The sequence below is a fragment of the Pseudonocardia sp. Ae150A_Ps1 genome, assembly GCF_001932315.1.
GTDB lineage: Bacteria > Actinomycetota > Actinomycetes > Mycobacteriales > Pseudonocardiaceae > Pseudonocardia.
Genome location: NZ_MCIJ01000001.1, coordinates 5,393,539 through 5,448,778, shown reverse-complemented (window position 1 = coordinate 5,448,778; position 55,240 = coordinate 5,393,539). Strand labels below are relative to the sequence as shown.

The window sequence follows — 55,240 nt, the reverse complement described above, 5'->3', positions numbered from 1 at the left end:
AGGTAGCCGGTGGTGGGGATGACGACGGCCATCGTCAGCAGGAAGCCGCTGGTCAGCCACTGCACGGTCGTCGTCGGCACGGCGAGGTCGACGCTCAGGCCGCGGAGCGCGACGCTGAGGATGGTCTCGTTGAGGATCATCACGAACGCGGCGCCGACCAGGACACTGATCAGCAGGCCGGTCCGGTGCGCCGGTACCGAGTCGGTACGGGGCGGGGTGGTGGTCACTCGGGGTCTCCTGCCCGGTGGTGGGTGGACGAGGGTGGGGCGGGGTCCGCGTCGACCCCGTGGGCGGCGGCACGCAGCGCGGCGGCGAGCCGCTCGACCGGATCCGACGGCCGGGTGTCGCAGACGAGCTCGGCGGCGGGCTCTTCGCCGTTGATCCGGAGGGCGGCGGCCATCGCCGCGGCGTGCACCCGGACCGCGAGATCGTCGGCCGGGCGGCCCAGCCGTCCGGCGAGGACCTCGGCCAGCACCGGCTCGGACCGCTCGTGGACGGCCAGCCAGACGGCGCGCAGTCCCGGCTCGGTCGCCGACAGCGCGATCACCGTGAGCCCGGCCTCGGCGTCGGCGGCAGCCTCGGCGTCGGCCGGCGGGTGGTACTCGGCGATCAGGTGCTCGTCGAGCGTCCGGTCGGCGGGCCAGCTGCGCAGGGCCTCGACGATCGCGTCGATGCCCCGCGCCAGCACCGGCTCGACGCAGCTCTCCTTCGAGCGGAAGTAGCGCCACAGCGTGCGGGCGGAGAGGCCGACCTCCTCGGCGATCCGTTCCCCGCTGGTCCCGGCGACGCCGTGCTCACGGAACAGCGCGACGGCGGCCCGCGAGATCTCCAGCCGCAGCCGCGCCCGGCGCCGGTCGGTCATCGGCGCACGACCGCGGACGGGTGCGGGAGCGGACAGCGTCACGACGCCCAACCCCCTGTCACGCAGTGCCTTGTTGTCACTGACTGACACTAACGACGACCCGACCGGGCGTCGACGAGACGGAGGAGGGCCGGCTCGCCACCCGCTACGACGACGTCCGCACCGTCATGTCCGACCCGCGCTTCAGCCGGGCCGCCGTCGTCGGCGCCGACGTGCCGCGGGCCCTCCCGGAGCGGCCCGGCCAGCCCGAGTCGATCATCAACATCGACCCGCCGGAGCACGGCAGGCTGCGGCGCCTGGTCGCGGCCGCCTTCACCGCCCGCCGCGTCGAGCGGATGCGCCCGCACGTCGCCGGGATCGCCGACGACCTCGTCGACGGGCTCGTCGCGGGCGGCAGCCCCGCCGACCTGGTGTCGGCGGTGTCGATGCCGTTCCCGGTGATCGTGATCTGCGAGCTGCTCGGCGTGCCGCTCGACGGGCGCGACACCTTCCGGGCCGCCGCCGACGCGGCGCTGTCGACGTCGGCCGTCCCGGTCGAGGAGCGGCGGCAGGCCATGACCGACCTGCACACCTACATCGCCTCGCTCGTCGCCGAGCGCCGGGACCGGCCGGACGGGCCCGGCGACGACGTGCTCGGCGGCCTGGTCTCGGCCCGCGACGACGACGGCGACCGGCTCTCGGAGGGCGAGATGGTCTCGCTCGGCTCGGCGATCCTGCTCGCCGGCCACGAGACCACGATGAACATGACCGGCAACATGGTCCGGACGCTCCTGCACGAGCGCTCCCGCTGGGACGCGCTGGTCGCCGAGCCCGACGGGATCCCGGCCGCGGTCGAGGAGATGCTGCGGTTCATCCCGCTCGGCAGGCAGGCCGGGCTGCCGCGGATCGCCACCGCCGACGTCGAGCTCACCGGCGGCACCGTCCGCGCCGGGGAGGCCGTGCTCGTCTCCACCAACGCGGCGAACCGCGATCCCGAGGTCTTCGACGACCCGGACGCACTGCACCTGGACCGCTCCCCCGGCGCCCACGTCGCGTTCGGCTACGGCCCGCACCACTGCCTCGGCGCGTCGCTGGCCCGCATGGAACTGCAGACGATCCTGCGCGCGCTCACCACCCGGCTGCCCGGGCTCGACCTGGCCGACGACGTCGAGTGGCGCGCCACCTCGGCCGTGCGCGGCCCGGCCCGGCTGCCGGTGACCTGGTGACCACACCCGACCCCCGACCCCCCGGAGGAACCCCGCGGTGACGACCGATGCCACCCTCCGCCCCGACGCGGGCGACCCGACCGCCGCCGACATGGACCGGCTCCGCGAGCGCTACCGCACCGAACGCGACCGCCGGATCCGCACCGACGGCACCGCCCAGTACCGCACCGCCACCGGCGACTTCGGCTTCTACGCCGACGACCCGTGGTCCCCGCCCGGGGACCGGGAACCGGTGCACGACCACGTCGACGCGCTCGTCGTCGGTGGCGGGTTCGGCGGGCTGGTCGCCGCCGCCCGGCTGCGCGAGGCCGGTCTGGAGCGGATCCGGATCGTCGACGTCGCGGGCGACCTGGGCGGCACCTGGTACTGGAACCGCTATCCCGGCATCGCCTGCGACATCGAGTCGTCGATCTACCTGCCGCTGCTGGAGGAGATCGGCGGGATGCCCAGCCGGAAGTACCCGCCGGGCGAGGAGATCCGCGGCCACGCCCGGGCGATCGGCGAACGCTTCGACCTCTACACCGACGCCCTGTTCGGCACCGAGGTCACGTCGCTGACCTGGGACGACGCCGGACACTGGGACGTCAGGACGGACCGCGGAGACGCCGTCACCGCGCGCTTCGTGGTGATCTCGTCGGGCCCGTTCAACCGGCCGAAGCTGCCCGGGATCCCGGGCATCGAGGACTTCGCCGGGCACACGTTCCACACCAGCCGGTGGGACTTCGCCTACACCGGCGGCGACGCGACCAGCGGCCTGGACCGGATCGGCGGGAAGCGGATCGCCGTGATCGGCACCGGCGCCACCGCGATCCAGTGCGTGCCGCACCTCGCCGAGGGCGCCGCGCACCTCTACGTCGTGCAGCGGACGCCGTCCTGTGTGGACGTCCGAGACGACGCCCCCTACGACGCGCAGTGGTGGTCGTCGCTCGAACCCGGCTGGCAGCGGCGCCGCCGCGAGGACTTCCTGCACCTGATGAACATGCTGCCGCCACGGCACGGCGGCGCCGGGGACGACGGCGTCGCCGACCGGTGGACCGACACCGCGCCGATCCGCGGCGTCGCCCGCTACGCCCGCACCCACGGCACCGAGTCCCTCGCCGACGCCCTCGAGATCGCCGACGCCGAGAAGATGGACGAGATTCGGGCCCGGGTGGACACGGTCGTCGACGACCCGGCCACCGCGGACGCGCTGAAGCCCTGGTACCGGCAAATGTGCAAGCGGCCCACGTTCAGCGACCGCTACCTGCAGGCGTTCAACCGCGACGACGTGACGCTGCTCGACACCGGCGGCCAGGGCGTCGAGAAGATCACCCCGGCCGGGCTCGTCGTCGACGGCACCGAGTACCCGGTGGACGCGATCGTGTTCGCCACCGGGTTCGAGCTGGGCGCCGACCCGGCCACCCGCGCGGGTGCGGACGTCCGCGGCCGGGACGGTCTCGCGCTGGGCGAGAAGTGGGCCGACGGCCTGTCCACCCTGCACGGCTGGGTCAGCCGCGGGTTCCCGAACCTGTTCCACGTCGGTGCCCTGCAGAACTCGGCGTCGGTCAACTTCACGCACGTGCTGGAGGAGCAGGCGACGCACATCGCGGCCGTCGTCGCCGAGGCGGGCCGGCGTGGTGCGACCGCCGTCGAGCCCACCGCCGGGGCCGAGGACGCCTGGGTGGCGACGATCCGCGACCGCGCGGTCGACCAGCAGGGCTTCCTCGCCGAGTGCACGCCCGGCTACTACAACTTCGAGGGGCGCCCGCGGAAGCGGAACGAGCAGTTCGGCGGTGGACCGGTGGAGTTCCACGAGATCCTGCACGCCTGGCGCGACAGCGGGATGGACGACGTGTTCGAGGGGCCGCGGTGAGCGCCCGCCCCGTCGCGGGGCCACTCTCCGGTCCGCTGTGGACGGCACCCGGCCTGCGGGCCGAGCCACTGTGCCCGCCGAACCCGCTCTGGGCCTCCAACGGGATCGCGTTCGGCCCGGACGGCCGGTTGTGGATCGCCCAGTTCCTCGGCGGCACGGTCGGGGCGCTCGACCTCGGCACCGGGGAGATCGAGACGGTGCTCGGGCCGGACGGCCCGCTGACCGCCCCGGACGACCTGGTGTTCGGCGACGGCGGCGAGCTGTTCGTCGTCGACCTCCCGGCCGGGCTGGTGTGGCGGCGCGACCCGGACGGTGCGACGACCGTGGTGGCCGACGGGATCGTCGCGCCGGACGGGATCGCCTGGCACCGCGGCCGGCTGTTCGTCAACGAGCTGGTGCCGGAGGGCAGGCTCCTGGAGATCGACCTCGCCGGCGGCCCGCCCCGGGTGCTGGCGGACGACCTCGCGCTGGGCAACGCGATGCAGGTGGGCCCGGACGGGTTCCTCTACTACCCGCACCTGCTCTCCGGCGAGGTGTGGCGGGTCGACCCGGACGGCGGCACCCCGGAACGGGTCCTCGCCGGGCTGGACCGCCCGGTCGCCGTCCGGTTCGACCCGGCCGGGCGGCTGCGGATCCTGTCCAACGGCGAGCGCGGGACGCTGTGGACCCACGACGGCGACGGGCCTCTCCGCGAGCTGCACACCGGGGTCGGCGGGGCCGACAACGTCGCGTTCGCCCCGGACGGCACGGCCTACGTGTCCGGGGCGTTCCACGGCGGCGTCCACGCCGTCGACCCCGCCGGGACGGTGCGCGTGATCGTGCCGGAGGGGCTGAACGGCCCGTTCGGGATCGCCGCGACCCCGGACGGGATCCTGGCCGCGGACCACTTCGGACTCGCACTCGTCGCGGACGGCCGGGCCGGCGCGCTCGGCGACGTCGTGACCGAGGTCCGCGGCGGCGTCCGCGGGATCGCCCGGCGCGGCGGGGACACCGTGCTCACCACCGACGCCGGCGGCGTGTGGCGGGGCGCACCCGGCGCGTGGAAGCCCCTGGCCGACGGGCTCGGCTCCCCCACCGGCGTCGCCGAGGCCGGGGACGGGGTGCTCGTCGCCGAGACCGCCGCCGGGCGGGTGCTGCACGTCGCCGACGACGGCACCGTCACCGTCCGCGCCGACGGGCTCGACCGGCCGGTCGGCGTCGCCACCGGTGAGGACGGGCGCGGGTACGTGACCACGACCGGTGGCGGCCGGGTGCTCCGGCTCGACGACGACGGCGGGTCCACTGTGCTCGGCGCCGGCCTGCACCGTCCGGAGGGGCTCGCCGCGTCCGGCGGCGCGCTGTGGTGCGCCGAGGCCGGGACCGGGCGGCTGCTGCGGATCGACCCGGTCCGGCGGGCCACCGGCGTCGCGGCGTCGGGACTCGCGTTCGACGTCCGCCCGCCGCACGTGCCCGACGACTGCCGCAGCGGCGCCGCCCGCCGCCCGGCACCGTTCGCGGGGGTCACCGCCGACGGGGACGGGATCGTCGTGGCGTGCACCGGCGCGGGGAACCTGGTGCGGCTCGGGAGCTGACCCGATCCGCCGGCCGGTCAGGCCGGTGGGCTCGCCGCGACGCCGTGGGTGGCGGCCCGGACCGCCGTCGAGAGCCGGGCGGTCAGGTCGTCGACCGGGGGCTCGTGGCCGTCCGCCGTGACGGCCGCGATGTCCTCGGTCGCGATCCGCAGCGCCGCGTTCAGCGCGGCGGCCTGCACCCGGACCTCGATGTCACCGACGTCGCGGCCGAGCCGCTCGGCGAGGATCCCGGCCAGCACCGGCTCGGCCCGCTCCTGCACGACGAGCCAGATCGCACGCAGCGCGAGCTCGTCGCGGGACATCCGGACGACGGCCAGCACGAGCTCGCCGTCGTCCGGGCCGCCGTCGTCGTGCTCCGGGAAGTCGGTGAGGAGGTGCTCCTCCAGCGACCGGCCGGCGGGCCAGCGGGCCAGGCAGGCGGTGAAGGCGTCGGTCGAGAGGCTCAGCACCGGCTCGACGCAGCTCTCCTTGGTCCGGAACCAGCGCCAGAACGTGCGGGCCGACAGGCCGACGGCGTCGGCGATCTGCTCCCCGCTGGTCCCGGCGACGCCGTGCTCGCGGAACAGCCGGATCGCCGCCCGGGAGATCTCGAGCCGCTGCAGGGCACGACGGCGGTCGCTCATCGGCCGCCGGCCGCGCCGCGCCGCCGGTGCCGTCTCCGCCGCCACGCCTCCCCCGGCTCGTCGGGCGGTCAGCGTACTGGTCCGGATCCGGGGTCCCCCGCATCCCGTGCGTGCCGTTCACCGCCCCGACGGCCGGTCACCGCGGGGAATCCGGCGTTCGCCCGTCCGGGGCACCGCCGGTCACCGAGCGGCCGGAACCGGTCACCGCCGGTCGGACCGTGACACCCCCTCGCGCGTTAACGATGGAGCGCGGGGCCCGACATGCAGACGGCCGCCGACCCCGGGGAGGAACCACCGCATGCCCGTCGAGATGTTCTGGGACGGACTGGAGCAGCGCGTCGCAGGCGGCGCCTTGCACGACGGGGCCGGTGACCTGACCCCGCCGGCCGGCGTCAGCGCGGCGGCGGTGCGCCGCGTGCTGGACCTGGAGGCGCACCACCTGCGCGACCCCGATCTCGCCGGGCAGGCCGCCGGGCTGCCCCAGCAGCTGCTGGCCCGGGCGGCCGTCACGGGCGAGGACGCGCTGGCCGGGGCCGCGCGGGCCCGGATCGAGTCCCGCGGGCTGTCCGCGCTCGCCACCCGCTGGCGGACGCGGCCGCCGTCCGCGGCGCTGCTGCGCGTCCTCGACGGGCACGGCGACGCCCTCACCGGGCTGGCCGTCGACCCCGGCGGGGCGCTGCTCTCGGTCGACGCCTCCGGCGGCGCGGTGACCTGGGACCCGGCGACCGGGACGCCCGTCGCCCACCCGGTGACGGGGCCGTGCGGGCCGGAGCGGGCCGCCGGTCCGGCGCCCGTGCTCGCCGTCGCGACCACCGCCGACGGCGGGCTGGTCGCGGTCGCGGGGTCCGACGACGTCGTCCGGGTGCGGGCCGCGGGCGGCGCCGAGGTGGCGGCCCTCACCGGGCACACCACCCCGGTCACCGTGCTCGCCTTCGCCGACGCCCCCTCCGGTGCGACCCGGCTGCTGGGCGCCGCGCTGGACGGCACCGTCCTCGTCTGGGACGTCGTCCGCGGCACCGCGGTGGTGCTGTCCGGGCACGACGGCCCGGTGCGGGCGCTCGTCGCGACGGCGTCCGGGCGCGCCGTGACCGGCGGCGACGACGGCACCCTCCGCGCCTGGGACACCACCACCGGTGCGCAGCTCGCGACGCTCCAGGCCGACGCGGGCGTCACCGGGGTGGCGGTGACCGGGCCGGAGGAGCTGCTCGCCGTCACCGCCGACGGTGCGGTGCACGGTTTCGTGATGACCGCCGGCGTACCGCACGACGCGGTGGTCCTCGACCGGTCCGGCGCCCCGGCCACCGCCGCCGGCCCCGCGGGTCCGGGACGGGCGCTGGCGACCCGGGCGGACGGCACCGTCGAGCTGTGGTGGACCGGCGACGAGCCGGGCCGGGTCACGCTGACGGGGCACGGCACCGCGGTGCGGGCCGCGGCCGCGAACGCCGACGGCACGCTCGTCGCGACCGGCGACGACCACGGCCGGATCCTGCTGTGGGACCCGGCCGCCGCGGCACCGGCCGGGGACCGCCCCGGCCTCCCGGAGGCCGTCGGCGCGATCGTCGTCGCGGGCGGGCTGATCGTCTCCGCGGCCCGCGGCACCGGTGAGCTGGTCGCCCTCGACCTGCGGACCGGCGACGAGTGCTGGCGCTGCGACGGCGGGCCCGGCCCGGTGTGGTCCGACACCGCCGGGATGCGGATCTTCACCGCGTCCGGGGGCACCGTCACCGAGCGGTACGCCGCCACCGGGCTCGCGGCCGGGTCGGTCGAGGTCCCGGGCCGGGTGCTGGCCGGGCGCGGGACGCTCGTGGTGGTCGGCGACGGCGACCGGGTCGCCGTCGCCGACGCGCGGACCGGCCGGATCTACCGCAGCGCGACGACCGGGGCGCCGGTCCGGCGGGCCGCGCTCACGCCCGGCGGGAGCACCGTGCTGCTCGGCGCGGACACCGCGCTCGCCGCGTGGCGGCCTGCCGCGGGGGATCCGGTCGTCGTGCCGCTGCCCGGCTCGATGCTCGCGGCGGTCGCGATCGACGACGAGGGCTGCCACGCCGTCGCCGCGGACGCCGACGGCCGGGCGCACGTCTGGACGGTCGGCACGGACCGGGTGACCACGGTGCGCGCCGACCCCGTCCAGCTCTGCGCCGCGACCGCCGCCGGCGGGCACCGTGCCGTCACCGCGGGCACCGGCGGGACCGCGCTGCTGTGGGACCTGACCCGGGCCGCCGTGCTCGTCCGCACCCCGCTCGACGCCCCGCTCACCGCGCTGGCCGCGGCGCACGGGAGCGTCGTCGCGGGCGACGCCTGCGGCGACACGCACTGCCTGGACCTCCTCGACGGGGTCTCCACCACGGGGCCGACCATCCCGGTCCCGCGGGACGGCGCCGCGGATCCCGAGCCCGCGCCGCCGGTGGTCCCCGAGCAGGCGGGCGCGCCGGAGCAGGGCGCCCCGTCCGGGCAGCCCGCGCCGCGACTGCGGCGGCTCCTCGGACTGCGGTGAGCGGGGGGGCCGGGCCGCTCAGGGGCGTGCGACCAGCACCGGGCAGTCCGCGTGCCGCAGGAGCGCCTGCCCGACCGACCCGAGCAGCAGGCCGGCGAGGCCACCGCGGCCCCGTGACCCGACCACGACCAGCCCGGCCCCGGCCGACTCCGCGATCAGCGCGTGCGCCGGGCGGTCGCGGACCACGATCCGCTGCACGTCGACGTCGGGATACTTCTCCGACCAGCCCGCGAGACGCTCGGCGAGGACCTCCCGCTCCTCGGCCTCCAGCGCGGCCGCGTCGATCAGCACCGCGACGGCCGGATCGAGGACGACGTCGGACCAGGCGTGCACAGCGCGCAGCGGCACCGACCGCCGGGACGCCTGCTCGAACGCGGGCCCGACCGCGGCCTCCCCCGCCGGGGAACCGTCGACGCCGAGCACCACCGGCAACCCGGCGTCCGGGGCCCGCTCGCCGCGCACCACCAGCACCGGGGAACCGCCGTGCGCGGCCACCGCCACCGCGACCGAGCCCACGAGCAGGCCGCTGAACCCGCCGAGGCCGCGGCTCCCGACGACGGTCAGGGACGCGCCGCGCGACTCCTCGGTGAGCACGTCCGCCGGGTACCCGGCGCGGATCTCGGACTCCAGGTCGACGTCGATCCCGGACACGAGCGCGGCCGCGCCGGTCAGCGCCTCCTGCAGCGTGCCGACGACCTGCGCGCGGTAGGCGGGTCCGAGCCCCATGTCGTGGCGGTGCCCCGGCGGCAGCGGGGTGTACACGGCGACCAGCCGGAGCCGGACGCGCCGGGCCACCGCCTCCGCCGCCGCCCACCGGACCGCGTCCCGGGCGGACGCCGACCCGTCGATCCCGACGACCACCGGACGACCCTGCTGGTCGGACATCACCACACCCCCGTCCACCGGCGTCCCTCGCCGGCCACGGCTCCACACTGGTCCGCGGAGCCGCGCGGGCACCGGAGGCGTCCGTCCCCCGGGGCCCGGGGCGGAGGACCCGGGTGGGCCGGTCGCGCCGCGGTGCCGCACGGCCACGGGTGCGGCACGATGTGTGATCACCGGCGGCGATCATCGGAGGCGACATGGCGGACACGCACACGGGGCGGTACCTGATGGTGCTGAGCGACGACCTGCTGGACGACGACACCGCCGCCCAGGCCGCGGTGCAGGAGCTGACCGGCCTGGCCGACGTCACCAGCAGCCGCGACGCGCGGTCCGGCGTCCGCCCGACGCTGTTCTCCCGGCTGGGGGTCGCGGTCGCCGAGCTCGACCCGGACCGGCTCCGGTCGGCCCGTGCCGACCGGCGGGTCCTGGGCGTCGAGCCCGAGCGGGTGCAGCGGGCGCTGACCGGGCCGGGCCTGTCCGCGGACTACCTGCGGGGCTTCGCCGACGCGGCCGCCCACCGCGCCGACCGGGCCGCGGCCGCCGTCGCGGACGCGGCACCGGCACCCGCGCGGTTCGCCGACACCGACCGGCTGACCTGGGGGCTGCAGGCCACCGGGGTCGACGTGTCCCCCGAGACCGGCGCCGGGATCACCGTCGCCGTCCTCGACACCGGACTCGATCTCGGCCATCCCGACGTCGCCGGACGGCAGATCGAGTCCCGCTCGTTCGTCGACGGGCAGCAGGTGCAGGACGCCCAGGGCCACGGCACGCACTGCGTCGGCACCTCGTGCGGACCGGCGGGCCCCGCCGAGGGCCGGCGCTACGGCGTCGCCCACGGGGCCCGGATCCTGGTCGGCAAGGTGCTCGGCGACGACGGCTCGGGCACCGACGCCGGCATCCTCGAGGGCATCGAGTGGGCGATCACCTCCGGGGCGCACGTCGTGTCGATGTCGCTCGGCGCGGACCTCGACGAGGTCTCGGCCGCCTACGAGAACGCGGGCCGTCGCGCCCTCGACGCGGGCGTGCTGATCGTCGCCGCGGCCGGGAACAACGCCGAGCGCTCCGCCGGCAACGCCGGGTTCGTCGGCGTACCGGCGAACAGCCCGTCGATCATGGCCGTCGGCGCGGTCGACGCCGCGCTGGCGATCGCGGACTTCTCCGCGGCATCGTCGTCGGTGGAGGGCGGCCAGGTCGACATCGCGGGTCCGGGCGTCGACGTCTACTCGGCATGGCCGATGCCCCGGCGGACGAACACGATCTCCGGCACGTCGATGGCGACCCCGCACGTGTCCGGGATCGCCGCGCTCTGGTCGCAGCGCACCGGTGCCCGCGGCCGCGAGCTGTGGACGCAGCTGACCCAGGCCGCGCAGCGGCTGCCGCTGCCCTCCGGCGACGTCGGCGCCGGGCTCGTCCGGGCGCCGGGGGCCTGACCCGTGGCCGGCCGGGTGCTGGTGTCGGTCGCCGACGGGCACGCGATCGACGACGTCGCCGCCGCCTGCTCGGCGGCCGGGCTGCAGGTGGAGAAGGTGCTGCGCGGGGTCGGCGTCGTCGTCGGGACCTGCGACGACGAGCACCGGGACGGCCTGTCCGCGGTCACCGGCGTCGGTGCGGTGGAGCCGGACCGGGAGGTTCGTCTCGACCCACCGGACTCCGGGGTGCAGTGAGCCGGTGCCGGCTCAGGACCGTGCGGACAGGCCGCCGTCGACGGGCAGGCAGACCCCGTTGACGTAGGCGGCGGCGTCGGAGGCGAGGAAGAGCGCCGCGTTCGCGACGTCCCACGGCGACCCCATCCGGCCGGTCGGGCTGAGCGCGTCCCGCTCGGCGCGGGCGCGCTCCGGGTCGGCGGTGTGCAGCTGGCGCCCGACGAGCGGGGTGTCGATGTAGCCGGGCAGGACCGCGTTGGCCCGGATGCCGTCCCGGGCGTGGGTGAGCGCCAGCGCGACGGTCAGCTGGTTCAGCGCGGCCTTGCCCGCCATGTAGGCCGGGTAGTCGTAGCCGAGGTGGCGCACGGCGGCCAGGGACGACACGTTGACGATCGCGCCGCGCCCGGCGGCCAGCATCCCCGGCAGGGTGTGCTTGCAGGTCAGGAACGCGCCGGTGACGTTCAGCGCGAGCGCCCGGTCCCAGGTCTCCCGGCTCAGCGCGGTGACGCCGCCGGTGACCGCGACACCGACGTTGTTGTGCAGCACGTCCGGGGTGCCCAGCGCCGCGGCCGCCGCCGCGACGGCCCGCTCGACCGACGCCTCGTCGGTCACGTCCGCGGTGAGGGCGACCGCCCGGCCGCCCTCGTCGGAGATCGCACGGGCGGTGCGGTCGGCCGCGTCGCCGTCGAGGTCGACCGCGGCGACCGCGGCACCCGCCCGGGCGTAGGTCAGGGCGGCGGCGCCGCCGTTGTTCGTCCCGTCGCCGTCCGATCCGGCGCCGAACACCAGCACCACCCGGCCGTCCACACCGATCACGTCCCCCGCCTCCCCGCGCCGTCCGCCGCCGATCCGGTGCCATGGTGCGTCCGGTGACCCGGTCGGCGGCACCGCGTGATGTCGTGTGTCCGGGCCGGGGATTCCACGCACTGTCGGACGGGCCCGGGAGGAGGCCGCGGTGACGCCCGGTGCGGACCTGCAGACGCTCGTCGACGACCTCGCCGACGAGCTCGGCCGGTCGGTCGTGGTGAACGACCCGATGGTGCGGATGCTGTGCACCAGCAGGCACTTCGGTGACGAGGACGCAGTCCGGGTGCGCGCCGTCCTGCAGCGCGACGCCGGTCCCGAGGTCGGCGCGCACGTGCTCGGGCAGGGCGTCGCGCGCTGGGGCGGGCCCGGGTTCGTACGGGGCGGCGAGGAGCTCGGCATGCACGACCGCTGGTGCGTGCCGCTGCGCGAGGACGGCGTGCTGCTCGGCCTGCTCATGGTGATCGACGCCGGCCGCACCCTGGCCGCGGCGGAGCGGGCCCGGATCGACGAGGTCGCGCGGACGGCCGCGGCGCTGCTGCACCGTGACCGCACCGGTGCCGGCGACCGCGAGCGTGAACGGCTGCTGCTCCGCCTGGTCGGCCCCGATCCGCTCGACCGGGCGGCCGCGGTGCGCGAGAGCGGGACGACCGGGCCGGGCGCGGCCGCCGTCGTCGAGGTCGGTGCCGCGCTCCCGGCGCCGGAGGTCGAGGTGGCGTTGCGCGCGACGGCCGGGTCACCGGGCCGTCGTCCGGACCGGACCCTCGCCGCCGTGGACGACGGCCGCGCGGTCCTCGTCGCCTCCCGGCCCGACGTGGACGTCCTCGCCGCCGACGCCGAGCGGATCGTCCTGTCGGTCGAGCACCTGCTCGGCCGTACCGGGGTCGCGGTCGCGGGGATCGGGCCCGTCGTGCCCAGTCCGGAGCTGCTGTGGCGGTCGGCGGGCCGGGCCGCGGCCGCCGCCCGCGGTGCCCGGCTGGTGCCCGGGCTGGGTCCGGTCGCGCGGTGGGACGGTCTCGGGCCGTACGCGCCGCTGCTGCAGCTCCCGCCCGCCGAGCTGGACGCGGACCTGGTGCCCGCGCCGCTGGTGGCACTGCGCGCCGACCCCCGTGCCGCACGGCTGGTCGAGACCCTGCGCGCCTACCTCGACCACGGCGGCTCGATCCCGCGGACCGCGCAGGCACTGCACCTGCACCGGACCTCGCTGTACTACCGGCTGGACCAGATCCGGGCCGTCACCGGGCTGGACCTCGACGACGGCCGGGACCGGCTGCTGCTGCACCTCGGGCTGCTCGTCGCCGACCTCACGGGCTGAGCGGGCCGGGGGCGTCCTACAGAGCGTGGAGAGCCGCCGCCGACGTTCCACGTCCCGTTCCTGGTGGCGGGCCGTGGCCCGGAGCAGAGTGTCGGTCACCTGTCGACGACGCGGGAGCAGCCATGCCGACCTTCACCACCTCCGACGGTGTCGAGCTCACCTACCGCGACAGCGGTCCCGCGTCCGGTACGGCGGCACCGCCGCTGGTCATGCTGCACGGCTGGGGACAGACCCAGGCGATGTTCCGCCACCAGCTGATCGGGCTGGCGGGCGGCCGCCGGGTGCTGACGCTGGACCAGCGCGGGCACGGCGTCTCCGAGAAGCCGCACCACGGGTACCGCATCGCCCGGCTGGCCCGCGACGCCCAGGAGTTCCTCGACCACCTCGGGCTCGGGCAGGCGGACGTCCTCGGCTGGTCGATGGGTGCCTCAGTGTGGTGGAGCGTCGTCGACCAGTACGGGACGGGCCGGATCCGCAGGCTCGTCGTGGTCGACCAGCCGGCGGCCGTCGCGGCGGTGCCGTGGATGTCGGCAGGCGACCAGCGCGACAGCGGCGCGATCTTCGACGTCGCCGCGCTCGTCTCGCTCTGCGCGTCGCTGGACGGGCCGGAGGGCCGCAAGGCCGCGACCGACTTCGTGCGCGGCATGTTCAGTGGTGACACCGACCCGGAGGTCTGGGCGTTCGTCGAGCAGGAGATCGCGTCGACGCCGCCGCACGCCGGGGTGCCGCTGCTGTGGGACCACTGCGCGCAGGACTGGCGCGACGTGCTGCCCCGGATCGACGTGCCGACGCTGGTGATCGGTTGCGACGGCAGCCACGTCGACCCGGGTTCGCAGCGCTATATCGCCGACCGGGTCCCGGACGCGCGCCTGCACGTGTTCGGACGCGACGTCGCGAGCTCGCACTTCCCGTTCCTGGAGAACCCGCCGGCCTTCGACGCCGTCGTCGCGGAGTTCCTCGACGGGTCCTGACCCGCGGCACCGCACGGCCGGTCGTGGGCCCGGCCGGACCGCGGCCGTCGCGGGTGTAGAATATGCGTTCGACGCCACGCCCCGCCCTGTCCTACGGTGGCGACGGTCGCCGGCCGCGGCCCGGGAGATCCCGGGCACCGGACCCGGTGATCGTGCGGGTGTCCACCGAGTGAAACACGCGGCGGTCCGCGACCGAGGACCCCGCGTCCGGGAACTTCCGACCGGGCACCCGTGCCCGGCACGGCCGACCCGGCCACCGGCACGTCCGGTGCCCGCGGGGCCTCCCGGCACCCACCGACCCACCGCCCGGAGCCGCGGACCACCGCGCCCGGGCCCGCCCACGACGAAACGACACCGACCGTGCACGTGACCCTGGACCCACCCCCCGACACCTCCGTCCCCGGCGCCGTCGCCCGGCTCTCCGCCGAGTTCGCCGGCCGCGTCCCCGAACGGCTCGTCGACGCCGTCGTCCGCGGCTCCCGGCGCGACCTCGACTCCGCCCCGCACGCCGCGTTGCCCGAGCTGGTCGAGCGGCTCGCCCGCCAGCGTCTCCTCGACGGCGCCGGCGAGGCCTGATCCCGCGACCGTGCATGCTGGGGGCCGTGTCCACGACCGGTCCCGCACCGCAGGAGGGGGAAGACGCGCGATGGGCGACGACGTCCCGCACGACCAGCAGCTGACCGAGGCCCGGTGGACGCACCTCGCGTTGCCGACCGGGAACCTCGACGCGGCGATCGACTTCTACACCACGATGACCCCGCTGACCGTCGTCGAGCGCTTCTCCGACGACGCCGGCGAGAGCGTCTGGCTGTCCAACGCGAAGCAGGTGGAGACGCCGATGGTGCTCGTCCTGGTCTCGTTCGACCAGGACCGCGGCGAGGAGCTGGGGCTGCTCCGCCCGTTCGCGCACATCGGCATCGAGGTGCCGCACCGGGCCGACGTCGACGCGGCCGCCGACCGCGCCCGGGACGCCGGCTGCCTGCACTGGGAGCCGCGCCAGATGCCCGGCCCGGTCGGCTACATCTGCGCCCTCACCGATCCCGACGGCAACGTCGTCGAGTTCTCCCACGACCAGAAGGTCTTCTCGTCGGTGCGGGAGCGCTGGGGCTCCGGCACCTGACGGGCCGCGCCGCGGCCACCGATGAGTACGGCGCGGCGAGGGAGTCACCACCTCCAGACAGGAACACGACCGTCCGGAGGCACCATGTCCGCCACCGCCACCGCCCTCCCGCCCGTCGTCGACGCCGCGACCTGGCGGTCCGAGCTGGCCGCGCTGCGGGTCCGGGAGAAGGCCGCCACCCGCGAGCTCGACGCCGTCGCCGCGCAGCGGCGGCGGCGGCTGCCCATGGTCGAGATGCCCGACTACGTACTCGACGGCGAGGACGGCCCGGTCCACCTCGCCGACCTCTTCGGCGAGCACCCCCAGCTGATCGTCTACAGCCACATGTGGCACGCCGGTGCCGAATGGCAGTGCGGCGGCTGCACCGGGTTCACCTCGCAGTTCACCCGGCTCGCCGGGCTGGAGAAGTTCGACGCCCGGTTCGTGATCGTCACCCAGGGCCCGATCGACGAGGCACTGGCCTACAAGCACCGGGTCGGCAACACGATGACCTCGTACTCGACGGCGAACAGCACGTTCGGCAGTGACGTCGGTGCCCCGCCGGACGCCGGGTTCGCGGTCAACGTGTTCCTGCGTGACGGGGACACCGTGTACCGGACCTGGCACACCGACGGCCGCGGCACCGAGCAGCTGAGCTACCTGTTCGGGCTCGTCAACCTGCTGCCCTACGGCCGTCAGGAGGTGTGGCAGGACTCCCCGGAGGGCTGGCCGCAGGGTCCGACGTACAGCCGGTGCGCCGGCCCGGAGGAGATCGCCGCCGCCTACGGCGAGGACCGCTGACCGGCACCGGACCGGCTCAGGGGAGTGCGGGCCGGATGCGGCCGGTGACCTCCCCGAAGCCGATCCGGGTGCCGTCCGGTCCGGGGGCGGTGGCGGTGATCGTGACCTCGTCGTCGTCGAGCAGGAAGGTCCGCTGCTCGCCGTTCACCGTGACCGGTTCGGCGCCGCCCCAGGTCAGCTCGATGAAGGCGCCCCGCTGGTCCTTCGCGGGCCCGGACACCGTGCCGGAGGCGAGGAGGTCACCGGTGCGGCTCGACGCGCCGTTCGTCGTCAGGTGGGCGAGCATCTGCGCCGGGGACCAGTACATCTCGCGGTAGGGCGGCCGGGTGACCTCGACGCCGTTCCATCTGACGGCCATGTCGACGTCGAGTCCCCAGGTCTCCGTGCCGCGCAGGTACGGCAGCGGCTCCGGGTCCTGCCCGGGCAGCGGGATGCGGGCGTGCTCCAGCGCCGCGAGCGGCACCACCCAGGCCCCGACCGACGTCGCGAAGCTCTTGCCCAGGTGCGGGCCCAGCGGGACGTACTCCCAGGCCTGGATGTCGCGGGCCGACCAGTCGTTGATCAGGACGGCGCCGAACAGGTGGTCCGCGACGTCGTCGACGGCGATCCGGGAGCCCAGGCGGGACCCGGCACCGACGACGAAGCCGAGCTCGGCCTCGATGTCGAGCCGGCGGCTGGGCCCGTGGTCCGGGACGGTGTCGCCGGGCGCCTTCCGCTGCCCGCACGGCCGCACGATCTCGGTACCGGAGGCGACGACCGTCCCGGCCCGGCCGTGGTAGCCGACCGGAAGGTGCTTCCAGTTCGGCAGGAGCGGCTCGGCGTCCGGCCGGAACAGCCGCCCGAGGTTCGACGCGTGGTGCTCGGAGGCGTAGAAGTCGACGTAGTCCGCGACCTCGAACGGCAGGTGCATCCGCACGGTGCCGGCCGGGTGGCGGGCGGCGTCGGGCACGTCGCCCGCGACGAGCGCGGTGAGCCGTTCGCGGACCTGTGCCCAGCGCGCCGGGCCCTGCGCCATGAACGGGTTCAGGGCCGGTGCGGCGAACACCGCGTCGTCGCCCGCGGTGCCCAGCAGGACACCCAGGTCGAGGACGGTGTCGCCGAGCCGCACCCCGGGCCGGGGCCGGTCGTCGTCTCCGGTGGAGAAGACGCCGTAGGGCAGGTTCCCGGGCCCGAACGGCGAGCCGGCCGGGATGTCGACGGCGCTCACGGGAGCGCTCCTTCCGTCGGTGGGGCGGTGCAGACGCCCAGGTGGATCAGGTCGGTGAGTGGGTCGGTGATGCTGCAGGTGCCGAACGACCGGAACGCGGCGCGGGCGCGGTCCACCCGGGCGGCGTCGAGGTCGTGGACCCGGCCAGCGACGACGGCGCCGGCCCTCTCGGCCAGCAGCGCGGCGGCGTCGGCCGCGGTCCCTCCGCGGAGCAGCGCGTCGGTCGCCAGCAGCACGTTGAGGAACCCGTGCTGCTCGAATCCGGTGGCCGGGTCGGAGTGCCGCACCGCGTGGTGCAGGCCGGCGGTGGCCTTGAACGGCCGCCCGGCGGCGACGGCGCCGGCGAGCCCCGCCGCGAGCTCGTCCTCGCCGGGGTGGAGGTCGGCGCGGACACCGCCGGTGCGGAACTTGGCGAGGACCCCGGCGGGGAGACCGGTGAGGAACGCGTCGCGGCGGTCGTCGCGTGGGATCTCGACGTAGACGTCCGGGCCGCCGGTGGGCGGCGGCGCGACAGCGGCACCGTCCGGGGCCGTCCCGGCGGGCGCGGCGATCTCGACCGACACCAGCCGCACCGGCAGGGCGGCCGCCCGGTCGAGGACGCGTGGCAGCCCCTGCGGGCCGCCGGGGAGGGTCACCGACAGCGGCAGCGCGGCGCCGGGCGGGAGCAGTGCGGCGAGCGCGTCGAGCAGCCCGTCGTGGACGACCAGCGGCCCGGCGAGCGCGGCGTACCAGGTGCCGTGCGGTTTCCCCCATGATCGGGGAGGCATCAGCTATAAGGGGTAGCGATGCCAGAGGTACGGAAGCGATACGACCGGGAGTTCCGTGACGGGGCGGTCCGGATCGTCGAGGAGACGGGCAAGCCGATCGCCCAGGTCGCCAGAGACCTGGGGGTCAACGAGGGCACGCTGGGCAACTGGGTGGCCCGCGCCCGTGAGGCCCGTGAGGAGACCGAGGGCCTGTCCCGCGGGGACGTCGAGGAGCTCAAGCGGTTGCGTGCGGAGAACGCCGAGCTGCGGATGGAGCGTGATGTCCTCAAGCGATCCGTGGTCCTGTGGGTCAAGGAGGCGACGAGGTGAGCGTGGCCCGTTTCATCGCCGACCAGAGGACCTTCCACCGGGTGCCGCACACGCTGGCCTGTGCCCTGCTCGGGGTGTCGATCTCGTGGCTGTACAAGTGGCTGCAGCGCGCCGGCAGCCCCGACGGTGGCACGACCGCGACCGAGCAGCGGCGGACCCGGCTCGACGCCGCGGTGGGCGTGGCGTTCGACGCTGCCCAGCGGTTGCACGGCTCGCCGAGGTTGCACGCGGACCTGCGTGAGGCCGGCTGGCAGGTCTCGGAGAAGACTGTGGCGGACTCGATGCGTCGCCAGGGCCTGGTCGCGCGCCGGATCAAGAGACGCAACGGGCTGGCCCGTCAGGACCGCGCAACGCCGAAGTTCCCCGACCTGCTCAGACGCGACTTCACCGCGGCCGAGCCGAACCGCCGCTGGGTCGGGGACATGACCGAGATCCCCACCGCGGCCGGGAAGCTGTATCTGGCCACGGTGATCGACCTGTACTCGCGGCGGTTGCTCGGCGCGGCCACCGGACTGCACCCGAACGCCGAGCTGGCGTGTGAGGCCATCCGGATGGCCACCGCGGCCCGCGGTGGGGCGGGCTAGATCCGAGGAGTGATCTTTCACACCGACCGCGGGTCGACCTACACCGCCGGGGCGTTCACCGCGCTGTGTCGGCGGCTGGAGATCCGCCAGTCGATGGGTCGGGTCGGGTCGTGTTTCGACAACGCCGCGGCGGAGGCGTTCTTCTCCAGCCTGGAGTGGGAAGTATTGTCCCGCAACGACTTCGACACCACCAGCAGGGCGCGGGCGGTGGTCATCGACTGGTGCTACGGCTTCTACAACCACCGCCGGCGACACAGCGCCGCGGGCGGGCTCTCACCGATCAACTACGAGAACGCCGCTCTCACCCGAGACGCGGCATAGGGAACCCTCCACGATCTTGGGGGAACCACACACTGCTGCACCAGCCGGTCCGCCATGAACGGCGGCACGACCTCGTCCTGGTCGCCCTGCACGACGAGCAGCGGCACGTGCCGGGCGCGCGTCCCCATCACGGACCGCGCGAGGCGGGCGTTGTCGACCGGGGTGACCGCGTCGAGGTCGTCCTGGGCGCGGTGGAACCCGTACTCGCCACCCGCGACCGAGGTGACGGTCGCGACGAGGTCCGGGTAGGTGACCCCGAGGATCACGGCCGTCCCCGCCCCGGACGAGGCCCCCGCGACGTGCACCTGCCGGGCGTCCGCCCCGTACTCGCCGACGACCTGGCGGATCATCCCGGCGAGCAGCTCGGGCTCGCCGCGGCCCCGATCCTGGTGGTCCGGGGACAGCGAGTTCCAGCACATCTGGACGTTCCGCAGGAGCGACTGCGTCGGGTAGACGACGAGGAACCCCTCCCGGTCGGCGAGGTCGTCGAAGCGGGTGGTGGCCTTCATCGAGTTCAGCCCGTAGCCGCTCATCGCGCACCCGTGCACGGCGACGACCACCGGCATCGGCCGGTCCGGCCGCCACGACGGCGGGACGTGTACCTGGTAGGCCAGCCGCCCCTCGGAGCTGGAGTAGCTGCCCGTCCGGTCCCCGCCCGGGGCGGGCCCGGCGGCCGGGGCCGCTGCCGAGGGGGTCGCGGCGAGGACGACGAGCACGAGCGCGACCGTCACCCACCCCGTCCATCGGCCGATGCTGCGGCGGTGGGTCATGTCGACATCGCTCCGTTCCGGACGCCCGTGCCGGGTCCGTCGACAGTGAACACCCAGCCGTAGCGGCATGGTCAACCGCGGTCCCCGGGCCCGCCCGCCGGTCAGGCGGTCGGCAACGCCCCCGGTCCGGCGTCGGCCGCGGTCAGACGGTGCGGGACACCCCCGGGAGCGGGACGACGGCGGGGCGGCACGGGTGCGGACCGCACCACCGGCGAGGGCCGCACCGGGCGGGCGCCGGGCGGCACGACGACCACCGCCGCGCCCCGCACCTCGTCGGCGACGACGTCGGCCCACCTCCCGATGCGCACCTCCGCCTCGACGTCGACCTCGCCCGACCGGACCGCGACGTCGTCGGCGACCCGGTCGAGGCGCTGCCGCACGAGAACCGCCGCGCCGCGGGACACCGGCCGGTCGTCGGGCGACCGGGCGCCGACGGCCACGACCAGGCGCAGGTCACGTCCCGCCCGGCGCGCCAGCTGCTCCGCCCAGCAGGCGACGTGGTCGGCCAGCTCCCCGTCCCCGACCGCGACGACCGGCCCGGCCCTCCGGTGCCCGTCGCCGGCGTCCTCCCCGTCGCCGCGCGCGCCGGTCCCGGACGCGCCGGAACCGCCGGTCAGCCGCCGCAGCCAGGCCGGGAGGAAGGGCCCGGGGACGCTCGACGACGTCGTCATGCGGGTAAGCGTCCCGCCGGGGCACCCGGGACGGGCAGGGCCGACCGGCCCGCACCCCGGTCCGGCCCGGTCAGCTCCGGCCGGTCCCGGGCGCGGGCCCCAGCGCCTCCGGATCCGTCGACAGCCCGGACACGATCGCGGCCACGCCGAAGTGGAACGCCTCCGCGTCGTCGTCGCGGCTCCGCCCGGCACCGTCGGCGACGATCCCCGTCCGCACCAGCTCGGCGTGGTTCTGCTCCTCGGCGACGAACCCGAGCACGTAGTGCACGAGCGTCCGCGCCGCCCAACCCGCCCGGCGCTCGGAGAGCCGGTCGTCGAACGCGTCGCGCAGGTCCCGGAGGGGTCCCAGCGCCTCGGGCCGGAAGGCGAACGCGAACGACACGAGCTCGGCGCCGTCGCGGACCGCCAGGAGCGCGGCCCGCAGGGCGATCGCGGCCTCGCGCGGATCATCCGTCGGGACGGGATCCGGCGCGTCGTCGAGGATCCGGACCGCGACGTCCACGAGCAGGTCCTGCTTGCTCGGGACGTGGTAGTAGAGCGCTCCGGGCCGCACGCCGAGGTCGTCGGCGAGCCGCCGCATCGTCAGGCCGCCCAGGCCCTGCCCCCCGAGCAGGGCGACGGCCTGCCCGACGATCCGTTCCCGACTCAACCGCACGGTTCCCCCCACCTGTCCCGCTCCAGTCTGCGGTCCGGCCCGGACCGCGTCCCCACCGGGCGAGCTTGTCGCGCGGCGGCGCCCCGGCTACCGTTTGAACGGTGTTCAAAACCTTTGACGACCTCGCCTCCCGACAGCTCGACGGCGGCGTGCTCGACTGCGAGGACGCCCGCACCGTGCTCTCCGCTCCCGACGACGAGGTCCTCGGGCTGGTCGCGGCGGCCGGCCGGCTGCGCCGCGCCCACTTCGGCGACCGGGTGAAGGTCAACTACCTGGTGAACCTCAAGTCGGGGCTGTGCCCGGAGGACTGCGGGTACTGCTCGCAGCGGCTCGGCTCGTCGGCGGACGTCCTGAAGTACTCGTGGCTGAAGACCGACGAGGCCGTGCGGCAGGCGGGCGCAGGGATCTCGGGCGGGGCGTCGCGGGTCTGCCTCGTCGCGAGCGGGCGCGGGCCGGGCGCGCGGGACGTGGAGCGGGTCGCGGGCGTCGTCGGGGAGCTCAAGTCCGCGCACCCGGGTGTCGAGGTCTGTGCCTGCCTGGGGTTCCTGGGCGACGGCCAGGCCGAACGCCTGCGCGAGGCCGGTGTCGACGCCTACAACCACAACCTGAACACCGCCGAGTCGCGGTACTCGTCGATCTGCTCGACACACGACTACGCCGGCCGCGTCGACACCGTGGAACGCGCGCGGGACGCCGGCCTCTCCCCCTGCTCCGGCCTCATCGTCGGCATGGGCGAGACCGACGACGAGGTGATCGACGCGATCTTCGCCCTGCGGGACCTCGGGGCCGACTCGATCCCGATCAACTTCCTGATGCCGTTCGAGGGCACGCCGATGGCGGGCACGTGGACCCTGGACCCCCAGCGCTGCCTGCGGATCCTCGCCCTGGCTCGGCTCGCGTGCCCGGACACCGAGGTCCGGATCGCCGGCGGCCGGGAGATGCACCTGCGGTCCCTGCAGGCGGTCGCCCTGCACGTCGCGAACTCGATCTTCCTGGGTGACTACCTGACCAGCGAGGGCCAGGCGGCGGAGGCCGACCTCCAGCTCATCGCCGACGCCGGGTTCCGGGTCCAGGGCGCCGACGAGTCGGCCACCGGCGACGCGCAGACCCCGGCCTCCCGCCGTCGCGGCGCCGGTACGCCCGTGGCCCCGAACGCATGACGACGACCACGCCTGCCGGGACGGGCTCGATGGAGGACTGGCTCGCCGGCGCCGCGGACCGCCGGCACCGCGACGGCCTGGTCCGGGCGACCGACGCCGCCCGCCACCCGCGGGCTCGTCCGGGGACCCTCGACCTCGCCTCGAACGACTACCTCGGGCTGAGCGGTGACCCGCGCCTGGTCGCCGCCGCGGCCGAGGCACTGCGACGGCACGGCACGGGGGCCGGCGCGTCCCGGGTCGTCACCGGGACCACCGGCGCGCACGACGACCTCGAGTCCGCGCTCGGGCGGCTCACCGGGCAGCCGGCGGCACTCGCCTTCTCGAGCGGGTACGCCGCGAACGTCGGCCTGCTCACCGCACTCGGCGACCCCGGCACCCTGATCGTCAGTGACGCCCACGTGCACGCCTCGCTGGTCGACGGGCCAGGCTGTCGCGCTCACCGGTGCGGATCTGCCCGCACGCCGACACCGGCGCGCTCGAGGAGCTGCTGCGCGACCGGGAGCACGAGCGCGCCGTGGTCGTCGTGGAGTCGATCTACTCGGTGCTCGGCGACGCCGCCGACCTGCGCCGGACCGCCGAGCTGTGCCACCGGTACGGGGCGATGCTCGTCGTCGACGAGGCGCACGGGATCGGCGTGGCGGGCGGCGGGCGGGGAGCCGTGCACGCCGCAGGGCTGGCCGGCGCCCCGCACGTCGCCGTCACCGCGACGCTGTCCAAGGCACTGGGCTCGCAGGGCGGCGCCGTGCTCGGCTCGCCGCTGCTGCGCGAGCACCTCGTGAACACGGCGCGCACGTTCGTCTTCGACACCGGGCTCGCCCCGGCTGCCGCCGCGGCGGCAGCCGAGGGCTGCCGGATCATCGACACCGACCCCGGGCCGTGCGCCGCGCTGCACGCGGTCGCCGACGCCGTCGCGTCCGCGGCCGGGATCGTCCGGGCCCCCGGTGCGGTGCAGTCGCTGGCCGCCGCCGGCCCCGAGATCGCGGTCGCCGCGGCGCGGACGCTCGGCGAGGCCGGGACCCTCGTCGGCTGCTTCCGGCCACCGAGCGTCCCCGACGGGATCTCCCGGCTCCGGCTGGTCGCCCGCGCCGGGGTCGATCCCGGCCGCGCCGCCGAGGCTGCAGCACGGGCCGCACGCTCGGTCGGCCCGGCCGGTTCGGTCGGTCCGGTCGGTTCGGTCGGTCCGGCCGCGTCGACCGGCGGGTCCGTCGGGGCGCCGTCGTGACCGGGGTGCCGCGGGTCCTGTTCGTGACCGGCACCGACACCGGGGTCGGCAAGACGATCGCCACCGCCGCGCTCGCCGCCGCCCTCGGCCGGACGGGCCGCTCCGTCGCGGTGTACAAGCCCGTCCAGGCCGGCACTGAGGACGGCGCCGGTGACATCGACACCGTCGTCCGGCTGGCCGCGCCGGCGGTGGCCCGTGAGGGTGTGCGGCTGCCCGATCCGATGGCACCGGTCGCTGCCGCGGCCCGCGCGGGCGTCCCGCTCCCGGCCGCGCCCGACCACCTGGCGACGATCGCCGCCCTCGGCGCCGCCCACGACCATGTGATCGTCGAGGGCGCCGGTGGGCTCCTGGTCGAGCTCGGCACCGACGGCCACACCCTCGCGGACCTCGCCGTCGCCGCACCGCAGCCGTCGGCGACGGTCGTCGTCTGCCGTAGCGGGCTCGGGACGCTCAACCACACCGTGCTGACCGTCGAGGCGCTCCGGCACCGCGACGCCGTCATCGCCGGGCTCCTCCTCGGCGCCTGGCCGGAGCACCCGTCCCCGATCGAGGAGGACAACCGGCGCCGCCTCGCCACGGGACCGCCCCCGCTGCTCGGCGCGGTCCCCGACGGAGCGGGCCTGCTCGACCCCGGGCACTTCCGCCGCCGGGCAGCCGAGTGGCTCGACTCGTGGCCCGCCCCCGCCCCGCACCCGGCTCACCCTCACCCTCATCGAGATGCACCTCAGCGCGACATGTCGATCTCCGGACGACACTGAGCTGCATCTCGGCGGGTACGCGACGCGGACCGGGCCGGGTTCGCACGGGATCGGTTGCCTCGCACGGGGTCGGATCCCGTGCGAGCGACGCGTACCCGTGCGAACCGATCCGTCGAGGGGTGCGGGGGCGCCGCGACTCATCGGACTCCGAATCCGCACCGCACGGCACGGTGTCCGGCACGCGCACGGTGTCCGGCACGGCACGGCACGGCACGGCACGGCCTGGCCTGGCCCGGCTCGGCACGGCCTGGCCCGGCCCGGCCCGGCCCGGCCCGGCAGAGCGCCACTCTGTCCGCCGGGCCTGGTCCGCACCGGCACACCCTTTCCATGGAATCGCTTCCCCAGGCAGCGATCTCACCGGACAAGGTCCTCGGCCGCGGCGCGTGCCGGCCGGGCCCGGAGTCCGCGGTCCTGTGCGGGCGCCCCGGTGGGCGGCGCCGCCCACCGCGAGATCCGCCCCCGGACAGGTCCGGCCCGCCGCCGGCCCGTCTGCGCGGCTCGTTCGCGCAGCTCGTTCGCGCGGCTCGTTCGTGCGGGATCGTCAGTCGTAGACGACGGCGAGGCCGCGGCGCCGCAGGTCGTCGAGGAGGTCCCGCATCGTCTGCAGCTGCTCGGGGGTGTGCCCCGTCCAGTCCTCCAGCTCACCCACGATGCGGACGGGCTCGCGGGTCCGGTAGGAGCGCGTCGGATTGCCGGGGTGCTTCTTGTCGGTGACGTTGGGATCGTCCTCGACGGCTCCGGTCGGTTCCACGACGTAGATGCGACCGGACCCGTCACCGGCGGCCATCTCGGCACCCCAGGCCGCGGCGTCGAGCGTCGCCGTCACGTAGACGTGGTTCATGATCCGCCCCTCCTCGAAGTTCGAGGGGCGGCCGGGTACCAGCAGGTCACCGACGGCCAGGTCGGCCCTGGTCCCGTGCAGCAGGACCCCCGGCTCGTACACCTCGAACGGCGTCGGCCCGGTCCCCGAGTCCGGCTCCTGCGTCATGACGTGACTCCCCCTCGCCGTCGCGTGTGCGTCGAGCGGAGATCCTCCGCCGTGAGGGAGGGCTTGCCGCAAGCCCCGCCCCGCGCTATAGGTTGATCACGGCGGACGCAGTGCCGGTCACCGGGGCATGTCTCGGGTCATCCCTCGTCGGCGCCCACGCGGAACCGCAGGTCCCCCGCCATGTCGATCCGGGCGAGCTCGACGCGCGAGGTGATGCCGAGCTTGGGGTAGACGCTGGCCAGGTGATGGCCGACCGTGCGGTGGCTGATCAGCAGCTGTGCCGCGATCTCCCGGTTGGTCAGGCCGTCGGCGGCCAGCCGTGCGACCCGCAGCTCCTGGGCGGTCAGTCCGGCCCCGGCCGGTGAGCCCGGCTCGTGGCGGGCGCCCGGCCCGCCCGCCAGGTCCTGCTCGCGCAGCGCCCGTGCCCGCAGCGGCTCCGCGCCGAGCCGGCCGAACGTGTCGGCGGCCGCGGCGAGCTCGTGCCGGGCGTCGGCCCGGCGGCGCGCCCGCCGCAGCCACTCGCCGTACAGCAGCCGGGTACGGGCGTGCTCGAACGGGTCGTCGCACGCGCCGGCCTCGTCGAGGGCCGCACGGTAGGAGGTCTCGGCCGCCGGACCGTCCGCGGTGAGGGCGCGCAGCCGGTGGGCGGCCGAACGGGCCCAGACCGCGCCGGTGCGCTCGGCCCACGTCGCCACCGTCGCGACCCGGGCCCCGACGACGTCGGCGCGCCCGGCCTGCGCCGCCGCCTCCGCGGTGTCCGGGGCCGCGAGCAGCGCGGCCGTGCGGTGGGCGGCCTCGTGGCCGGGCTCGTCGAGCGGCAGCAGGTGGCGCAGGGCCTCCTTCGGCCGGCCGCCGAGGAGCGCCGCCCGGCCGCGGTGCCAGTACGCGGAGGCCGTCAGCGCGCGCACCCCGCGCGGGACCGAGAGTGCCAGTGCGCTCCGGGTGAGCTCCTCGGTGCGGGTCCCGTCGCCGCGGGCCGCGGCCAGGCCGGCCAGGGAGAGGCGGCACTGCGTGGCGATGTGGTCCGCCCCGACCTCCGCCGCCAGCTGCAGTCCCTCCTCCGCCGCGGACCCGGCCGCCTCCCACCGGCCCGCGGCGAGGTCGAGGACGGCGGTCTGGGAGAGGACCATCGCCAGCGCGGCGAGCTCATGCCGGCGCCGCAGCTGCGCGGCCTGCACGGTCAGCACGTCGTGCAGCGGGCCCTCGGCGCCCCAGGCCCAGACCAGCGGGACGGGTGGCAGCAGCTCCCACGGGACGGTGCCGAGCCGGCCGACGGTGTCGCTGCTCCTGCCCGGGGTGGCGGGGGCGACCTGCCCGGTCTCGTCGTAGCAGGCCCACCAGGCCCGCAGCACCGGCACGACCGGTGACAGCTCCGGGTCGCCGCCGGCATCGAGATCCAGCAGCCGGCGCAGTGCCTCCTGCTGCAGCTCGGGCCGGCCTGCCGACCACGCCGCGCGGACCGCCATCGAGCCCAGCTCCACCGCGCCGCGGGTGCCCGGGACTTCGGTCATGTCGCGGGCCAGGTAGTGGTGGGCGCGCTCCGGCCTGCCGTAGGCGAACTCGAGGATCCCGCGCAGCCCACCGCTGCGCCGGACGACGGGGTCCACGCCGTCCAGGAGCTCGGCGTCGTCGAGCAGCCGTCGCGCCGCACCGGCCTGACCGGCGTCCCACGCGGCGCGGGCGGCGGCGGCCAGCCGGCGTGCCGCGTCCGCCGGCTCCGGCGACAGCGCGGCGGCCCGCCGCAGCGTGCGGGACGCCATCGGCCCGGCGCTGCGCTGCAGGCAGCGATCGGCCGCACGCTCCAGCAGCGCGGCGACGTCCTCGTCCGCCCCCTCGGCGGCCGCCGCCAGGTGCCAGGCCCGTTCCTCGAGGGCGTCGCCGGACAGCACCGCGGCGAGCGCCCGGTGCGCGGCCTGCCGGTCCGCGAAGGGAGCGCCGTCGTAGACGGCCGCCCGCACCAGCGGGTGCCGGAACTCCACCCGGGCTCCCGACGCACGGAGCAGACCCGAGCGCAGTGCCTCGTCCCAGGCGTCCGTGTCGACGCCCCAGCCCGCCCCGGCGCGGTGCACGACGTGCCGGTCACCCCGGTCCTCGGCCGCCGCCAGCAGCAGCAACGCCCGCGTCGACGGCTTCAGGGTCTCGACCCGGGCGCAGAACGCCCGCCGCAACCGGGGCCCGACCGCCACCGGCTCCCCCGCCGCCGGGAGGGGCGCCTCGCGACCGAGGGTGGGCAGCTCGCGCAGCGCCAGCGGGTTGCCCCCTGCCGTCCGGACCGTGCGGTCGACCAGCGTCTCGTCGGTGTCCGGCACGACGGCCGCGACCAGCCGGCGTGCGTCGTCGTCGGCCAGGCCGACGACCTCCATCGACGGCAGCCCCTCCCACGGCCTCGAGGCGGGATCCTCGTGCCCGGTCAGGAGCACGACGACGGGGTCGGTCCGCACCCGCCGCGCGACGAATCCCAGGCAGTGCGCGGTCGCCTCGTCGATCCACTGGGCGTCGTCGACCACGACGAGCACCGGCCGTTCCCGGGCCAGGCCGGAGAGCAGCGAGAGCACGGCCGCACCGATGAGGAAGCGGTTGGCCGGGTCCCGGCTCAGACCCAGCGCACCGCGCAGCGCCGCGGCCTGCGGTGCGGGGAGCGCGTCCAGCCGGTCCGTCACCGGCCACAACAGCTCGTGCAGCGCGGCGAACGCGAGGCCCGCCTCCATCCGGGTGCCCCGGCACCGCAGGACCGTGGCGCCGGACGCCGCCCCGACGGCGTGGTCGAGCAGGGCGGTCTTGCCGATGCCCGGCTCACCCCACAGCACGAGCCCGGAGCCCTCGCCACCGGCCGCCCGTGCCAGCACCCGGTCCAGGGCCGCGGTCTCGGCGCGCCGCCCGAACAGCTCCATGGTCCACCGTGCCTTCCCGCGCCGGGCCGCAACGGCACGACGGATCGCCTCGTCACACGGTAACCGCGCCTTTCCGGACATTCCGTCGTGACCGATCCACCGACCGATCCGCGGACGTCCGCGGCGCCCGACACTCGGCGGGTGAACCGCTCCGCACGCGTCGAACCGCCCGCGTCGTGACCCCCGTGACCGAGAGACCCGACTTCACCGGGCTGCGGGCGACGTACATCAACTGCACGCTCAACCGCTCCCCCGGCCGCAGCCACACGCAGGGCGTGATCGACCGCAGCGTGGCGATCATGGAGGCGAACGGGGTCGGCGTCGACCAGATCCGCGCCGTCGACCACGACATCGCCACCGGTGTCCGCCCGGACATGACCGAGCACGGGTGGGACACCGACGAGTGGCCGGCGCTGCTCACCCGGGTCCTGGCCGCCGACATCCTGGTCATCGCCGGACCCATCTGGCTCGGGGACAACAGCTCGGTGACCCGCCGGGTGATCGAACGGCTCTACGGCTACTCCGGCGTGCTCAACGAGCACGGCCAGTACGCCTACTACGGACGCGTCGGCGGCGCCCTGCTCACCGGCAACGAGGACGGCCTCAAGCACTGCGCGATGAGCATTCTCTACAGCCTGCAGCACATCGGGTTCACCGTCCCGCCCCAGGCCGACGCGGGCTGGCTCGGCGAGATCGGCCCCGGCCCGTCCTACCTCGACGAGGGCTCCGGCGGTCCGGAGAACGACTTCACCAACCGCAACACCGCGTTCATGACCTACAACCTGCTCCACCTCGCGTCGATGTTCCGGAGCGCAGGCGGGTTCCCCGCCTACGGCAACCAGCGCACGGCCTGGGACGCCGGGCGCCGCCCCGACGACGCCAATCCCGAATACCGTTGACCGTCACCCTCCCGTGGCGCCGCGAAGGATGTGAGCACCGATGACCAGCCCGGCGACGACGACCTGGCCGAGCCTGCGGGTGTCCGACTGGACCCCCACCCGCGACACCCTGCACATGTGGACCCAGATCGTGGGCAGGATCCGCATGGCCCACGCGCCCCTGCTGAACCACTGGTGGCAGGTGACCCTCTACGTCAGCCCGCGCGGGCTGACGACGTCGACCGTCCCGCACCGCACGGGGGCCTTCGAGATCGAGTTCGACTTCGTCGGGCAGCAGCTGGAGGTCCGCAGCAGCGACGGCGGGGTGCAGAGCCTCCCGCTCCGGCCGATGCCGGTCGCGGAGTTCTACGCCCGCGTCCTCGACATGCTCGACCGGCTCGGGATCGAGGCCCCGATCCGGCCGCACCCCAACGAGGTCGACCCGGCGATCCCCTTCGCCGAGGACTACACCCACACCTCCTACGACGGCGAGGCGGCCGCCCTGTTCTGGCGGCAGCTGCTGCAGGCGAACCGGGTGATGGGTGAGTTCCGGTCGCACTTCGTCGGCAAGGTCAGCCCGGTGCACTTCTTCTGGGGTGCGATGGACCTCGCCTGCACCCGCTTCTCCGGGCGGCCGGCCCCGCCGCACCCGGGCGGGGCACCCAACTGCGGGGACTGGGTCATGGTCGAGGGCTACTCCCGGGAGCTGTCCAGCTGCGGGTTCTGGCCGGGCGGCGGCGAGGAGGGCGCGTTCTACTCCTACGCCTACCCCGGGCCGGACGGGTTCGCCGACCAGCCGGTCGGCCCCGACGGCGCGTTCTTCAGTACCGAGTTCCAGCAGTTCCTGCTGCCCTACGAGGTCGCCCGCGCCGCACCCGACCCCGACCGGGCGGTCGCCGAGTTCCTCCGCACCACCTACGAGGCCGCCGCGGACCTCGGCCACTGGGACCGCGCGGCACTGGAGGACGACCCCGCCCGCTGGGACGGGACGGCCGTGCCCCGGACCGCGACATGACCGATCCGATCGGCACCCTCGTCGACGCGCACCTGGACGCCTGGAACCGACCGGCCGGGACGCGGCCGTCGCGGAGATCTACGCGCCGGACGTGCTCGTCGGGGAACCGGACGCCGCCCGCACCGGGCACGCCGGGATGTCCGAGGCGATCGACGCCCTCCACGCGCAGGTGCCGGGCACCGCGATCACCCGCTCGGGGCCTGTCCAGCGGGCGCAGGACCTGGTCACCTACACCTGGGTCCTCGGCGCGGAGGGTCGCGCGCCGGTCGCGTCCGGCCGTGACGTGCTCCTCGTCCGGGGCGGGAGGATCACGAGCCTGTACGTGCTGATCGACACGACGTGACGGCTGCGCCGGTGGCGTGACCGGGGAGCGTTGTAAGGCGGGTACGGGCACGGGGACGCCGGGGAGGGAGCGGGCCGTGGCCGATCAGGACGTCGATCACCTGGCCGTGGCCGAGCGGGCCGCGCGGATGGACGACCTCGCCGTCCGGCGGGGCGCGGAGGGCCGGCGGGCCGAGGCCGAGGCCGCCGCCGACGAGGCCGCCCGGCTGTACCGCGCTCTCGCGGCGGACTTCCCCGCGATGTTCGGCGGCGACGCCGATCGTGCCGGTGCGCTCGCCACCGCCCTGCGGGACGCACCGCCCGGGGGTTGGTCGGCCGTCCTGACCGCCGCCGTGCCCCACGGGCCCGTCTCCCTCGGCGTCCGCGCGCCCGCCGCCGCCCGCGTGCCGGACGGCCCCGTCGTACCCGCGGAGCCGGAGCCGGCGGCCTCCGCCGGACCCCCGCCCGGACCGCGGCGACGGCGCACGGTGACGTCGGTGGTGCTGGTGACGGCGGCGGTGGTCGTCGTCCTTCTCGGGACCGTCGGCACCGCGGGCTGGGTCCTCTCGCGACCGCCCGCGCAGGCCGCCGTCCGGACGGAGCCGGCGCCCGTCCCCGTCCCGATCCGGCCGTGGACCGCCAGCGCCCGCGCCGACGTGGCCCCGACCGGCGTCGCGCTGCGCCCCGCGCCGTCCACCGCGGGCGACCCGGTCGGGCGACTGCCCGTGGGCGACGACGTCGAGATCCGCTGCGGCGAGATCGGCCGCGCGACCACCACCGACACCGGCGAGCGCAGCTCCAGCTGGCTCCGCACCGCGACCGGGAGCTGGGTCGCCGCGGTGAACGTCGAGCTCCGCGGGCCCGGCACGATCACGAACTGCAGGCCCGGGCAGCCCCCGGTGCCCGTCCCGCACCACCGGTGAGGTCTCGTCCTCCGGGCGGCGTGCGAGACGATCACGAACCGTCATATAGTTAGCATGTGCAACGGTTAGTGGAGGTCGGCGAGGGACGTACGTCCGACGCGATCGTCCCCGGCCGCCTGCGACGCGCCCGCGACCGGTTCGTCGCCTCCGACCCCGGGCTCGTCCGGCTCGTGTCGGCAGCGCGTGCGGTCCTGGCGATCGCCTCGGCGCTCGGGGTGGAGTACCTCGTCGCGAGCGTGACCGGCGCTCCCCCGCTGGTCCCGATGATGCTCGGCGCGGTCGTCGCGATGCTCGCCTCGTTCGGCGTCGTCGACGCGACCCGTGGCGGGCAGGCCCTCACCCTGTGCTGCCTGCCGCTGGCGATGCTGGCCGGGATGGGCGTCGCGCTGCTCGTCGACCGCAACCGGCTCGCGTCGCTGGTGACGTTCGTCGCGGTCGTGTTCGTGGCGGTCTGGGTCCGGCGCTTCGGGATGCGGTTCTTCGTCTGCGGCATGGGCGGGTTCATGGGCTACTTCTTCGCCCTGTTCCTGAACCTGCGCCCGGAGATGCTGCCCGGGGTGGCGGAGGCGGTCGTCGTCGCGATCGCCTGGGTGCTCCTGCTGACGCTGGTCCTGCTGCCGATCCGCAACGACCGCGTGCTGCGCCGGATGCTGCGCTCGTTCGAGGCCCGGCTGGCCGGTCTCGCCGGGACCGTCCTCCTGCTCGCCGACCAGGCCCCGGGCACGGCCGAGCGGGCCCGTGCCGAGACCCGGCTGCGCAGCCTGCTCGTGCGGATCAACGAGTCCGCTCTGGTCATCGACGGGCAGCTGGGCACGCCCGCAGCCGTCACCGACGACGACACCGCCCGCACCGTGCGTCGCACCGTCTTCGACGCCGAGCTGGCCGCGACCGCCCTGGCCCGGGTCGGGCCCACCGCCGTCACCCACGACGACGGGGCCCGCGCGATCCTGACGGCACTGTGGCGGGGCCGGTGGGACACCGTGGAGGAGCTCGCCGACCGGGCCACCGGCGCGACGGGGCCGGGACCGCAGCGCCTGGCCGTCGACGCAGCCGTCCTCGCCTCCGCCCGCGCCGAGTGGACCCGGGCGGCCGGGGCACGCGACCCGGGCCGGACCGGCGAGGACCCGCGCAACGCCGATGCCGACGCCGATGCGGTGGAGTTCGCGCCCGCGGTGCAGCTGTTCGGCGGGAACCTCCCCGGCTCGGCCGGCACCGTCACCCGGCTGCACCGGCCGCCCGAGGCGGACCGGCCCGCGTCGCGGCTCTCGTTGACCACCCGCCAGGCCGTGCAGGTCACCATCGCGACGGCGCTCGCGATCGCCGCCGGGGACGCGCTCTCGGAGCAGCGCTACTACTGGGCGGTGCTGGCCGCGTTCATCGCCTTCACCGGCACCGCGACCGTCGCCGAGACCGTCCGCAAGTCCGCGCACCGAGCCGTCGGCACGATGATCGGCCTGGTCGGGGCGATCGTGCTGGTCCCGGTGCTCGGCCCGGACGTCGCCGTCGTGCTGCCGGTGATCCTCGTCAGCATCTTCGGGGCGCTGTACCTGTTCCGGCTGTCCTACGCGCTGATGATCTTCTTCATCACCCTGATGCTGGGTGAGCTGTACGCGCTGCTCGGCAGCTTCTCGGTGGACCTGATGGTGCTGCGCCTGGAGGAGACCGTCCTGGGCGGCCTGATCGGCTGCGCGGTGTCGGTCCTGGTGCTGCCGACCCGCACCCGGTCCGCGGCCGACGAGGCCCGCCGCGGGCTGCTCGACGCCCTCGCCGAGCTGCTGGCCGCCACCGACCGCGCGCTGCGGCGGCCGGGACCGCCGGAGGACCTGCGGGCCTGCTCCCGCGCGCTCGACGCGGCCCTGCACCAGGCGATGCTCCTCGGGCGCCCGCTCACCCGGACCTGGCTGGGCTCTGCCCAGGACGACGTCGTGCGCGAGTTGACCGCCTGCACCGCGGTCGCCGACCACGCCCGGCGGCTCGCCCGCTCGGCCGAGGGCGTGCCCGGGACGGCCGCGCTGACCGGGGCCTGCGCGCGGCTCGCGGAGCTCGTGTCGTCCGCCGTCGCCGGGCGGCCCGTTCCCGCGGGGAGCTGCGCGGCCGTCGTCGACCTGCTGGTGGGACCGGCCGGTGGGCACGGCCCGGGTGCCGCGCTCGCCCGGGAGGCCGGGCTGCTCGCGGCCGAACTGCCCGCGCTCCTGGAGGCGCCCGGCCTGCTCCCGGACCCGGCGGCCGTCGGGCGGGTCCGCGGGCCCGAGGGTGGTCCCACCGCGGCGACGGTCACCGTGGTCGACCGGGCGGGCCGGCAGTTCGACCGGGTCACCACCGGCGACGACGGCCGCTTCGCCCTCCGCGTCCCGCCCGGCACACACTTGCTGGTCGCCGCCCCCCCCCCCCCGCCGGCGGCGGGGCAGCCCCCTACGGCGACCACGTGCCGCTCGGGCCGGGGACGGTGCTGCCGGACGTCGTCCTCGGGCCGCAGCCGGTGCGGGAACGGGCCCGGGCGATCGGGCGGGGCTGCCTGGGGCACGGCTGACCGCGCCGGGGCACCACCCGGCAGGCAGCCCTCACGACGCCCCGGGATGATCGGGGCATGGGGGACACCGGCGTCTTCGTGCCCTACGGCCCGACGCACTGGAGCGCACTGACCGTCGGCGTGCTCGGCGCGGTCGTGCTGGTCGTGGTCGGCCGGCGGCTGCGCGGGAGCCCGGCCGAGCGCACGTTCTGCCGGGCGTTCGCCGTCGCGATCCTCGTCCTGCTGGTGCCGCTGCAGCTGCGCCTGCTCACCCCCGGCACGTTCGACGTGCAGATCTCCCTGCCGCTGCAGCTGTCGGACCTGTCCTGGATCACCGCCGCCTACGCGCTGTGGACGGGGCGCGCCTGGGCGTGCGCGCCGCTGTACTACTGGGGCCTCACGCTGACCCCGCAGGCGCTGCTCACCCCGGCCACCGACGCCCCGGACTTCCCGCACGTCGCGTTCCTGCACTTCTGGGCCCTGCACCTGCTCGTCACCTGGGCCGCGGTCTACCTGACCTGGGGCGCCGGGGTGCGGCCGACGTGGCGCGGCATGCGCGTGACGCTGGCGATCACGGTGGGCTGGGCGGCAGTCGTCCTTCCGTTCAACCTGCTCGCCGGCACGAACTACGGGTTCCTGGCCCGGCCGCCGTCGAACGCCTCGCTGCTGGACCTGCTGGGCCCCTGGCCCTGGTACCTGGTCGTGGAGCTCGCGCTCGTCGCGGTGGGGTGGAGCGCGATCACGTGGCCGTGGACGCGACGGCAACCGGCCCCCGCCCGGCCGTGACCGGCGGCCGATCGATCTACCGCTCACCGAGTGCGTCCGCACCGAACCGGTCCTCGCTGCAAGGGTGACCGGGGCACGCAATCGGGCGCGGCCGCTCCGGCCGCCGTGGACGGGAGGACCACGATGGGCGACATCGCGAGCAAGGTCGACAAGGCCTACGAGGGCAAGAGCATCGCCGAGCTGGCCGACGCACCGGTCGACGCGCTGCAGGGCGTCTCCGAGGGGGACGCGAAGCACCTGAAGGACGCCTTCGGCATCACGACCGTTCGTGACCTGGGCACCAACAAGTACTTCCTGTGGGCCCAGGCCATCAGCACGCTCGCCGGCTGAGCACGGGCGGCCGTCCGGCAGCCCGTCGTCATCAATTCCGGGTATGCCGGACGGCGCAGCCGCAACACCTCCGTTCGCCCCACCGATGTGTCGGCCGAGGGTCGAGCGGAGGCAGGTCTGTGGAGATGTCCATCGTCGAGGCAGCACGGTTGAACAGGGCGAACCGGGCGGAGGAACAGCGGCTCCGTGCGCGCCACGAGGATCTCGTCGGCCGGCTCGGCATCGAGCGCGATGCCCACGACCTGCGTCGGACGAACATCTACTACACCGCGATCGCACCGTTCTGCGAGGTCTTCGCGACTCTGAAGAACGTCGAGCTGGGCGCCCTCACGGAGATCCACCTGCCCCCGGCGACGGATCTTCCGCTCCGGGAGGACGCCCCTGCTGCGACGATCCGCGGTGTGCACGGCCTGGCCGCGGCGGCCGGTGGCGCGGCCGTCGGCGCCGGTGCCGGGTCGGCAGCGTTCGCCGGCGTCGGGGCGTTCGCCGCAGCCTCGACGGGGACCCCGATCGCCTCGTTGTCCGGCGCCGCGGCGACGAACGCGACCCTCGCCTGGCTCGGCGGTGGCTCGCTCGCCGCCGGCGGGGGCGGTGTCGCGGTGGGCTCGCTCGTCCTCACCGGCGTGGTCGCCGCGCCGGTCCTGATCGCCGGCACAGGTTTCGTCGTGTGGAAGGGCCGGCGCGACCTGCGTGACCAGCGGGCCGTCGCCGTGCAGCTCGCCGAGCAGGAGGCGGTCATGTCCCGCGAGGAGCAACGGTGCGACGCGGTCCTGCGACGCAGCCGGCTCCTGCGCACGGCGCTGGCCGACCTCCAGGACCACATCGCCCGCCGCATCGGCGCGTTCACCGCGCTCGTCGACCGCACACCGGACTTCGCCGTGTACACGCCGGAGGAGAGGGATCTCGTCAGGACGCTGGTCCGTCTGGTGTCGACCGCGACGACTCTCATGGGCACCAGGCCGGCGGACGAGTCCGGCGCCGTCACCACGGAGTCCGGCCTCGTGATCGAACAGGCCCGTGCACTCCTCGCCGACCTCGACCGCGCGGACACCGACCGTGCAGCCGGGACGTCCCGGACGGAGTCGGCCGCGTGATTCCCCCGACGAGCCGTACCCGCTCGGGAACCGACGCGGCACTGCGGACGATCGTCGACGCCGCGACCCGCACGCTGCGTGCGGAGACACTCGAAGCGCTGTCCACCCGGCGGGCCGCCGCAGCGCTCGCCAGGACCTATGAGCGGCTCGGTCAGGAGCAGCGGGCGGGGCACCTGTTCGAGCTGTGGCACGGACACACCTTCAACGTGGACGCCATCCGTCAGGGCGCCTCGGTCCGTGCCACGGTCACGGCCGCGTGCGGTGAGCCGACCGCACCCGCAGATCTGCGCATCGTCGACCAAGGGCGCGTACTCGACGAGGTCCAGGCCAAGCTCTACGGCAGGGCGGCCGCCGCCACGCGCGCGCTGGCCCAGTCCCGGTACCGCGGCATGCAGCGCCTCGTCGCCGGGGACAAGCGCGAGCACGTCGAGCGGCTCCTCGACAAGGCCCTGCTCCGCGACTCCGACGGTCTCTACCAGGACGACTACGCCGACACCCGGGCACACCTCACCGACACCGTCAGGCACGGAGACGTCAGCAGCACGCCCCTCGACACCGACGATGTCCACCGGGCGGCCGGGAACGTCGGCCGGTGGGGGAACCACCTGGCGGCCCGGGCCGCAGGCCGGGAGGTCGTGGGGGCCGCCGCGTCCGGCGCGGTCATCGGCGGCGGGTTCGCCGGACTCGCCGCCGCCGCGCGCGAGACGGCGCGGGTCCGGGCCGGAGAGACCACGGCCGCCGCCGCGGCGTGCACCGCCGCCGGAGCGGCGGCCCGCAGCGCCGCACGCTCCGGAGCCCTGGCGGGCCTGGGAGCCGGGGCGAGGATCGCGCTCACCCACGCGAAGGTCCCCGCCTCCGTCACCGGGAGCGGTCTCCCCGGGGCCGTCGCCTCCGCGGCGTTCGGTGTCGCCGACGCTGCGATCTCACTGGCCCGCGGCGACGTCAGCCGCGAGGAGTTCGCAGAGATCAGCTGCGACGTGACGTTCCAGGCAGGGATGGCGTGGGCCGGCGGGGCCGTGGGACAGACGGTCCTCCCCGTCCCCGTCGTGGGTGCCCTCGTCGGAGGATTCGTCGGACAGGTCTCGGCGACGTTGATCGTGCAGGGGATCCAGCTCGCCATCGCCGCGGTCCATTCCGGCGACCCGGGCGACGACGGGCTGGCGTTGCTCGAGACTGAAGCAGGTGCCGCGGCCGAGGCTGCGGCCCTCCTCGGCGCCGCCGGTGCCGCGCTCGGTGCGGAGTCCGGCGCCTACGCCGAAACGACCGTCGTGCCGGAGGTCGACCACGCCCTGTGGTCGAGCGTGGACGCCGACCCGGAATCCGGCCTCACGGAGCTGGTCGAGCTCGCCGAGGGCTCCGACGGCACTCCGCTGTTCGTCAGCCTCGACGAGTTCGATGCGTGGATGTCGGATCCGCTGACGACCTTGTCCCTGACGACCAGCTGGACGTGAGGTCGTCCGGGTCTGTCTCGTCGACGGCTCCAGGCAGCCGACTCACGCGTGACGGATCACGGTGCCGGGTCGCCGTCGAGGATCCGGCGGATGGTGTTGCGGTGGTAGCCGGTCAGTTCGGCGAGCTCCACCTGCGAGACACCGGCTGCGGCGGCGTCCCGGATGACGCCCTACAGCTGTACCCGGCATGCATGACACGAGCCGCAGCCGTGTCCGTCCGCCTGGCGACACCAGCTCATCCACTCTGACGAACCACGGAAACACGCCGACGGACGCCCTCGACACCACGACTGAACGGGCCAACAGCGGCTCGTCCGGACAGCGGAGGTCGGTCAGTGAACGGGCAGTCGTGGGAGTCGATGACACCGGAGCAGCGACGGGCCGAGTGGGACCGTTTCCGGTACTGGCAGCAGCAACGCGAACAGCAGCGTCCGCAGACCGCCGTACCCGCTCGACACGTGCAGCTGGGAACCCCGACCGCGCGCCGGGGTCTCCTCATCGGAGTGATCGCACTCGTCGTCGGGCTCGGCCTCGTCACCATCATCGACCGGAGCACCGACGTCACGGGCCGGATGACCGTCGTGACCGGTACCAGCGCCCTGTCGGCGTCGAGCTACGGCAGCGGCGGCAGCTGCGTCACCTACGGCGGATACGACGACATCACCGAGGGCACCGCGGTCACCGTCCGGGATTCGAGCGGCGCCATCGTCGGCGTCGGGAATCTGGAGGCCGGCCAGTCCGATTCCTACGGGTGCACGTTCCCGTTCACCGTCACCGACGTTCCGAACTCCGCCTTCTACACCGTCGAGATCAGCCACCGTGGCGAGGTCACCTTCACCGCCGACGACGTCGAGACGGGCGAGGTCCAGCTCAGTCTCGGCTGAGGCAGCCGCGATCCGTCAGGACAGCACCCGGAGCTGGAACGGGTAGTCGTAGGTCTCGTTGTTCGACGCCCGGATCGCTCCCTTGATGTGGCACCACGCGGAGACCACGAACAGGACGAGCATGAGCGGGAGAGCGACGAGGATCCCGACCACGGTGAAGATCAGCACCCAGCTGAGCAGGAAGAGCACCCAAGAACGACAGGTTGAAGTTGAACGCCCCGGCGGCGGCCCTGCGTGCGAACGGGTCGTCCTTCTTGACCAGCCAGACCAGCAGCGGGCCGAGCAGGCTCAGCAGCCCGGCGCTCAGCACCGCGGCGATCGGCGCCGAGAGGTGGGCGAGAATGGCGGCGATCCGGCTGCCCTCGGGCGGCCTGGACACGGGATGGCTGGGGTACGGCTGCGACATCGACGCTCCCTCCTCTGGTCCGCGAGCCATGACCGGCTACGCTCCGGCACCTCTCTGGACGAGGGTCCGCCGGTAGGTGCCACCCTGCCAGTCACCGGCCCCGAAACCGGACCCCGACGACACGGTTCCGATACCTGATCACCCGGACGAGCGCACCGATCCGGACCGCACGGCTCGCCGGGCCGGAGCCCCGCCCTCAGATCCCCGCCACGGACAGGAACTGGGTCTCCTGGAAGGCCCGGATCCCGTCCCGCGCACCCTCCCGGCCCATCCCGGACCGGCGCATCCCACCGAACGGCGCCGCGGGATCGGAGACGACTCCCCGGTTGATCCCGACCATGCCGCATCGCAGGGCCCGCCCGAGCCGCAGTGCCAGAGCGGTGTCCCCGGAGAAGACGTAGCCCGCCAGCCCGTACTCGGTGGAGTTCGCCGACCGCACGACGTCGTCGACCTCGCGCCAGGTGAGGATCGGGGCGACCGGGCCGAAGGTCTCCTCCACGACCAGGGCCGAGTCCGCGGGGACGTCGCGCAGCACCATCGGAGCGAGGTACGACCCGGCGTCCGGTACCGGCCCCGGCCGGTTCGCCAGGACGGCGCCGCGTCCCAGCGCGTCGTCGACACGGCCCTGGATCCGTGCGACGGCATGGTGGTCGATGAGCGGCCCGATGTCGCTCGCGGGATCGGTCGCCGGGCCGACCCGCTGGGCGTCGAACGCCGTGGCGAGTGCATCGGTGAACGCGTCGGCGACGTCGGCGTGGACGAGGAAGCGGTTCGCCGCGGTGCAGGCCTGCCCGGCGTTGCGGAGCTTCGCGATCACCGCTCCCGCCACGGCCGCCTCGACGTCCGCGTCGGCGCAGACGACGAACGGTGCGTTGCCGCCCAGCTCCATCGAGCTGGTGACCACGCGGTCGGCAGCCTGGCGGAGCAGCAGGCGGCCGACGCCCGTGGAACCGGTGAACGACAGCTTGCGCACCGCCGGATGGTCGAGCAGGGACGCGACCACCGGACCGGACCGCGAGGTGACCACCACCTGCACCGCACCGTCCGGGACCCCGGCCTCGCCGAGGAGGCCGGCGATCGCCAGGGCGGTCAGCGGCGTCTCCGCCGCGGGCTTGAGCACGGCGGTGCAGCCCGCGGCGAGCGCGGGGGCGACCTTGCGGGTGACCATCGCCGCGGGGAAGTTCCACGGGGTGACGAGTGCGGCGACCCCGACCGGCTGCGCGGTGACGACGGTGGTGCTGCGGCCGTCGGGGGCGGTGCCGAAGTGTCCGTCCGGTCGCACCGCCTCCTCCGCGAACCAGCGGAGGAACTCGGCGGCGTAGGTGATCTCCGCGCGGGCGTCGCCCCGGGACTTGCCGCTCTCCGAGGACACGAGGGCGGCGAGCCGGTCGGCGCGCTCGATCATCAGCCGGTGGGCCGCCACGAGGACGTCCGACCGGGTCCTCGGTGGAGTCGCCGCCCACCCGGCGAACGCCTCGGCCGCGGTGTCGGCGGCGCGGCGGGCGTCGTCGGTGTCGTCGTCGGTGAGGGTGGCGAGCACGGCGCCGGTCGCCGGGTCGGCGACGTCGACGCCGTGCCCGGCGCCGGTGTGGCGTCCGGTCCCGGCCAGCGCGAGGGCGTCGTCGAGCCGGACCGTGTCACCGGCGGCGAGGGAGGTGCTCACTCGTCGTCCCAGTTCCGCGGGGCGACGTAGCCGGTCTGACCCTTCTCCAGCCCGAGCGCGAGGATCGGCCCACCGAGGTCCTCCTGCCAGATCAGCGATTCCATGCCGATGTGCTGCGGGTGGTCCTGGACCGTGTAGACGGTGAGTCCGCTGTCGCTCGGGTAGTGCGCGTGCTCCCGCCAGGAGGGCGCGGAGAGCAGCAGGTCGCCGGGGCCGAAGTCGATCCGCTGCCCGTCGACGACGGAGTAGCCGGTGCCCTCGACGTGGTAGTTGATGGCGACCGAGCTGTGCCGGTGGCCGGGGCCCTCCGGCCGCTGCCGGACCCCCTGCGGGATCCGGGAGAGCGTGACGAAGAAGCTGCCGGTAGCCCCCTGTCGGCGCTCGGTCGCCGGGTTGTACAGCGCCATGATCGTGCGCCTGCCGTCCCCGAGGGTCTGCGACATCAGGTCCGCGACCGCCCGGTAGGGCCAGTGCAGCGCCCGGTCCGGGACGGGCTCGATGTCGACCAGGTACTCGTAACCGCGCAGGCGCGCCCCGGTCGGCGAGACCTCGTGGTCCGGTGCGGTGCCGCGGTCGGCGACGTCGTCGGCCTCCTCCATGTCGATCGGCCCGTCGACCGGTACCCCGGGGACCCAGTCCTCGGCGAGCTCCTCCCGGAAGTGGGTGCCGAGGAACTCGAGCAGCGGAGCGTTCGAGTAGGCCAGCCGCACCCATCGCCGGTCGCCGGTGTTGACGAACCGGTGCGGCTTCATCGAGGGCACGGTGACCACGTCGCGGGTGGCCGGCTCCAGCGTCGTGTCCCCGACCTGGATGCTCCCGGTGCCCTCGAGACCGATCTGGACGAGGCTGGAGTTGCGCCGCACGGGTGTCGTCCGCTCGCCGGGCAGCAACACCTCGACGACGACCTCCACCCCGGGGCGAAGCTGCGTCCGGACGTCGACTCGGGATGGACCAGCGCCGCCGAACGCCGGCCGTCGGCGGGGGTGGGTCCCTCCGACAGCCGTTCGACGGTCTCCCGGATCTCCGCCGCGGTGATCTTCAGCGGGGCCCAGGGGGTGGGCCGTGCCGATCCCTCGCCCGACATGTCGACGGCGCGGGCGCCGGAGCCGGCACGGGTCACGTCAGTGGTGGTCATGTGCGTTCCTCTCCGTGGGTACGGACGCCGGTGAAGCCGCTGCGGTGGAAGACCAGCGGGTCGGCGTCGTCGTTCGAACGTGCGCTGTGGACCCGCAGCAGCACGAGGAGGTGGTCACCGGTGACGGTCTCGCCGTCGACGGAGCAGGTGAGCTGCGCGACGCTGCCGTCGAGGTGCACCGCTCCCCCGGTGGCCGAGGTCGCGATCCCGGCGAACCGGTCGCCGCTGCGGGCCGCCAGGGAACGTGCCGCGTGCTCGTGCGGATGCGCGAGGACGCTGAGGCCGAGGACGGGGACCTCGCGGAGCACCGGCCAGGTCTCGAGCTCTGCTGGACGCAGACCGCGACGAGCGGAGGGTCCAGCGACACCGGGACGAAGGTGCTGATCGCCATGCCGACCGGCTCCCCCGCGACCGTCCCGCAGACGGCGACGACGCCCGACGGGCAGGCACCGAACACCGAGCGCAGGACGTCCGGTGCGAGCGTCTCCGCCGTCATGCCGCGGCCCTCCGCGCCCGCCGGGCCTGCTCGACCGGTCCGGGAACCGTGAACCGCCAGTAGCGGCACACGGCGGAGATGGCAGGGCCGGGGTCCTGGCGGGGCGGCAGCGTCAACCCCGGTGTGGGGCAGACGAGACCGGCGGCGACGAGTGCGGGCCTGAGCTGCCACTCGACGACGGTGTGATCCGACGGTTCGGCCACGCACAGGGCGAACGCCACTCCTGCGGCCGGACGGGTGCCGGACCGGCGCTCGAGCGCCCGGGTCAGGTCCACGGGCAGCTCGCCGTCACGGACGACCGCGGCGACCACGAGGACGTCGGCGTCGCGGGCGACGGCGACGAGGTCGGTCGACCCGGTCGCGGTGGTCATCCGGGTCGGCCGGGTCCCGGTGAGGCTCGTCGTGAACCGGTCGGCGACGTCCGCGACAGGCGGTCCGCCCGCCGTGATCACCGCGGTGGTGACGGGTGCGTCGATCATGGTGCGTCCCCGCGCCGGAGGACCGCTGCGCGGAACCACGGCGTTCACCGCGAGACCGGCTCGCGGGCCGGGGCGGCGCCGCGCCGGTACCGGGCGCCGACGTGGTCGGCCGGCAGGTGCGGTCCCCCGTGCGGGAACATCTTCTCCCGGAAGGTCCCCGGCCGGTACGCGGTCTTGTACCGGCCGCGGTCCTGCAGCTCCGGCACGACGAGCTCGGTGAAGGCGCGGAGCCCGCCCGGCTCGATCGTGCGGAGCAGGTTGAACCCGTCGATGCCGGTCCCGTCGACCCAGGAGATCAGCTCGTCGCAGACCTGGGAGGGCGAGCCGACGACGTAGGCCTCGATCCCGGCGAGACCGCTGAACGAGGCGATGTCCCGGATCCGGACGGTCCGCCCGCCGTTGTGGCGGGTCATCGCGTCGAGCACCGACTGCATCGCGTCGCTCTCGACGTGCTCGACCGGGTCGTCCCAGCCGTACTTCGAGAGGTCCTGGCCGATGAACCCGGAGAGCATCGCGAGATTGCCCTCGCCGTCGCTGTACTCGCGGCACTGGGCCTCGACGTCCCGGGCCTCGGCCTCGGTGGGGGCGACGACGACGGTGATCGCGTTGAAGACCTTCACGCTGTCGGCGCTGCGGCCGGCGTCCACCGCGGCCGCGCGGTACCCGTCGACGAGCCGCCGGGCGTGCCCCTTGTCGCTCACCGACATGAACGCGGCCTCCGCGTGCGTCCCGGCGAAGCGCATCCCCCGGGGCGACCCGCCCGCCGAGTAGATGAAGGGCGTGCGCTGGGGGGACGGCTCGCACGGGTGGAACGCCTCGCACGCGTACCGGCCCTCGGTCCTGACACGGTGCACGCGGGCGGGGTCGGTGAAGACGCGGCGGTCCCGGTCGCGGACGGCGGCACCGTCCTCCCAGCTCTCCTCCCACAGCCGGTACATGAGGTCCATGTACTCCTCGGCGATGTCGTAGCGCTGGTCGTGGGGCACCGGCTCGACGCCCATCGCCCGCGCGGCGGAGGGCTGGATGCCGGTGACGACGTTCCAGCTCACCCTGCCGTCGGTGAGGTGGTCCAGCGTGGAGAACCTGCGTGCGAGCAGGTACGGCGGTTCGTAGGTCGAGTTGGCGGTCACGCCGAAGCACAGGTCCGAGGTGGCCGCCGCCATCGCCGGGATCATCATCATCGGGTCGTTGACCGGGAACATCCCGCCGGCGCGCATGATCGCGTCCGGCGCCCCCTGGTAGACGTCGTGGATGCCGAGGCCGTCGGCGAGGAAGATGCCGTCGATCAGGCCCCGTTCCGCGGTCCGCGCGAGATCGGCCCAGTGGTCGAGCGTGGTGTACCGCGTGGCCTCGGACTCGGGGTGCGCCCAGAGTCCGGTCCAGGACTGCGAGGGCGATGCCATGGAGAACGCGTTGGTCAGGATGTCCGTGCTCACGGTGGTCTCCTGTGTGAGGTCGGCGGGGTCGGTTCAGGACGGCCCGAGGAGCGCCGCGCCCTGCTCGAGCAGGGCGCGGACCCGGGGCAGGCCGTCGTCGCCCAGCGGCAGGAGCGGGGCGCGGACGTGCGCCGACGCCAGGTGTCCCTGCTGGTGCAGGACCCACTTCGCCGGGGCCGGGTTGGTCTCGTGGTCCCCCGCCTCCCAGGCCTCGTACATGCGCGCGACGGCAGCCGGGGCCAGGTTGGACACCGCGGAGACGAAGCCGGCCCCGCCGAGGGCGAGCAGCGGGAGTCCGAGCAGCTCGATGCCCGACCACACCAGCAGCTCCCGCCCGCACAGGTGCAGCACGCGGGAGAAGTGCTCGAAGTCCTTGGTGGTCTCCTTGATGCCGACGACGTTGTCGCAGTCGGCGAACAGCCGGGCCACGGTCTCCGGGGCGACGTCGACCGCCGTCCGGGACGGCACGTTGTAGATCACGATCGGCAGGTCCGGGAACTCCGCGGCGACCGTGCGGTACCAGGTGTAGAGCGCCTCCTGCGTCGGGCGGGCGTAGTACGGCGTGATCACCAGGGCCGCGTCGGCGCCGGCGTCCCGGGCGGCGGCGGTGATCTCCAGGGTCTCGTCGAGCTTCGCCGAGCCGGTCCCCGGCAGGAACGGGACGGCGTCGTCGACCTCGGCGGCGACGGAGCGGATCGCCTCGATCCGCTCCGCGACGGTCTGGGCCGACGGTTCCCCGGTGGAGCCGCCGACCGAGACGCCGTGCGAGCCCGACTCGATCTGCCGGCGCACCAGCCCGCGCAGCGAGGCGAGGTCGAGCGCACCGTCGGCGGTGAAGGGTGTGACGACCGGGGCGATGGATCCCCGGATGCGGGCGGGGTCACTGCGGAACTTCACGAACGTCCTCCTACGAGCAGGCGGGCGACCGCCAGATCCGACAGGCCCATGCCCATTCCCTTGAACACCGTGCAGCGGGGCCTGGACGGCCGTTCCGCCTTCCCGGCGACGACGTCGCAGAGCCGCCGCAGGGCTCCCCATCCGTCGGTCTCCGCGGGGCCGAAGTACTCGCGCAGCTCGCGTGAGCCGCGGCGTGCGTTGGTCTCGCTGTCGACGACGGTCAGCGCGGACTCCCCGAGCAGGGCCGGGTCGAACTCGGCGTGCGAGGGCAGGATGGCGCCGACCGCGTTCAGGTGGGCGCCCCGCGCGAGGTGCTCCAGCCGCAGGAACGGCTCGGGCGCGCGGGTGACCAGGGTGACGACCGGGACGTCCCGGGTCGCCTCGCCGACCGAGCCGGCGACGACCGCGTCGAGCCCCAGCTCGCCGCGGACCTGGTCGGCCAGCGCGTGCGCGCGCTCCGTGGTGCGGTTCCAGAGCCGGACCCGGCGCAGCGGGCGGACCGCGGCGACGGCCTCGACCTGCCGCAGCGCCTGGCGTCCCGCCCCCAGGACGGCGAGCTCGTCGGCGTCCGGGTCCGCCATCACCCGCGTCGCCACGCCGGAGATCGCGGCGGCCCGCAGCGCACCGGCCGCACCCGCCTCGGCGACGCCGAGGGTCGCGCCGTCACCGGCGGAGAACACCGTCATCAGCGCGCTCGCACCGGTGGGGGTGTTGACCCACGTCTTGAAGATCGCCAGGTCGGCGTCGCGGTCGAGCGCACCGAGCGCGTGCGCGCTGCCGCGGGCGTCGCCGTGCGGCCACGTTGTCATGGTCTTGTCGAGGTTCCAGGCCGAGCCGGCGGCCTCGTGGGACAGCACCGCCTCCAGCGAGTCGATCACCTGCGGCAGGGTCGGCCCGGAACGCACGTCGTCCTCGGTCCAGAGCTTCATCGGGTCGCCTCCACCGTCGTGCGGGCCTCGTCGACGACGCCGTGCCGCAGGGTCCCGACGCCCGAGACCTCCACCTCAAGCTCGTCGCCCGGCCGCAGGAACCGGGGCGGGTCCATCCGGAACCCGATTCCCTTCGGCGTACCGGTCGCGATCAGGTCCCCTGGCCGCAGCGGGGTGAGGGTGCTGACGTAGGCGACCAGCTCGGCGAACCCGAAGGTGAGACGGTCGGTCGTGTCGTCCTGCACCGTCGTCCCGTTGAGGCGGGTGGTGACGCGCGGCGGTCCGATGCCGACCTCGTCGACGGTCGTGACCCACGGGCCGACGGCACCGCTGTGGTGCCAGTTCTTCCCCGCGGTGGCCTGGTTCGAGTGCAGCTGCCAGGACCGGACGCTGTTCTCGGCGATGCAGGTGACGCCGGCGACGTGCCGCCAGGCGTCCTCGGCGGGGATCCGGCGGCCCGGGGCCCCGATCACCAGTGCGGCCTCGTCCTCCCAGTCCAGGGTGTCGTCGGAGGCCGGCCGGACGACAGGGGTCCCGGCACCGACGAACGAGTCGGCGAACCGGGTGAACAGCGTCGGGTGGTCCGGGCCGTCGGTGGCCGGGCGTTCCGACTCCGAGGCGTGGGCCGCGTAGTTGAAGCCGACGCACACGATCTTGGCGTGGTCCCCGATGGGCGGGTCCCAGCGCAGGTCGCCGACCGGGAGCCGGGGGTCGTCGGGGCGGTCCGCCGGTAGCCGGGCGAGCACGGACCCGAAGGTGTCGACACGGTGGTCGAGCCGGACGACCTCGTCGCCGGAGACGATGCCGAACCCTGCCTCGCCGGAGGTGGTGCGGAAGCGGGCGAGCCTCATCCGATCACCGCCGGTTCCGCGTGGCCGGCCGACGACGTGAGCGGGCCCACCGGTGCGCGCAGTCCGGCGTCCTCGAGACGGGGCAGCACCTCGCGGGTGAAGGCGTCGAGCCCGGCGTCGTAGTCCACCCAGGTCAGCAGCGCGCCCTCGATCCCGGCCCGGCTGAGCATCGCGAGCCGCTCGGAGATCGTCTCCGCGGTGCCGACCAGCGGGAACCCACCCGCACCCGCCGCGAAGCGCTGCCGCATCGCCGCCAGCACGGCCGGGGGCATCACCTGGGTGTTCGCCCCCTGGAGTCGCATCCAGGCGTCGACGCTCCCGGTGTCCTCCTGCTCGACCGAGAACCGCCGGTAGTACGCTTCGGCCTCGGCCCCGGTGTCCCGCTGCACGACCGCGGTGTGGGTCCAGACGCGGACCTCGCGGCCGAACTCGTCGCGGGCCATCTGCTTGTAGCCCTGGATCTGGTCGCGGATCTCGTCCTCGTCCTCGGAGTGCACGATCACGAAGCACAGGTCGGCGTGCTCGGCGGCGAACCGCATCCCCCGCGGGGACCCACCGGCGTTCATGATCGGGATCGCGGGCTGCACCGGCTTCGGTTCCGACACACCGCCGACGACGTCGAAGAAGCTGCCGTGGAAGTCGAACTCGCCGGTCTCCGTCCAGAGCCTGCGCGTCACCTGCAGCCATTCGGCGAGGTGGTCGTAGCGCTCGTCGTGCTCACGCAGCGGAGCGCCGAACATCTCCAGCTCCGGCCGGTTCCAGCCGCCGACCACGTTCAGCGCGAACCGGCCGCCGGAGATGCGGTCGACGGTCGCCGCCTGCTTCGCGGCGACGATCGGGTGCAGCGTCGGGGCGTGCGAGGTGGCGAGGACGCCGATGTTCTCGGTGGCGGCGGCGATCCCCGCCGCCCAGGTGAAGGGGTCCATCACGCGTCCGGACCGGTGCCCGGGGCTGTTCTCCGGGTAGCCCTTCCAGCGGGCGAAGGGGACGACGGCCTCGAAGCCGGCCCGGTCGGCCGCCCGGGCGGTGCGCAACGACATGGCCCACGACGTCTCCGACGCCTCCGGCACCAGGGTCTGGGACGCACCGGAGCCGTTGGTGCAGAACAGTCCGAGCTTGAGGGTGTTGCCGCCGAACAGCGGATTCAGCGCAGACCTCCTCGTCCGTGGTGGTGTCAGGGACGCTAGGGAGCCGCATCACATAACACCACTACGAGTCCAGCCATGAATCGATATGCTTTTTCGTATGCTTCAGCTGCAGCTGCGCCGCCTCGACCTGTTCTGCACGGTGGTCCAGGAGGGCGGCGTGACCCGCGCCGCCGAGCGGCTGCACGTGGCACAGCCCTGGGTGTCGGCGCAGCTCCGCACCCTGGAGAAGGCGGCAGGCGCGCCGCTGTTCGTCCGGGACGGACGCCGCATCGCGCTGACCGAGGCCGGTCGGCGCTTCCACGCCTGGGCGGCCGACGTGCTGGCCGGCAGTGCCCAGGTCCGCCGCGACATCGAGAACCTCGGTGCGGGACTCGCCGGGTCGCTGACGGTCGCGACGAGCATGGCGATCGGCACCTACCTCGTGCCCCCGCTGCTCACCGGGCTGCGCCACGAACGCCCCGGTGCCGACATCACCGTCCACATCAGCGAGCCGGCAGCGGCGCTCCGCAGCGTCGCCACCGGCGACGCCGACTTCGCCGTCGCCACCTTCTCCGACGAGCTCGATCCCGAGCCCCTGCACGCCGAGCGGCTGTGGGAGGAACCGCTGGTGCTCGCCGCCGCGCCCGGCGGCCCGCCGGACGGTGACACGATCACCCTCGCCGAGCTCGCCGGCCTGCCGCTCGTGGGCGTCCCCGCCGGTGTGGCGTTCGACCGCACGCTGGGCGACCAGCTGCGCCGCCACGGGGCCGGCGAGCTGACCTACGTCATGCGGCTCGGCCACGCCGAGGCCATGAAGCGGGCGGTGGCCGCGAACGGCTGGTGCTGCTTCTCCCCGTCCTACGTGCTCGCCGACGACGTCGACGCCGGGCGGTTGCGGAGCGTCACGATCAGCGACGCGAACCTCGTCGAGGGGATCGGGCTGTTCCACCGGCGGACGAAGTTCTTCTCCCCGCTCCAGGAGGCGGCCGTCGCGATGCTCCGGGAGGTGGCGACGAGCAGATCGGGCGAGGTCACGGCAGCGGCACCGCCCCGGTGAGCAGTGCGACGGCCAGCACGACCGCCGACACGGCCAGTCCGCACGGGACCCCCAGCCGCACCATGGCGCGGTAGTCCAGGCGCAGGAGCCCCAGCAGCAGGAACAGCGCGGCGACCGTGGGGCTGTAGGCGTGCAGCGGCTGCGCGACCACCGCCGCGCGGGCGACGGCCTCGGCGGGCACCCCGAACTGGGCGGCGGCCCCGCTGAGCACGGGGAGGACACCGAAGTAGAACGTGTCCTGCTGGACGACGAACGTGAGCGGGAACGCCAGCAGTGCGGTGGCCAGCGGGACCGCGGCGCCCGCGTCGGGCGGCACGAGGGCCGCCAGCGACGTCGCCAGCGACTCCGCCATCCCGGTCCCGGACAGCACGCCGGTGAACACCCCGGCGGCGAAGATCAGCACGGTGACGGGGATCGCGTTGGGTGCGTGGCGCCGCAGCAGACGTGCCTGGGTCGCCGGGTCCGGATAGTTGAGCAGCAGCGCCACGACGGTGCCGGCGACGAACAGCAGGACGGGTTCGACCCAGCCGGCGATCAAGGGTGCCATGACCGCCAGCGCGAGGACGAGGTTCGCCAGGGCGAGGCGCGGCCGTCGCAGATCCTGCTCGGCGGGCTCGTCCCCCTGGACGGCCGCGCTCGGTGGATCGGTACCGGCGGCCGGCGCGACGGCGACCCGCTCACGGAGAGCGCCGAGGCGGCTGCGTTCGCGGCTGCCCAGCACGGCGGCCAGCCCGAGGACGGCGGCGGCCCCGGCCAGCTGCGGGACGACCAGCGGCGCGTACACCTCGACGACGTCGACGTCGAGCGCGGTCGGGGCCTTGATCACCGGTCCGCCCCACGGCAGCAGCGTCGCGGTCCCCGCGGCCATCACCGCGACCACGGCCAGGAGCTCGACCCGCATCCCGAGACGCCGGTACACCGGCAGCAGCGCCGAGACGACGATGATGTAGGTCGAGGAGCCGTCGCCGTCGACGGCGACCAGCAGTGTCAGCACGGCGGTGGCGAGCACGACCCGCATCGGGTCGTCCCTCGCGAACCGGCGGAGCACGGTGATGAGGGGATCGAACAGGCCGGCGTCGAGCAGGATGCTGAAGAACAGCACCGCGAAGAGGATCAGCGCCGCGGTCGGGGCGACGGTGGCGATGCCGTCACCGACGATCCCGCCCAGGTCGCCACCGGCACCGGCGAGCAGGGCGAACACGATCGGTACGCCCACCAGGGCCACGACCACCGACACGCGTCCGGAGAGGACGAGCCCGAGGAACGCGGCCAGCATGGCCAGGGTCAGCATGAGGAGAGGTCCTTGTCGGCGGGGCGGGGTCGCATCAGGCGACGTCGGTGCGGCCGGCGAAGTCCTCCGGCAGCAGTTCGGAGATCCGCGCCGCGACGTGCACGACGGCGGCCGCGTGGGTGCGGGCCAGGACGCGGGCGCCGACCCGCGACGCGGACACGGTGATGTTGACGGCGCCGACGGGCGCTCCGGAGGGGACGCGGATCGCGGCGGCCAGCGACCGGTGCTCGACCGTCGTCTGCTGGTCGTTGAGCGCCCAGCCCCGGCGCCGGGTCCGGTCCAGGTCGCTCCGGATCGCCTCGGGGGTGGTGGCGGTGCGCGGCGTCAGGGCGGGGAGCTCGGACCGGGCGAGCACCTCGTCGCACGTCCCGGCCGGGGCGGCGGCGAGCATGGCCCGGCCCAGCGAACCGGCGTGGATCGGCACCCGGTGACCGATGTAGACGGGGTTCGGGGGGAACTGGCGGGAGGGGACGCGCCCGACGATGACCGCGTCGGTCCCGTGCGGGACGGCGAGCTGCGCGGTCTCCCCCGTGACGTCCCGCAGCTCCACGAGCAGCGGTTCGGCGACCTCGGGCAGGGCCATCGTCGCCGTCGTCGCGAGCCCGACGGTGATGGCCGTGGGGCCGAGGCGGTAGCCGCGCCCGTCACCGACGCGGACCAGGAACCCCGCCTCGCACAAAGTGTGGCCCAGCCGCAGCGCACCGGCCTTGCTGACGTCGACGTGGTCGGCGATGTCCTGCAACGACATCTCCGGTCGTGCCGGTCCGAACGCGGTGAGCACGCGGAGCCCACGCGCGAGTGACTCGATGGTGTAGTCGCCACGGTGCGACGGCATCCGATCCTCCTTCCCGGCGACGGCGCCGGTCCTCGGAGGACCGTAGATCGGCTCGCGCCGTCTCCGTGACACCGTTTCGCACAGCGAAACGCACGTGAACGGGCACCGGGGCGGTCCGTAGAACCGCAGGGGTGAGCCGACACCTCGATCCGGACGCCGCCCGGTTGCTGGCGCGCCGCAACGGGCCGCCGCTGCACACCCTCACCCCCGAGCAGGCGCGATCGTCCCGGTCGGCACGGATCCCCGCCGACCGGGACGACGACGTCGGCACGGTCGAGGAGCTCACGCTCCCGCTGTCCGGCCGCGCACCGGCCGCGCGCCGCTACCTGCCCGGGGGCGCGGCGCCGCCCGGGACGGTCGTCTTCTTCCACGGTGGCGGGTTCGTCACCGGTGATCTCGACAGCCACGACCGCCAGGCGCGCATGCTCTGCACCCGCACCGGGTGGGCGGTGGTCTCGATCGACTACCGCCTCGCCCCCGAGCACCCGTTCCCCGCCGCCGTCGACGACGCCGTCGAGTCCGTCGCGCGGGTCGCACGGGACGCGGGGCCGGTCGCCGTCGCGGGCAGCAGCGCCGGGGGCAACCTCGCCGCGGGCGCCGCCCGCGCACTGGTGGGCACGCCCGGGGCCCCGGTGGCCCAGCTGCTCGTCCAGCCCCTGCTCACCGACGATCCCGGCCTGCCGGCCCGCCGGGACAACGCCGCCGCACCCGGCCTGGACGACGCCACCCTCCGCTGGTACCTCCGGCACTACCTGGGACCGCGTCCCGGCGCCCGGCGCGACCCGCGCTTCGACCTGCTGGCCGACCCCCCGCCGGACGGTCTCGCACCCGCGGTCGTCGCCGTCGGCGGTGTCGACCCCCTCCGCGACGACGGGTGGTCCTACGCCCGCGCACTCGCGACGGCGGGCGTCGAGGTCGTGCTGCACGACCACCCGCGACTGCCCCATGGTCTCTGGGGCATGGCCGGCGACGTCCCGGCGGCCGACCGGGCCGCGGCCGCCTTCTGCGACGCCTTCACCCGGCTCCTGCACCGTCCCACCGACACCGAGGAACGCTGATGATCGTCCTGGTCAGCCTGCTCCGGCGCCTGCCGGAGCTCACCGCGGCGCAGTTCACCGCGCACCACCGCGAGCACCACGCGCCGCTGTTCGCGTCCGTGGACGAGGTGCGCCGGCTCGTGCGCCGGTACACCGTGGAGTCCCCGGCCGCGGTCGGGGACCTCGCAGCTCCGCAGGTCGACGCCGTCGTCCGGCAGTGGTTCGACGACGTCGGGGCGATCCACGAGCTGCTCGCCTCCGACGGGTACCGGACCGTGGTGCTGCCGGACGAACGACGCTTCATCGACCACGCCTCCAGCACCTTCTACGTGACCACGGAGCTGGACGTGCCGATCACACCCTGAGCTCGATCTCGTGGTCGGATCGACCGTCCGTCCACGCCCCCGGGGGGCTCGTGGCACTCGTCACGCCGGGGGCGGCGCACCTTGCGACTCGTCCGCGGTGTCGCCCGCCGCAGGGCATGCACCGGGGCCCCTCAGCGATCCCGAGGTTCCCAGGCCACCGCCAGCGAGCCGCCGACGAGCCCACACGCCGTCCCGAGCAGAAGACCGCCGAGGCTCGGGGTGAGCAGCGACGCCACCGCCAGCAGCAGGCCGGCCACCCCGCACGGCACAGTGTGTCGCGGGCTCACCACGAGGGTGACGGCGCAGCCGAGGAGCAGTACGCCGACCAGGAGTCCGGTCAGTCCGCCGGCGCCGGGGGCCACGAGCACCGTCAGCCGGCTCGAAGGGAGCAGGAGCACTGCCGCCCCGGAGACGGCCAGCAACACCACCGCCGCCACCGGCCGCCCGCGCAGAGCCGTGCCCCGGGCGGCGCGCCGGAACATCCCGGGCACCGGGGTGCGTCCCGCCATCAGAAGCACTCCGCGACGTCGTCGCCGATCCGCAGGTCCAACCCGGACAGACCCAGGTCCGCGACGCTCGCCCACCGCACGGTGGCTGCCAGGTCCAGCTGGAGCCCTTCCGCCAGGATCGGCAGGTTCCCCGGTGCCGCGACATCCAGCGGGATCCCCTCCGGCGTCTGCTGCTCCCGGTTGAGCAGCAGACGCTGACCGAGCGCCCCGAGCCCGTCGACGCTCTCGATCGCGAACTGCACGTCGCCCGCCCGGATCTCCTCCGCGTCGGGCGGAGTGTCGAGCCGCAGCACCCAGGTCCCCACCGGCGTCGGGACCGCACCCGAGGCGCACAGCCCGCGCACCCGCACGTCCCCGAGCCCGACGACCACCACCGGCTGCCTGTCCCCGTCCGCGTCCTGGACGAACTGCGGGAACACCCCGGTCGCCACGGCGCCGAGCTCCGCAGCGGTGATCTTCACATGCTGGCGGCCGTCCGCGGCCAGCGCGACGGGAAGCCCTCCCGTCGCCGCAGCCACGAGCATCGCCAGCACGACACCGGACGACAGCGCGAGGACCACACCGAAGCGCCTCCACCTGATCCGGGCGGATCCACGTGCCGCCTCGGCACGGTGCCTGCCCCTATTCGCCGTCGAGTCCACACCATGTGCAACTGTGCCAATGAACTATGGCAACATCGCCCGGCCGTCGTTCACCCTATCGAGTCTCCTGCACGCACTGCGCGACAATCACCCGATGGCCCCGATGCCACCCCCCGCTCCGGAACCGCGCCCCTCACCACACGGCGCCGACACCGATTACCGGATCGACGACCTCGCCCGCGCCGCCGGGATGACCGTGCGCAACGTGCGCTCCTACCAGGAGCGTGGGCTCCTGCACCCTCCACGCCGCGACGGCCGCCGGGCGCTCTACGACGACACCCACCTGGGCAGGCTGCGGATCATCGGCAGGCTCCTGGACCGCGGCTACACCACCGTCACCATCGCCGAGCTGCTCGCCGAGTGGGAACGCGGCCGCGACCTCGGCGTCGTCCTCGGCCTGGAGACCGCCGTGAGCGCCCTGTGGCCGCCCCGCCCGGCCACCCCGATGACACCCGAGGCGCTGACCGCGCTCTTCCCGGGGGCCGACGTCGACGCCCTGGTGGCCGCCGGGCTGGTGCACCACCACCGCGGCACCCACACCGCGCCCAGTCAGCAGATCCTCGCCGCCGCAGCCGACCTCGTCCGAGCAGGCGTGCCGAGCGAGGTCGTCCTCGACCTCGCCCGGCGCACCACCACCGCCCTCGACGGGATGGCTCGTGATCTGCTCGACGCGGTCGTGACCCACCTCGTCGACGGCGGCTCGGCCGTGGCCCACCCCGATGACGCCCTCCCCGACGACTCGGCCGCCGACCGCGCCGCCACCGCACTCCGCAGCCTCACCCCGGCCTTGACCACGGGCATCGCGGAGCTCCTCGCCGCGACACTCGAGCGTCACAGCGTCGCCGTACTCGACGCTCGCGCCGGGCTCGTCCTCGGCGAGCACCCGAGCACGCCATCCGTCTGACGCCCCGACACGTGCGGCCGGGCCGACGGCCCCGGTAATCACCGCAGCCCGCGTTCCTGTCGCCACCAGGTCGGTTCGGGACTCCACCGCCGGGTGCCGGGAACACCCGGCGCCGGTCCCGCCGGGCAGATCCACCAGCGAGCCGCTGACCTGCCGAACCTCGCCGGAGGCCGGTCCCGCGCACCCGGTGTCGGCCGCGGCCACCGTCCTGCTCCGGCCACCTCATACGGCGCCGTCCCGCGGGCACATCGTGATCTGCGTCCCGTCAGGGTAGATTTGCCTAACCTGACCCGTAGTGTCCGATCAGTCCGGATCTGATCGCAGTCCGTTGCGTCTCATCCCACTCCCCGAAAGGACGGTCATGGCCTTCACCGTGCCCCGCCGCAGCCGGTGGTCCGTGGTTCCTGCCATCGCGCTCGCAGCCCTCCTCGCGCTCGCCGGCTGCGCGACACCCTCCGACGACGGTGACGCTCCGAGCCCCGGTGCCACCGCGCTTCCGCCCGCCGAGGGAGCCACGCAGTACCCGCTGACGCTCACCACGTGGGCGGGCGAGACGGTGCTCGAGC

At 75.0% G+C, this 55,240-nt stretch carries 58 protein-coding genes and 2 pseudogenes (2 of these 60 running past the window's edge); 33 read left to right on the top strand and 27 right to left on the bottom strand.

Annotated features, from left to right (window positions below; all coding sequences use genetic code 11):
* Positions 1-227, bottom strand: the 5' end (the start) of a protein-coding gene (locus Ae150APs1_RS25635; protein ID WP_075300801.1) for a DHA2 family efflux MFS transporter permease subunit. Its footprint begins 1,207 nt before the window's first position; the window shows 227 of its 1,434 coding nt (coding positions 1-227); it begins with the start codon at positions 225-227; the stop codon falls past the left edge of the window.
* Entirely contained in the window at positions 224-862 is a 639-nt protein-coding gene (locus Ae150APs1_RS25630; RefSeq protein ID WP_075300800.1) for a TetR/AcrR family transcriptional regulator, read from the bottom strand. Before Ae150APs1_RS25630 ends, Ae150APs1_RS25635 begins: the two co-directional genes overlap by 4 nt.
* A gap of 167 nt (positions 863-1,029) precedes the next feature.
* Here Ae150APs1_RS25630 and Ae150APs1_RS25625 point away from each other — a divergent pair, with 167 nt between their 5' ends.
* The 3 genes from Ae150APs1_RS25625 to Ae150APs1_RS25615 are packed head-to-tail and all read left to right on the top strand — an operon-like array spanning position 1,030 to position 5,490.
* Positions 1,030-2,067 carry a cytochrome P450 gene (locus Ae150APs1_RS25625; RefSeq protein WP_083680365.1) on the top strand — a complete coding sequence of 346 codons (1,038 nt, stop codon included), beginning with the start codon at positions 1,030-1,032 and terminating at the stop codon, positions 2,065-2,067.
* 37 nt (positions 2,068-2,104) lie between these two features.
* Positions 2,105-3,919, top strand: coding sequence for an NAD(P)/FAD-dependent oxidoreductase (locus Ae150APs1_RS25620; protein ID WP_075300799.1), 1,815 nt, complete (start codon positions 2,105-2,107; stop codon positions 3,917-3,919).
* A complete protein-coding gene (locus Ae150APs1_RS25615; protein WP_083680364.1) occupies positions 3,916-5,490 on the top strand; it encodes a hypothetical protein in 1,575 nt (524 codons plus the stop codon). The genes Ae150APs1_RS25620 and Ae150APs1_RS25615 overlap by 4 nt, the downstream gene beginning before the upstream one ends.
* 17 nt (positions 5,491-5,507) lie before the next feature.
* Here Ae150APs1_RS25615 and Ae150APs1_RS25610 read toward each other — a convergent pair whose 3' ends face one another.
* The gene (locus Ae150APs1_RS25610; protein ID WP_227012652.1) at positions 5,508-6,158 is read right to left on the bottom strand and encodes a TetR/AcrR family transcriptional regulator; all 651 of its coding nucleotides are present in this window, start codon (positions 6,156-6,158) and stop codon (positions 5,508-5,510) included.
* Between the two features lie 253 nt (positions 6,159-6,411).
* Between Ae150APs1_RS25610 and Ae150APs1_RS25605 the strand changes: the two genes are divergently transcribed.
* On the top strand, positions 6,412-8,607 hold the full coding sequence (locus Ae150APs1_RS25605; protein WP_075300798.1) for a PQQ-binding-like beta-propeller repeat protein: 2,196 nt from the start codon (positions 6,412-6,414) through the stop codon (positions 8,605-8,607).
* 18 nt (positions 8,608-8,625) lie between these two features.
* Here the strand turns inward: Ae150APs1_RS25605 and Ae150APs1_RS25600 are convergent, their stop codons facing one another.
* Positions 8,626-9,492, bottom strand: coding sequence for a universal stress protein (locus tag Ae150APs1_RS25600; RefSeq protein ID WP_075302601.1), 867 nt, complete (start codon positions 9,490-9,492; stop codon positions 8,626-8,628).
* Positions 9,493-9,686: 194 nt separating this feature from the next.
* On the opposite strand from Ae150APs1_RS25600, the gene Ae150APs1_RS25595 reads away from it, so the two are divergent.
* Together Ae150APs1_RS25595 and Ae150APs1_RS25590 are read left to right on the top strand one after the other, a co-directional pair.
* Positions 9,687-10,919, top strand: coding sequence for a S8 family serine peptidase (locus Ae150APs1_RS25595; protein WP_075300796.1), 1,233 nt, complete (start codon positions 9,687-9,689; stop codon positions 10,917-10,919).
* Positions 10,920-10,922: 3 nt separating this feature from the next.
* The gene (locus Ae150APs1_RS25590) at positions 10,923-11,153 is read left to right on the top strand and encodes a hypothetical protein (RefSeq protein WP_010236475.1); all 231 of its coding nucleotides are present in this window, start codon (positions 10,923-10,925) and stop codon (positions 11,151-11,153) included.
* Positions 11,154-11,165: 12 nt separating this feature from the next.
* Here Ae150APs1_RS25590 and Ae150APs1_RS25585 read toward each other — a convergent pair whose 3' ends face one another.
* Positions 11,166-11,948, bottom strand: a complete 783-nt coding sequence (locus tag Ae150APs1_RS25585) for an SDR family NAD(P)-dependent oxidoreductase (RefSeq protein ID WP_033200189.1) — start codon at positions 11,946-11,948, stop codon at positions 11,166-11,168.
* 139 nt (positions 11,949-12,087) lie between these two features.
* Between Ae150APs1_RS25585 and Ae150APs1_RS25580 the strand changes: the two genes are divergently transcribed.
* The 5 genes from Ae150APs1_RS25580 (at position 12,088) to Ae150APs1_RS25560 (ending at position 16,122) form a co-directional block, all read left to right on the top strand.
* Positions 12,088-13,251 (top strand): helix-turn-helix domain-containing protein, encoded by a 1,164-nt coding sequence (locus Ae150APs1_RS25580; RefSeq protein WP_075300794.1) that lies wholly within the window; start codon positions 12,088-12,090, stop codon positions 13,249-13,251.
* A 122-nt stretch (positions 13,252-13,373) separates the two neighbouring features.
* Positions 13,374-14,222, top strand: a complete 849-nt coding sequence (locus Ae150APs1_RS25575; protein WP_075300792.1) for an alpha/beta hydrolase — start codon at positions 13,374-13,376, stop codon at positions 14,220-14,222.
* A gap of 360 nt (positions 14,223-14,582) precedes the next feature.
* Entirely contained in the window at positions 14,583-14,798 is a 216-nt protein-coding gene (locus Ae150APs1_RS31505; RefSeq protein WP_139317065.1) for a hypothetical protein, read from the top strand.
* A 70-nt stretch (positions 14,799-14,868) separates the two neighbouring features.
* Entirely contained in the window at positions 14,869-15,342 is a 474-nt protein-coding gene (locus Ae150APs1_RS25565; protein WP_010232455.1) for a VOC family protein, read from the top strand.
* Between the two features lie 84 nt (positions 15,343-15,426).
* Positions 15,427-16,122 (top strand): DUF899 family protein, encoded by a 696-nt coding sequence (locus Ae150APs1_RS25560; RefSeq protein ID WP_075300790.1) that lies wholly within the window; start codon positions 15,427-15,429, stop codon positions 16,120-16,122.
* Positions 16,123-16,138: 16 nt separating this feature from the next.
* Here the strand turns inward: Ae150APs1_RS25560 and fahA are convergent, their stop codons facing one another.
* Both fahA and Ae150APs1_RS25550 read right to left on the bottom strand, forming a co-directional pair.
* A complete protein-coding gene (fahA, locus tag Ae150APs1_RS25555) occupies positions 16,139-17,329 on the bottom strand; it encodes a fumarylacetoacetase (RefSeq protein WP_075300788.1) in 1,191 nt (396 codons plus the stop codon).
* The gene (locus Ae150APs1_RS25550; RefSeq protein WP_075300786.1) at positions 17,326-18,096 is read right to left on the bottom strand and encodes a hypothetical protein; all 771 of its coding nucleotides are present in this window, start codon (positions 18,094-18,096) and stop codon (positions 17,326-17,328) included. Before Ae150APs1_RS25550 ends, fahA begins: the two co-directional genes overlap by 4 nt.
* Before the next feature lie 18 nt (positions 18,097-18,114).
* Between Ae150APs1_RS25550 and Ae150APs1_RS25545 the strand changes: the two genes are divergently transcribed.
* The 3 genes from Ae150APs1_RS25545 to Ae150APs1_RS33005 are packed head-to-tail and all read left to right on the top strand — an operon-like array spanning position 18,115 to position 19,310.
* A complete protein-coding gene (locus Ae150APs1_RS25545) occupies positions 18,115-18,405 on the top strand; it encodes a transposase (protein WP_075295029.1) in 291 nt (96 codons plus the stop codon).
* Entirely contained in the window at positions 18,402-18,989 is a 588-nt protein-coding gene (locus Ae150APs1_RS33010) for a DDE-type integrase/transposase/recombinase (RefSeq protein WP_212567260.1), read from the top strand. The genes Ae150APs1_RS25545 and Ae150APs1_RS33010 overlap by 4 nt, the downstream gene beginning before the upstream one ends.
* Before the next feature lie 9 nt (positions 18,990-18,998).
* Entirely contained in the window at positions 18,999-19,310 is a 312-nt protein-coding gene (locus Ae150APs1_RS33005) for an integrase core domain-containing protein (protein WP_212567129.1), read from the top strand.
* On the opposite strand, the gene Ae150APs1_RS25535 is transcribed toward Ae150APs1_RS33005, so the two are convergent.
* The 3 genes from Ae150APs1_RS25535 to Ae150APs1_RS25525 all read right to left on the bottom strand — a co-directional run bounded on the left by Ae150APs1_RS25535 (position 19,274) and on the right by Ae150APs1_RS25525 (position 21,406).
* Entirely contained in the window at positions 19,274-20,041 is a 768-nt protein-coding gene (locus tag Ae150APs1_RS25535) for a PHB depolymerase family esterase (RefSeq protein ID WP_170918132.1), read from the bottom strand. The genes Ae150APs1_RS33005 and Ae150APs1_RS25535 overlap by 37 nt on opposite strands.
* Positions 20,042-20,181: 140 nt before the next feature.
* Complete coding sequence (locus Ae150APs1_RS32265) at positions 20,182-20,751, bottom strand: universal stress protein (RefSeq protein ID WP_075300782.1); 570 nt, start codon at positions 20,749-20,751, stop codon at positions 20,182-20,184.
* 70 nt (positions 20,752-20,821) lie between these two features.
* Positions 20,822-21,406, bottom strand: coding sequence for a TetR family transcriptional regulator (locus Ae150APs1_RS25525; protein WP_010234508.1), 585 nt, complete (start codon positions 21,404-21,406; stop codon positions 20,822-20,824).
* A gap of 101 nt (positions 21,407-21,507) precedes the next feature.
* On the opposite strand from Ae150APs1_RS25525, the gene bioB reads away from it, so the two are divergent.
* From bioB to bioD, 4 genes and pseudogenes are all read left to right on the top strand, one after another.
* Positions 21,508-22,566, top strand: coding sequence for a biotin synthase BioB (gene bioB / locus Ae150APs1_RS25520; RefSeq protein ID WP_075300780.1), 1,059 nt, complete (start codon positions 21,508-21,510; stop codon positions 22,564-22,566).
* Positions 22,563-22,925, top strand: a pseudogene (locus Ae150APs1_RS34440) (aminotransferase class I/II-fold pyridoxal phosphate-dependent enzyme); the annotation flags it as partial. The gene bioB and the pseudogene Ae150APs1_RS34440, both read left to right, overlap by 4 nt.
* Before the next feature lie 83 nt (positions 22,926-23,008).
* A complete protein-coding gene (locus tag Ae150APs1_RS25515) occupies positions 23,009-23,788 on the top strand; it encodes an aminotransferase class I/II-fold pyridoxal phosphate-dependent enzyme (protein ID WP_254849408.1) in 780 nt (259 codons plus the stop codon).
* Entirely contained in the window at positions 23,785-24,546 is a 762-nt protein-coding gene (gene bioD / locus Ae150APs1_RS25510) for a dethiobiotin synthase (protein ID WP_075300778.1), read from the top strand. Before Ae150APs1_RS25515 ends, bioD begins: the two co-directional genes overlap by 4 nt.
* Before the next feature lie 541 nt (positions 24,547-25,087).
* On the opposite strand, the gene arr is transcribed toward bioD, so the two are convergent.
* Both arr and Ae150APs1_RS25500 read right to left on the bottom strand, forming a co-directional pair.
* The gene (gene arr, locus Ae150APs1_RS25505) at positions 25,088-25,534 is read right to left on the bottom strand and encodes an NAD(+)--rifampin ADP-ribosyltransferase (RefSeq protein ID WP_075300776.1); all 447 of its coding nucleotides are present in this window, start codon (positions 25,532-25,534) and stop codon (positions 25,088-25,090) included.
* 137 nt (positions 25,535-25,671) lie between these two features.
* Positions 25,672-28,425, bottom strand: coding sequence for a LuxR family transcriptional regulator (locus Ae150APs1_RS25500; RefSeq protein ID WP_075300775.1), 2,754 nt, complete (start codon positions 28,423-28,425; stop codon positions 25,672-25,674).
* Positions 28,426-28,610: 185 nt separating this feature from the next.
* Here Ae150APs1_RS25500 and Ae150APs1_RS25495 point away from each other — a divergent pair, with 185 nt between their 5' ends.
* The 9 genes from Ae150APs1_RS25495 to Ae150APs1_RS25455 all read left to right on the top strand — a co-directional run bounded on the left by Ae150APs1_RS25495 (position 28,611) and on the right by Ae150APs1_RS25455 (position 37,732).
* Complete coding sequence (locus Ae150APs1_RS25495) at positions 28,611-29,324, top strand: flavodoxin family protein (protein ID WP_075300774.1); 714 nt, start codon at positions 28,611-28,613, stop codon at positions 29,322-29,324.
* Between the two features lie 40 nt (positions 29,325-29,364).
* The gene (locus Ae150APs1_RS25490) at positions 29,365-30,318 is read left to right on the top strand and encodes a DUF5996 family protein (RefSeq protein WP_075300773.1); all 954 of its coding nucleotides are present in this window, start codon (positions 29,365-29,367) and stop codon (positions 30,316-30,318) included.
* A 40-nt stretch (positions 30,319-30,358) separates the two neighbouring features.
* Positions 30,359-30,661 (top strand): nuclear transport factor 2 family protein, encoded by a 303-nt coding sequence (locus tag Ae150APs1_RS25485; RefSeq protein ID WP_083680483.1) that lies wholly within the window; start codon positions 30,359-30,361, stop codon positions 30,659-30,661.
* A gap of 76 nt (positions 30,662-30,737) precedes the next feature.
* On the top strand, positions 30,738-31,562 hold the full coding sequence (locus Ae150APs1_RS25480) for an SH3 domain-containing protein (protein ID WP_075300772.1): 825 nt from the start codon (positions 30,738-30,740) through the stop codon (positions 31,560-31,562).
* Between the two features lie 56 nt (positions 31,563-31,618).
* Positions 31,619-34,204, top strand: a complete 2,586-nt coding sequence (locus Ae150APs1_RS25475; protein ID WP_139317631.1) for an FUSC family protein — start codon at positions 31,619-31,621, stop codon at positions 34,202-34,204.
* Entirely contained in the window at positions 34,150-34,857 is a 708-nt protein-coding gene (locus Ae150APs1_RS25470; RefSeq protein ID WP_075300770.1) for a TIGR02206 family membrane protein, read from the top strand. The genes Ae150APs1_RS25475 and Ae150APs1_RS25470 overlap by 55 nt, the downstream gene beginning before the upstream one ends.
* Positions 34,858-34,980: 123 nt before the next feature.
* Positions 34,981-35,187: a hypothetical protein gene (locus Ae150APs1_RS25465; RefSeq protein WP_010240628.1), complete on the top strand. Its 207-nt coding sequence runs from the start codon at positions 34,981-34,983 to the stop codon at positions 35,185-35,187.
* 125 nt (positions 35,188-35,312) lie between these two features.
* Entirely contained in the window at positions 35,313-36,281 is a 969-nt protein-coding gene (locus Ae150APs1_RS25460; protein ID WP_139317062.1) for a hypothetical protein, read from the top strand.
* Entirely contained in the window at positions 36,278-37,732 is a 1,455-nt protein-coding gene (locus Ae150APs1_RS25455) for a hypothetical protein (protein ID WP_075300759.1), read from the top strand. The genes Ae150APs1_RS25460 and Ae150APs1_RS25455 overlap by 4 nt, the downstream gene beginning before the upstream one ends.
* Positions 37,733-37,788: 56 nt before the next feature.
* Here Ae150APs1_RS25455 and Ae150APs1_RS34730 read toward each other — a convergent pair whose 3' ends face one another.
* The gene (locus tag Ae150APs1_RS34730; RefSeq protein ID WP_349289917.1) at positions 37,789-37,896 is read right to left on the bottom strand and encodes a helix-turn-helix domain-containing protein; all 108 of its coding nucleotides are present in this window, start codon (positions 37,894-37,896) and stop codon (positions 37,789-37,791) included.
* Positions 37,897-38,067: 171 nt separating this feature from the next.
* On the opposite strand from Ae150APs1_RS34730, the gene Ae150APs1_RS30665 reads away from it, so the two are divergent.
* On the top strand, positions 38,068-38,616 hold the full coding sequence (locus Ae150APs1_RS30665; protein ID WP_083680363.1) for a hypothetical protein: 549 nt from the start codon (positions 38,068-38,070) through the stop codon (positions 38,614-38,616).
* 15 nt (positions 38,617-38,631) lie between these two features.
* Here Ae150APs1_RS30665 and Ae150APs1_RS34435 read toward each other — a convergent pair whose 3' ends face one another.
* The 10 genes and pseudogenes from Ae150APs1_RS34435 to Ae150APs1_RS25400 all read right to left on the bottom strand — a co-directional run bounded on the left by Ae150APs1_RS34435 (position 38,632) and on the right by Ae150APs1_RS25400 (position 48,017).
* A complete protein-coding gene (locus Ae150APs1_RS34435; protein WP_254849407.1) occupies positions 38,632-38,805 on the bottom strand; it encodes a DUF4870 domain-containing protein in 174 nt (57 codons plus the stop codon).
* A gap of 413 nt (positions 38,806-39,218) precedes the next feature.
* The gene (locus Ae150APs1_RS25440) at positions 39,219-40,685 is read right to left on the bottom strand and encodes an NAD-dependent succinate-semialdehyde dehydrogenase (protein WP_139317061.1); all 1,467 of its coding nucleotides are present in this window, start codon (positions 40,683-40,685) and stop codon (positions 39,219-39,221) included.
* A complete protein-coding gene (locus tag Ae150APs1_RS25435; protein WP_249266479.1) occupies positions 40,682-41,596 on the bottom strand; it encodes a cupin domain-containing protein in 915 nt (304 codons plus the stop codon). Before Ae150APs1_RS25435 ends, Ae150APs1_RS25440 begins: the two co-directional genes overlap by 4 nt.
* A 220-nt stretch (positions 41,597-41,816) precedes the next feature.
* Positions 41,817-42,211: pseudogene (locus Ae150APs1_RS25430) on the bottom strand (flavin reductase family protein).
* 101 nt (positions 42,212-42,312) lie between these two features.
* Positions 42,313-42,795, bottom strand: coding sequence for a hypothetical protein (locus Ae150APs1_RS25425; RefSeq protein WP_060633785.1), 483 nt, complete (start codon positions 42,793-42,795; stop codon positions 42,313-42,315).
* A 44-nt stretch (positions 42,796-42,839) separates the two neighbouring features.
* Positions 42,840-44,231 carry an NtaA/DmoA family FMN-dependent monooxygenase gene (locus tag Ae150APs1_RS25420; protein WP_083680362.1) on the bottom strand — a complete coding sequence of 464 codons (1,392 nt, stop codon included), beginning with the start codon at positions 44,229-44,231 and terminating at the stop codon, positions 42,840-42,842.
* Between the two features lie 33 nt (positions 44,232-44,264).
* Positions 44,265-45,128, bottom strand: a complete 864-nt coding sequence (gene dapA, locus Ae150APs1_RS25415) for a 4-hydroxy-tetrahydrodipicolinate synthase (protein ID WP_075300757.1) — start codon at positions 45,126-45,128, stop codon at positions 44,265-44,267.
* Positions 45,125-46,057: an ornithine cyclodeaminase family protein gene (locus tag Ae150APs1_RS25410; protein ID WP_075300756.1), complete on the bottom strand. Its 933-nt coding sequence runs from the start codon at positions 46,055-46,057 to the stop codon at positions 45,125-45,127. The genes dapA and Ae150APs1_RS25410 overlap by 4 nt, the downstream gene beginning before the upstream one ends.
* Positions 46,054-46,908, bottom strand: coding sequence for a fumarylacetoacetate hydrolase family protein (locus Ae150APs1_RS25405; protein ID WP_075300755.1), 855 nt, complete (start codon positions 46,906-46,908; stop codon positions 46,054-46,056). Before Ae150APs1_RS25405 ends, Ae150APs1_RS25410 begins: the two co-directional genes overlap by 4 nt.
* Entirely contained in the window at positions 46,905-48,017 is a 1,113-nt protein-coding gene (locus Ae150APs1_RS25400) for an LLM class flavin-dependent oxidoreductase (RefSeq protein WP_349289916.1), read from the bottom strand. The genes Ae150APs1_RS25405 and Ae150APs1_RS25400 overlap by 4 nt, the downstream gene beginning before the upstream one ends.
* Positions 48,018-48,153: 136 nt before the next feature.
* Here Ae150APs1_RS25400 and Ae150APs1_RS25395 point away from each other — a divergent pair, with 136 nt between their 5' ends.
* On the top strand, positions 48,154-49,092 hold the full coding sequence (locus Ae150APs1_RS25395) for a LysR family transcriptional regulator (protein WP_075300753.1): 939 nt from the start codon (positions 48,154-48,156) through the stop codon (positions 49,090-49,092).
* Here Ae150APs1_RS25395 and Ae150APs1_RS25390 read toward each other — a convergent pair.
* Entirely contained in the window at positions 49,067-50,383 is a 1,317-nt protein-coding gene (locus Ae150APs1_RS25390) for a citrate:proton symporter (RefSeq protein WP_075300752.1), read from the bottom strand. The genes Ae150APs1_RS25395 and Ae150APs1_RS25390 overlap by 26 nt on opposite strands.
* Positions 50,384-50,417: 34 nt before the next feature.
* Complete coding sequence (locus Ae150APs1_RS25385; protein ID WP_010240661.1) at positions 50,418-51,218, bottom strand: IclR family transcriptional regulator; 801 nt, start codon at positions 51,216-51,218, stop codon at positions 50,418-50,420.
* Positions 51,219-51,349: 131 nt separating this feature from the next.
* Here Ae150APs1_RS25385 and Ae150APs1_RS25380 point away from each other — a divergent pair, with 131 nt between their 5' ends.
* Entirely contained in the window at positions 51,350-52,276 is a 927-nt protein-coding gene (locus tag Ae150APs1_RS25380) for an alpha/beta hydrolase (RefSeq protein WP_075300751.1), read from the top strand.
* A complete protein-coding gene (locus Ae150APs1_RS25375; RefSeq protein ID WP_010240664.1) occupies positions 52,276-52,620 on the top strand; it encodes an EthD domain-containing protein in 345 nt (114 codons plus the stop codon). Before Ae150APs1_RS25380 ends, Ae150APs1_RS25375 begins: the two co-directional genes overlap by 1 nt.
* A gap of 131 nt (positions 52,621-52,751) precedes the next feature.
* Here the strand turns inward: Ae150APs1_RS25375 and Ae150APs1_RS25370 are convergent, their stop codons facing one another.
* Positions 52,752-53,129, bottom strand: a complete 378-nt coding sequence (locus tag Ae150APs1_RS25370) for a DUF6114 domain-containing protein (RefSeq protein WP_075300750.1) — start codon at positions 53,127-53,129, stop codon at positions 52,752-52,754.
* Entirely contained in the window at positions 53,129-53,689 is a 561-nt protein-coding gene (locus Ae150APs1_RS25365) for a DUF6230 family protein (RefSeq protein WP_010227776.1), read from the bottom strand. The genes Ae150APs1_RS25370 and Ae150APs1_RS25365 overlap by 1 nt, the downstream gene beginning before the upstream one ends.
* Before the next feature lie 175 nt (positions 53,690-53,864).
* On the opposite strand from Ae150APs1_RS25365, the gene Ae150APs1_RS33000 reads away from it, so the two are divergent.
* Together Ae150APs1_RS33000 and Ae150APs1_RS25355 are read left to right on the top strand one after the other, a co-directional pair.
* On the top strand, positions 53,865-54,674 hold the full coding sequence (locus tag Ae150APs1_RS33000; RefSeq protein WP_212567259.1) for a MerR family transcriptional regulator: 810 nt from the start codon (positions 53,865-53,867) through the stop codon (positions 54,672-54,674).
* 361 nt (positions 54,675-55,035) lie between these two features.
* On the top strand, positions 55,036-55,240 hold the 5' end (the start) of the coding sequence (locus Ae150APs1_RS25355) for an ABC transporter substrate-binding protein (protein WP_075300748.1). Its footprint extends 839 nt past the window's final position; the window shows 205 of its 1,044 coding nt (coding positions 1-205); it begins with the start codon at positions 55,036-55,038; its stop codon lies off the right edge, out of view.

Excerpts from the sequence above, each read along its gene's own strand:
- Ae150APs1_RS25560 (WP_075300790.1), top strand. The coding sequence starts at position 15,427 with ATGTCCGCCACCGCCACCGCCCTCCCGCCCGTCGTCGACGCCGCGACC.
- Ae150APs1_RS25395 (WP_075300753.1), top strand. The coding sequence starts at position 48,154 with ATGCTTCAGCTGCAGCTGCGCCGCCTCGACCTGTTCTGCACGGTGGTC.
- Ae150APs1_RS25390 (WP_075300752.1), bottom strand. The coding sequence starts at position 50,383 with ATGCTGACCCTGGCCATGCTGGCCGCGTTCCTCGGGCTCGTCCTCTCC.
- Ae150APs1_RS25385 (WP_010240661.1), bottom strand. The coding sequence starts at position 51,218 with ATGCCGTCGCACCGTGGCGACTACACCATCGAGTCACTCGCGCGTGGG.
- Ae150APs1_RS32265 (WP_075300782.1), bottom strand. The coding sequence starts at position 20,751 with ATGACGACGTCGTCGAGCGTCCCCGGGCCCTTCCTCCCGGCCTGGCTG.
- Ae150APs1_RS25500 (WP_075300775.1), bottom strand. The coding sequence starts at position 28,425 with ATGGAGCTGTTCGGGCGGCGCGCCGAGACCGCGGCCCTGGACCGGGTG.
- Ae150APs1_RS25405 (WP_075300755.1), bottom strand. The coding sequence starts at position 46,908 with ATGAGGCTCGCCCGCTTCCGCACCACCTCCGGCGAGGCAGGGTTCGGC.
- Ae150APs1_RS25370 (WP_075300750.1), bottom strand. The coding sequence starts at position 53,129 with ATGGCGGGACGCACCCCGGTGCCCGGGATGTTCCGGCGCGCCGCCCGG.
- Ae150APs1_RS25605 (WP_075300798.1), top strand. The coding sequence starts at position 6,412 with ATGCCCGTCGAGATGTTCTGGGACGGACTGGAGCAGCGCGTCGCAGGC.
- Ae150APs1_RS25465 (WP_010240628.1), top strand. The coding sequence starts at position 34,981 with ATGGGCGACATCGCGAGCAAGGTCGACAAGGCCTACGAGGGCAAGAGC.
- Ae150APs1_RS25375 (WP_010240664.1), top strand. The coding sequence starts at position 52,276 with ATGATCGTCCTGGTCAGCCTGCTCCGGCGCCTGCCGGAGCTCACCGCG.
- Ae150APs1_RS25625 (WP_083680365.1), top strand. The coding sequence starts at position 1,030 with ATGTCCGACCCGCGCTTCAGCCGGGCCGCCGTCGTCGGCGCCGACGTG.
- Ae150APs1_RS25460 (WP_139317062.1), top strand. The coding sequence starts at position 35,313 with ATGTCCATCGTCGAGGCAGCACGGTTGAACAGGGCGAACCGGGCGGAG.
- Ae150APs1_RS25575 (WP_075300792.1), top strand. The coding sequence starts at position 13,374 with ATGCCGACCTTCACCACCTCCGACGGTGTCGAGCTCACCTACCGCGAC.
- Ae150APs1_RS25550 (WP_075300786.1), bottom strand. The coding sequence starts at position 18,096 with ATGCCTCCCCGATCATGGGGGAAACCGCACGGCACCTGGTACGCCGCG.
- Ae150APs1_RS25490 (WP_075300773.1), top strand. The coding sequence starts at position 29,365 with ATGACCAGCCCGGCGACGACGACCTGGCCGAGCCTGCGGGTGTCCGAC.
- Ae150APs1_RS25565 (WP_010232455.1), top strand. The coding sequence starts at position 14,869 with ATGGGCGACGACGTCCCGCACGACCAGCAGCTGACCGAGGCCCGGTGG.
- Ae150APs1_RS25425 (WP_060633785.1), bottom strand. The coding sequence starts at position 42,795 with ATGATCGACGCACCCGTCACCACCGCGGTGATCACGGCGGGCGGACCG.
- Ae150APs1_RS25595 (WP_075300796.1), top strand. The coding sequence starts at position 9,687 with ATGGCGGACACGCACACGGGGCGGTACCTGATGGTGCTGAGCGACGAC.
- Ae150APs1_RS25410 (WP_075300756.1), bottom strand. The coding sequence starts at position 46,057 with ATGAAGCTCTGGACCGAGGACGACGTGCGTTCCGGGCCGACCCTGCCG.
- Ae150APs1_RS25630 (WP_075300800.1), bottom strand. The coding sequence starts at position 862 with ATGACCGACCGGCGCCGGGCGCGGCTGCGGCTGGAGATCTCGCGGGCC.
- Ae150APs1_RS25545 (WP_075295029.1), top strand. The coding sequence starts at position 18,115 with ATGCCAGAGGTACGGAAGCGATACGACCGGGAGTTCCGTGACGGGGCG.
- Ae150APs1_RS25600 (WP_075302601.1), bottom strand. The coding sequence starts at position 9,492 with ATGTCCGACCAGCAGGGTCGTCCGGTGGTCGTCGGGATCGACGGGTCG.
- Ae150APs1_RS33000 (WP_212567259.1), top strand. The coding sequence starts at position 53,865 with ATGGCCCCGATGCCACCCCCCGCTCCGGAACCGCGCCCCTCACCACAC.
- arr (WP_075300776.1), bottom strand. The coding sequence starts at position 25,534 with ATGACGCAGGAGCCGGACTCGGGGACCGGGCCGACGCCGTTCGAGGTG.
- Ae150APs1_RS25470 (WP_075300770.1), top strand. The coding sequence starts at position 34,150 with ATGGGGGACACCGGCGTCTTCGTGCCCTACGGCCCGACGCACTGGAGC.